We start from the raw sequence: 54,506 nt of genomic DNA, 5'->3' as shown, positions 1-54,506 counted from the left end.
GCCCCGGGCGATATCCTCTACATCCCGCCTGGATTCCCGCACGACGGCTTTACCCATGAGACGGCGCTCAACTACTCCGTCGGCTTCCGCGGGCCGAACGGTCGCGATCTGATTAGCAGCTTCGCCGATTACGCGCTGGAAAACGATCTGGGCGGCGAGCACTACAGCGATCCGGATCTGACCTGTCGCGAACACCCGGGCCGCGTGGAGCAGTACGAGCTCGATCGCATTCGTCAGATGATGTTCGACATGATTAGCAAGCCGGATGATTTCACAAAATGGTTCGGCAGCTTTGTCTCGACGCCGCGCCACGAGCTGGATATCGCCGCCGCCGAGCCGCCGTACGCGCCGGAAGAGGTGCTGGACGCGCTGCAGGGCGGCGAAACGCTGTCTCGCCTGAGCGGCCTGCGCGTGCTGAACGTCAACGGCAGCTTCTTTATCAACAGCGAACAGCTGGAGACGGTAGACGCGAAGGCGGCGGATGCGCTGTGCCGCTACACCGAACTCGGCCAGGCCGAGCTGGGCGATGCGCTGAAAAAACCGGCGTTTGTTGAAGAGCTTACCGGGCTGATTAACCAGGGATACTGGTACTTCGACGAGTAACCTGCCTGTTGCCCGGTGGCGCTGCGCTTACCGGGCCTACAGGATCGGTTTTCTCCCTCTCCCTGTGGGAGAGGGTCGGGGTGAGGGCATCAGGCCGCACTACTCCTCCATTGCAATCACAATCGCTTCACCCATCTTCTTCAGCGCCTCGCGATTCTTCTCCGTCGGCGGCAGCGCCACGTTGATCCGCAGACAGTTGCGGTACTTCCCGGAGGCGGAAAACAGCGATCCGGCCGCGGCCTGGATCTTCAGTCGACACAGCTGCTTGCTGACGCACACCATGTCGACCTTTTCCGGCAGCTCAATCCACAGCAGGAAGCTGCCCTGCGGGCGCGTGACGCAAATCTCCGCCGGAAAATACTGCCGCACCCAGCAGGTGTAGGTTTCCATATTCTGCTGATAAATCTGGCGCATACGACGCACGTGGCGATGGTAATGGCCGTCGCGAATAAACGCCGCCACCGCCATCTGCGTGCCCGGCACGTTAAACCCGCCCGCGGCGTATTTCATGTGCATCACCCGGTCGTAATAGCGCCCCGGCACAATCCAGCCGACGCGCAGGCCCGGCGCCACGGTTTTGGTAAACGAGCTGCAGAGGATCACGCGGCCGTCGATATCCATCGAATGAATGGTGCGCGGGCGCGGGTACTCCGCCGCCAGCTCGCCGTAAATATCGTCCTCGACAATCACGATATCGTGCCGCTGGGCCAGGGCTAAGACCTGCTTTTTCCGCGCTTCCGGCATGATAAACCCGAGCGGGTTATTGCAGTTGGGCACCAGAATCACGGCCTTGATCGGCCACTGCTCCAGCGCCAGCTCTAACGCCTCTATGCTGATCCCGGTCTCGGGATCGGTAGGAATTTCAATCGCCTTGATGTCAAACCCGCGCAGCATCTGCATGGTGCCGTGAAACGACGGCGACTCCACCGCCACGATATCCCCCGGCTTGCACACCGAGAGCAGGGCAATCGACAGCGCGCCGTGGCAGCCGTTGGTGATGACAATCTCGTTCGCCGCTACGGTGGAGCCGCCGTCCAGCATCAGGCGGGCGATCTGCTCGCGCAGCTCCAGGCGGCCGTCGAGCACGTCATAGCTCAGCATCTCGGCAGGATTATGCTGCGCGATGCGGCTCATCTCGCGCCACAGGGGCTTCAGGCTCGGCTGGTTAATATCCGGCGAGCCGCCGCCGAAGGAGATCATCTCTTTGTCGGCGCGGGCGTCCAGCAGCATCATCACCTCATCCCACTGGGTGACGTCCACGGGGCGCTGCACCGGGCGCGTCATGGCCGGAACCGGCGGCTGGGCCTTGCGCTGCGAGACAAAATAGCCGGAGCGCGGCTGAGGGGTGATCAGCTGGAGATTTTCGAGGATCTGATAGGCCTGCTGTATGGTGCTGATGCTCACGCCGTGCTCCTGGCTCAGCGTGCGCACCGACGGCAGACGTTCGCCGCTGCGATACAGCCCTTGTTCAATACGTTCTGCCAGAAGGTTGGCCAGATGTTGATAGCGCGTCATGCTGTATCCTTTGTTTTCACCATACAGATTACAAAACCAGTACAGATTGCCGTAAAAATTGGCATGCAGATACTGTTTTAGCGGATCTGTATGTTAAACAAAAGCTGTTTTTGAGTCTGTATTGCACAGGCCGATTTCCAGGATGATAACCCCACTGGTACAGTGAGGAGAGCATCATGGAATTCTATGAGAACCGTTCAAAACGTCCGTTCGTCGTGTTTGTCTGGATCGGCAAAACGATCTGCAACTGGTATCGCATCAACCGTACCCGCCGCATCCTGAGCCAGATGAGCGACGAGCAGCTCAAGGATGTGGGGTTGTCGCGGCATGATGTGTGAGACACGTCATCGCCGGGTGGCGGCTGCGCCTTACCCGGCCTACTCGATCCCGTAGGCCCGGTAAGCGTAGCGCCACCGGGCGATTTTCAGCTCAACAGCGCAAGCGTCTGCCGCTTCGGCCTTTCCAGCAAATCCACCGCCTCCTGATACGACCGCACGTTGTTATAGCCCATCACCAGACCGTAGCGTTTGCCCGACCCGTGATACCACTCCGACAGCGCATTCACCTGCAGCTGCTGTTCCTGCCAGCAACGGGCGATCTCCCGGTCACCGCTTCCTCTGGTCAGGAACGCCACGATATGCATCCCGCCGTCGTTTTGCTCGGTGAAAAACAGATCGCCATACACCTCGCGCAGGGCGGCAATCATCCAGTCGCGGCGGGTCTGATACAGGGCGCGCATCTTTTTCAGGTGACGGAAGAAATGCCCTTCGTTGAGAAACGCGGTGAGGATCTTTTGCGTCAGCACCGGCTGGCCGCTGGTGGTAATGTCCGCGCAGTCGGTAAAGGCCCCGACGGTGCTGGCGGGCATCACCACGTAGCCCATGCGCAGCGACGGCATGATGGTTTTACTGAAGGTGCCCATAAAAATCACCCGATCGTGCCGATCGAGACTTTTCAGCGACGGCAGCACCTTGCGGGTGTAGTGAAACTCCCCGTCGTAATCGTCTTCGATGATCCACGCCTCGTTCTGGCTGGCCCAGTCGAGCAGCTGCTGCTTGCGCGGCAGCGATAGCGTGACCGCCAGCGGGCTCTGGTGCGACGGGGTGACGATGGCAAAACGGGCATCGCGATGGTGACGGAGCAGGTAGTCCGTGTCGATACCTGAATGGTCGACCGGCACCGTGTGCAGGCGCGGCACGATCCGCTTGAGCAGCTGCTGGCCCATAAAGTAGCCCGGATCCTCAAACACCACCTTGTCGCTGCGGCTGGCGAGGGTGTCGAGGATCAGCCGCAGGCTGCCGCTGTAGCCGCTGGTGATCAGCACCTGTTCGGCGCTGCAGGACAGCCCGCGTGAAATATTAAGATAGCTGGCGATGGCCTGGCGCAGCGGATACCAGCCCAGAACGGGCGGATTGAGCATCTCCTCCTGACGCATGGCGCGCGTTGCCTGGCCCGCCAGCAGCAGCCATTTTTTATACGGAAAGCTGTCGAGGGCGGGAATGCCGGGGCGCAGAAACCCGGCCCGCTCGCGCTGGCTGATGAGCGAGGCCGGAAGCGTGCCGGTGGGCTGTTCCGCAGGGGCACTCTTATCCGGCAACAGCAGATCCGGGTTGACCCGCGTGCCGCGCGCCCCCTGGCTCACCAGATACCCTTCCCCCGTCAGAATGGCATACGCCGTTTCGACGGTTTTACGCGCCACCTTCAGCTCTTCCGCCAGCACGCGGATGGCAGGCACCTTATCGCCCGGCTTCAGCACGCCGCGCGTGATGTTGTCGCGATAGCGGGAATAAATCTCGTGATAGCCTGGCTTCATGTCCTACCTCATTTCACGCGTTTTGTATCTTTTTACTATGTCATGAACGGCGTAGATTTGCCGCATCGCATGACATATGCCGCACAAAAAAGAGGAAAGACAATGAGCACTCGCGTTAACCACCACAAAGTTACACCCGCCCTCGCCAACGCCCTGTCCGCCCTGAGCATGGAGGTGGCAAAAACCTCCATCGACCCGGCGCTTAAGCACCTGATCGACATTCGCGTGTCGCAGCTGAACGGCTGTACCTTCTGCCTGGATATGCACTCGAAAGAGGCCAAAATTGCCGGCGAGCGCGAGCTGCGCCTGTACCATCTGGCGGCCTGGCGCGAGTCCCCGCTGTTCAGCGCCCGCGAGAAAGCCGCGCTGGCCTTCACCGAAGCGCTGACCCAGATTGGCGTTCACGGCGTGAGCGACGCGCTGTACCGCAGCGTGGCGGAGCACTTCTCGGACGTGGAGATTTCAGAGCTGAACTTCGCCATCGTGGCGATCAACGCCTGGAACCGTCTGGGGATCACCTCCCGCATGGCGCCGGGCTCGCTGGACGCGGCTTACGGGCTGAACAAGGCTAACCTGGAATAATCCCGCGCTCGCGGATCGTCGCCACCAGCGCCCGCAGGCCTGGCGGGACGTGGCGATGGCCGGGGTAGTAAAGGCGCAGTCCGGCAAAGGGCTGCGCCCAGTCGTTTAAGACGCTCACCAGTTCTCCACGCTCCAGCTCTTCCCGGATATACAGTTCCGGCAAAAATCCCACCCCTAATCCCGCTTTTACGGCGCGGATCGAGGCAAAAAGATCGGACGTCGCAAAGCGCGGGGGGACGGAAAGGGCGTACGTTTCCCCCCGACGCGCCAGCTCCCAGCGGTAGATCCCGCCGTGGGCCATGCGCATGCCGATCCCTTGATGTGAAAGCAGATCGTCCGGCGTCTGTGGAATGCCGTGACGGGCAAAATAGTCCGGCGTGGCGGTAACCAGCTGGCGGATCTCTCCGGTCAGCGGCACGGCGATCATGTCCTGCGGCACGGACTCTTCAAGGCGGATCCCCGCGTCGTAGCCTTCCGCGACGATGTCGATCATTCGCGCTTCGCTGACGGTCTCTACGCGCATCTTCGGGTAGCGGATCATAAAGTCGATCAGCAGCTGGTCCAGAAACAGGGTGCCGATATGGTTCGGCACGTTCAGACGCAGCGTGCCGGCGGGTTCCCCGGTGTCGCTGTGGATCTCCTCGCTGGCGAGACGGATCTCCTGCAGGGCCGGGCCGATACGCGCCACATAGCGCTGTCCGGCGTCGGTGAGCGCCACGCTGCGGGTGGTGCGGTTAAAGAGGCGGGTATCAAGGCGGCTCTCCAGCCCGGCGATGGCGTTGCTTACCGCCGTGGCTGACATGCCCAGCTCCTGCGCGGCGGCGCGAAAGCTGCCGCGTCGCACGACCGCCATCACCACTTCCAGCTCTGTCAGACCTGAACGATGCATAGATTATCCTGAAAATCGAAACAACCCTTGCAGCATAGCGTGGATTATCGGAATGGAGAAGCCGTGACAGACTGTGCTCACACAGCCTGAGGAGGTTTATATGCACACCATCGAACAGATCTTTATTAACGGCGAATTTGTTACCCCGCACGGCAACGAGTGGTTTGATTTGTACAACCCGGCGACGGCGCAGGTCATCGGCCAGGTTCGTCTGGCGGACGAGGTTGACGCGGAGCGCGCCGTTGCGGCGGCGAAAGCGGCGTTTCCGGCGTGGTCGCAGACCACTAAACAGGAACGCCTCGCGGCGCTAAAACGTATGCACGCCGCCGTGGCCGCCCGTCACGACGATCTGCTGGAAGCGGTCATTGAAGAGTACGGCGCGCCCGCCTCGCGCTCGGCGTGGATGGCCAGCTATCCGGCGGAGGTGATTGCTCAGGCCATCGAGGCGCTGGAGGCGTTTGAATTTATCACCCCCGCAGGCGCAGCGACGGTGCAGATGACGCCGCTTGGCGTGGCCGGGCTCATCACGCCGTGGAACAGCGACGCGGGGTTTATCTGCGGCAAGCTGGCGGCCGCGCTGGCTGCGGGCTGTACGGCAGTCATCAAGCCGAGCGAAATGAGCGCCCTGCAAACCCGGATTGTCACCGAAGCGCTGCGCGATGCCGCGCTGCCGCCGGGCGTGTTTAACATCGTCACCGGACGCGGCGAAACCGTCGGTGAAACCATCAGCCGTCATCCCGACGTGGCAAAAATCTCGTTTACCGGCTCGACGAATACCGGCAAGGCGATCCTGCGCAACGCGGCGGAGAGCTTTAAGCGCGTTACCCTGGAGTTAGGCGGTAAATCGCCGACGATCCTGCTGGATGATGTGGATCTGGCGCAGGCGATCCCGCTGGTGATTCAGGCCGGATTTATGAACAGCGGGCAGGCGTGCGTGGCCGGAACGCGCATTCTGGTGCCGCAGGCGCGCAAGGCGGAGATCGAAGCCGCATTGGCGCAGGCCGTGGCGGCGGTGAAATCGGGCGATCCGCGCGATAGCGCGACGGACGTCGGCCCGATGGTCAGCGAAAAGCAGTGGCAGCGGGTGCAGGGCTATATCCGTAAAGGAATCGAAGATGGGGCGCGCCTGCTGGCGGGTGGTGAAGGGAGACCGGACGGCACGCGAGACGGCTGGTTTGTGCGCCCTACGCTGTTTGCCGACGTGAACAACCAGATGACGGTCGCCCGTGATGAGATTTTCGGCCCGGTGCTGTGCGCGATCCCTTATCGTGACGAGGGGGAGGCGATCGCGATTGCCAATGATACCGACTACGGACTGAGCGCGATGGTGCTGGGCGGCGATGCGAACCGCGCGCGACGCGTGGCGCAGCAGATTGTTTCCGGTCGCGTGCTGGTGAATACCCTTGCCCATGAGCCGAAAGCGCCGTTCGGCGGGTTTAAGCACTCCGGCGTGGGGCGCGAGATGGGCGAGTGGGGAATTCGGGCGTTTATGGAGCCGAGGTCGATTCTGAGCTAAAACCTGCCCGGTGGCGCTGCGCTTACCGGGCCTACAGGAGCCCACAGGCCGGATAAGCGCAGCGCCATCCGGCACAACACTTCGCTCTTTGCCGAAGCATCGTTCCTCTCTACCCTGCATTCTCTCCCCAACATCACTACGGAGAGACCATCATGATTGCAGTCATTTTCGAAGCCAAAGCCGCGCCCGCCCATCAGGCGCGCTACCTACAGCTCGCTGCCGAACTCAAACCTCTGCTGGCGGACATCGACGGCTTCATTGATATCGAACGTTTTCAGAGCCTGACGACCGACGGCAAAATCCTGTCCCTTTCCTGGTGGCGCGACGAAGAGGCCGTCCGCCGCTGGAAGCAGAACGTCTTTCATCAGGCCGCGCAGGCCGAAGGGCGGGAGTCGATTTTCGCGTACTACCGCATTCGGGTGGCGCAGCTGGTGCGGGAGTATAGTTCCGAAACCGGAGGGCACGCGGATGTATGACGTTCACCTTATTCTGCTGACGGATGATGATAAGCTGGCCGCAGAGATCACCGAACCCTGGGCGACACATGTTAAAAACGAGCCTACCTCCTGATAACAGCGCGGCGCTGGAACAGGCCATTGCCGCGGTGGCTGCCGCAATGGCCGATCCGTCGCGTGTAAAGATGCTGTGCGCGCTGATGGACGGGCGGGCGTGGACCGCTACCGAGTTGAGCGCGGCGGCAGACGTTGCGCCGTCGACCGCCAGCGGGCATCTTGCCCGGCTGGTGGAAGGGCAATTGGTTACCTGCCTGTCGCAGGGGCGGCACCGCTATTATCGTCTGGCGGGGCACGACGTGGCGGCGCTGGTGGAGCAGATGATGGGGCTCTCCTGGAGCCGCATCACCCCGCCGGAAACAAGCGCGCCGAAAGCCATGCGCGAGGCCCGAACCTGCTACGACCATCTTGCCGGAAGGGTTGCGGTGCAAATCTACGATTTTATGCAGGCGGAAGGCTGGCTGGAGGCAGACGGTTCAGCGCTCACGCCGTATGGCCGGGAGCAGTTTCTGAAGCTTGGTATTCCGTTAAATCCCAATACACGTCGCAAGGCCTGCTGCGCCTGTCTGGACTGGAGCGAGCGGCGGTTTCATCTGGGCGGTGAGGCGGGCGCGGCGCTGCTCATTCATCTGGAAAGCAAAGGGTGGATCCAGCGGGTGGCGGGGTACAGGGAGGTGGTGGTGACGGTTTCGGGGAAAAGTGCCGTCAGGAGACTTTTTAGCCGCTAAACTCTGCTGCGGGCTGGTGCCCTCACCCCAGCCCTCTCCCACGGGGAGAGGGAGAATATCTTTTTCGCAATTCCTGCTCTTTCGCCTCTCGTTTCTTGATACTTACCCTGATAACTATTATCTTGACCGCGTGTGACGAGAGGTTTCCCCATGAGCGAAGAAGAACTGTTTAGCCGCAGGCCGATGGGCATGCGGATGGCGATGATCGTGCGCCAGTGGCGTGCGGTAATCGACGACGCCATTCTCGATACCGGGTTAACCCAGTCGAGCTGGACGGTGATGATGCAGCTTCATCAGCTCGGGGATAACGTCTCCGTGAGTGAGCTGGCGGAGGTGCAGGGCATTGAACTGCCGCCGCTGATGCGCACCCTGACACAGCTGGAAAAGCAGGGTTACCTGCTGCGCTCCGTATCGCCTTATGACAAGCGCATCCGGCTTCTGACGCTGACGCCTGAGGGAAAAGCCCTATTACAAAGGCTCACTCGGGTGATTGAGACCTATCAGGCGCGCGTATCGCAAAACATCGCGCCGGAACATATCGACATTTTCAGCGCCACCCTGAATCAATTCGCCTGCAATTTGCGGATAATCCGCGAAGAAGATAACAAGACCGAAAAATAATGACCCCTGAACAAAAGTTTGCCCGCTGGGTAAGGGTGAGTATTGCCTCTTTCCTGCTGATGTTTGTCTACTTTATCGTCGCGGATCTCTGGATCCCGCTGACGCCGGACTCCACCGTGATGCGCGTGGTGACGCCGGTTTCTCCGCGCGTCTCCGGCTACGTGGCGGCGGTACATGTCCACAACAACAGCCAGGTGAAGAAAGGCGATCTGCTGTTTGAGCTCGACGACACGCCGTTTCGCAATAAAGTGGAAGCGGCGCAAATCGCGCTTGAGCAGGCACGCCTTTCCAACGACCAGCTGGATGCGCAGATCGCTGCCGCGCAGGCCAGCCTGAAAACCGCCGTGCTGACCGCGCGTAACGATAAAGTGACCTTCGATCGCTACCAGAAGCTGAGCACCCTGCAGAACGTCTCGCAGGCGGATCTGGATAAGGTTCGCACCACCTGGCAGAGCAGCGAGCAGTCCGTCAGCTCCATTCAGGCCAATATCCATAACCTGCGCATTCAGCGCGGCGAGCGGGACGAGCATCGCAACGTGACGCTGCAAAAATACCGTAACGCGCTGGATGAGGCGGAACTTAACCTCGGCTGGACGAAGGTCTATGCCCAGGCGGACGGCACGGTCAGTAACCTGCAGTTAAGCCCGGGCTTTTACGCTTCCTCGGGTTCAGCCGCGCTGGCGCTGGTGAACAACCAGACCGATATCGTCGCCGATTTTCGCGAAAAAAGCCTGCGCCACACCCATCAGGGCACCGACGCCGCCGTGGTGTTCGACGCCTTCCCGGGGCACGTTTTCCGCGCCCACGTGACCAGCAGCGACGCGGGGATACTGGCAGGTCAGGAGGCCGTGAACGGTCAACTCTCCGAGCCGGAAACCTCCAACCGCTGGGTGCGCGATGCCCAACGCATGCGTATTCACGTCGCGCTGGACGAAGAATTGCCGAAGCATCTGCCGACCGGCGCGCGCGCCACCGTGCAGCTCTACAACAGCGAGGGGCCGTTTGCGCGCTTCTTCTCCGGAATGCAGATCCATCTGGTGAGCCTGCTGCACTATGTTTATTAGTTCGATGTCTATTAGCACCCTGGCGCGGGTGTTTACCCCGCACGGCAACATCGTCTATACGGCAAACGACTTTCGCCAGACCCTGCGCATCGTCTTTGCCGGGATGATTGCGCTGAGCATCTCCAGCTTCTACAACACCAGCTACGGCGTGTTTTTTGTGGTCTATCCGATCATGCTGCTGTCGCTGGTGCCGGTGTTTAACCGCCACGTGGCGAAGCAGTTTATCTTCAGCGCCGCGCTAAACTGCGTCGAAATGATCTTCATCATCGGCTATCTGTCGCAATGGCCGGTCATCATGACGCTGGTGGTGTTTGCCCTGTACGTGATGCGTTTTCGCTTTATGAGCAAGGGGCCGCTGTTCCTGTTTGGCTCAATGGGCGTGGTGTGCCAGAGCGTGATGCTCAACTTTATGAGCTACCCCACCACCAGCTGGCACACGCTGCTGTTTTCCAACATCGAAGCGAGCGTGATGGCGGTGTGCCTGAGCGCGCTGATGAACTATCTCCTGCCGGACGTGGAGCCCCGCAGGCCGCCGCCGCTGATTGAGAAAGACGATGCCCGCGTGCGCCACGAGTCGCTGCTCTCCGGCACCGTCGCGACGCTGATATTCGTGGTGTTTCAGATTAGCGACTTAAGCGATTCGCTTTCGGCGCTGATGGCGGGGATTTTGATCCTGTTCCCCATGCACTACCGCGGTTCGGTGATGAGCTCGATCTGGCGCGTGGTCGGCGTGGTGCTGGGCTGTCTCTATATTCTGGTGGTGCAGCTGATCCTCTACGATCACAGCAGCCATATGCTGCTGATGATGCCGCTGATTGGCCTCGGGCTGGCGTTTGGCGCGCGTCTGCACGTGATGGAAAAGGTGGGCGCGGGCGTGGGGTTCTCCAGCATCACGACCATCGGCATTATGTTCGGGCAGAACATGCACCCGGACACTGACCTGGTGTTCAGCGATCTCTACCGCATCACCTCCGTTACCTTTTCGCTGGTCGCAACGCTGACGATGGTCTTTCTGGTGCACCTGATCCTCAACCGCTTCGAGGCGACGCGCTACGTCATCGCGCCGCCCAAGGTAGATTAATGTCCCAGCACGGCAGGCAGCTGCGAGAGTAAAAACAGGATCAGGCCAATCGTCCCGCCCACCAGCGTGCCGTTGACGCGGATGAACTGCAGATCTTTACCGATGTTAAGCTCAATCTGGCGGGACATGTCTTTGGCGTCCCAGCTTTTGACCGTGTCGCTGATGTGGCGCGTCAGGAACGCCGCGAAATCCGGCGCGAGGCGGTGCGCGGCCTGCTCCAGATGTTCGTTCAGCGACGCCCGCAGGCTGGTGTCGTTAGACAGCGTTTCGCCAAACCACAGCCCGGCGTTGGCGATGCGCTGCTTCACCCGCGAATCCTCGCTTTGCATATCCGCTTTCAGCCACTGGCGCAGGTCGGCCCACATCTCTCCCAGATAGCGGTTAAACGCCTCATCGTTTTTCAGGTAGTGCTTGATGTTGTCGGCTTTCGCCGCCATTTCCGGATCGTTTTTCAGGTTGTCGATAAGCTTCAGCGTGGCGCGGTCGAACGCCTGGCGGATCTGGTGCGTGCGGTCGTGGCTGATATCGTCCAGCAGCGCGTTCACCGCGTTCGACACCATCTCCGCGCTTTGATCGCCCAGCCACTCGGTGGGCAGCACCATCGCTTTGCGCGGGTGTTCGGTCTTCAGCCAGTGGACAATCTGATCGGCAATAAAGTCCCGCGTGCTCTCCCGCTGAATCAGGGTAATCAGACGGTTGATGATCGCATCCAGCAGCACCTGGTGGCGGTTGTTTTTGGTCATGCTCTCCAGCATCACGGCGCTGGTTTCGGTGAAATCGACCTTGTCGATGGCCTTATGCACCGCCCGTTTGAGCAGGCGCTGAATGCGTCCATCGTCGGTGAGTTCGAGAAAACCGCTCATCACCTGCATCAAATGCAGCCCGACGCGCTGGGCGTTGTCCGGTTTGCTGAACCAGGCGCCGATCATCTGGGCAGGTTCATAGCGGCGGATGAGTGCCACCAGCGACTGGGTATCAAGAAACTTCTCCTGCACAAACTGGCCGAGATTGTCGCCGATCCGGTCTTTATTGCGCGGGATAATCGCCGTATGGCGCGAGATAAACGGAATGGGCACCCGGCGGAACAGCGCAACCACGGCAAACCAGTCTGCCAGCGCGCCGACCATCGCCGCCTCGGCAATGGCCTTCACGCCGCGCACCCAGAAGGTCTGCGGCAGGAACAGGGTGGTGATAAACGCCGCGGCGGCAACCAGCAGCAGCGACAGCGCCAGCAGCTTGGCGCGTTTGAGTTCAGCTATTTTTTCCATGGGTTAAGGATAGAGGGAAGCGGGGGGAAAGTGCAAAGAAGGAGAAGGACCTCCGCGTTTCAGCTTCTGGAATGCGCCTTCAGATATTGAAATTGAACGATGTCGACCGGTTCAATTTACGAACGTTTTGTATATGCTTTTTTGTATATACAATAAGGGAAGGGTACACTATGCCAACGGAGTTTGAATGGGATACCAACAAAGCGAAAAGCAATCTCATTAAGCATGGGATCCGCTTTGAAGAAGCTGTTCTGGTGTTTGACGATCCTTACAATTTATCTTTGCAGGATCGTCATGAAAATGGAGAGTTCCGTTGGCAGACCATTGGCCTTGTACATGGTCTAATTGTCATTATGGTCGCACACACGGTACGTTTTGAAAGTGGTGACGAAGTCATTCGAATCATTAGCGCACGAAAGGCGGACCGTAAAGAGAGGAGCCGTTATGAGCATGGTTAAACATAATCGCGGTAGTGCGCCTGAGATGAGTGCTCGCCGTGAGGCTGAGCTCAAAGCACTAGCCGAAAAACCGGAAGCAGAGATTGATTACAGCGATATCCCTGCCACGGGAGATGAACAGTGGTCAGGGGCGGTGCGAGGGAAGTTCTATCGGCCACTCAAAACTCAGGCGTCTGTACGTATCGACGCTGACGTGATGGAGTGGCTTAAACGGCCTGGAAAAGGTTACCAGACGAGGCTCAATGCCATTTTGCGTGAAGCTATGCTGCGCGATCAAAACAAAAAATAAGCAACGGGCGGCGTCAGGCTGCCCGCTATCTCAGCGTATATTTTCCAGTAGCCGCCACAGCACCCACCCGCCAAATCCCATCAGCACCACCCCCGCCGTGCGCTCAATCCACCACAGCGAACGGCTGAGCTTCTGTTGTACCGCCGATAGCCCCATCAGCGACACCAGCGCGACATCCCACGCCAGCACCACCATCACCATCCAGACGCCGCAGGTCGCCTGCTGAAGCAGCGTGACGTCCGGCCCCAGCAAGGCCGTCATCAGCGCCAGATAGAACAGCGCGTTCTTCGGGTTTAACAGCGCCGAACCGAGCCCCAGCAGGATCTGCTTTTGCCGTGAGGGAAAGCGCTGGTGGGTTTCATTCAGCGCCCGCGCCTGCTGGCGGCTGCGAATCAGATGCGAGCCGATCCACAGCAGGTACAGCGCCCCGCAAAGTTCGATAAGGGTAAACAGCCACGTAAACTGGCGCAGCGCGCTCCAGCCGATAATCACCAGAAGAATATAAAGCGCGTTGCCCGCGGCAATGCCGAGGCACAGTCCGGCGCTGCCGCGCAGCCGATAGCTCGCGGCGTAGCCCACCAGCAGGAAGAAATCCGGGCCCGGGCTTAACAGGGCAACAAAGTGCGCCAGCACCAGGGCGAGAAAAGTGGAAGGGAAGAACAGTTCCATAGCGACCTCGGTTAACAATCCGAGGTCAGAGTACGGCGCTGCAGAACCTATTTATTGTCTGATATTGATCGGCCGGTGGCGTACTGGCGCGGCGTGGCGGCGGTATAGCTGACGAAGGTCTTATGAAAATGGCTCTGGTCGGCAAAGCCGCTCTGGTAGCCGACGTCGGCAATATCGTCCCCGGCACGCAGCCGCGCCTTGGCGTACTCCACGCGGGAGATGTTGAGAAAACTGCCCGGCGTCAGGCCGGTGTCCTGCCTGAAGGTGCGGATCAGCGTCTCCTTGCGCAGCGAGAAGCGTTGGGCAAGCTCGTCGAGGGAAGGCGGGCAGGCGAGATCGGAAAGGAATGCCTGCTGAACCTGCTGGCTGGTTGCGCGAAGCGCGTCAGCGTTATCCGCGGCGCGGGGAAGGGAAGAAAGCAGCGTTTCCAGTGATGCCGGAGACAGGGTCTCAACAACGTCCTGGTAATGGGCAAACAGGGTTGGGCTACGAATCACCTGTAGCGCCAGCGGAAGCCCTGTGTCGATGTAGAGCATATGGTAGCTGCGCGGTTGCCCGGCGACGGGGTTACAGCTGTGCGGCACACCGGCCGGGATCGCGATGAGGTCCCCGGGGTTAAGGATGTACTCTCTGTCATGACACACGCAGCAGGTTTGGCCCTCCACAATCGCTCCGATGGAGAGCTGAGGGTGACTGTGGCGTTTGTACGCCTGCGTACTCTGCCAGGTGCTGCGCAGCTCAAGGCCTGAGGCGCGGTGAAAAGTCTGGCGGATATGTCGGGTATCGGTCATGGGCGCTCCTTCTGAAGATTTTTTATACCACGTCAGCGAACCGTCCGGCAGCGCTTCATTAAGAACCTTCCGGATATACCCAACTTTACGTCCATAGCCAGTCATGTTGACTACCCTTAATACCCTAAGCGGTAAAACAAGGAGATTCGACATGGCTTATCAGACAGTAAATCCTGCCACTAACCAGCTCATCAAAGAATACCCCTCACATACCGACGCGGATATCGAAGCGGCGCTGAAGGCGGCCGATGCGCTTTATCATTCAGACTGGGCGAAAGGCGACATCAGCCAGCGCCTGCCGGTGCTGCATAAGCTTGCCGATCTGATCGACGAGCGCGTGGAGGATCTGGCTAAAATCGCCAGCCAGGAGATGGGTAAGCTCATCGAACAGAGCCGCGGCGAGGTGAAGCTGTGCGCGCAGATCGCCCGCTACTACGCCGACAACGCGCAGCGGTTCCTGGCCCCGGAGAAGTACGACTCTGAGCTCGGTGAAGCCTGGGTGGAGCATCACCCCATCGGCGTGCTGATGGCCGTTGAGCCGTGGAACTTCCCGTACTACCAGCTGATGCGCGTCCTGGCGCCAAACCTGGCGGCGGGTAACCCCGTCATCGCCAAACATGCCAGCATCGTGCCGCACTGCGCCGAGACCTTTGCCCATCTGGTGCGCGAGGCGGGGGCGCCGGAAGGGGCGTGGACCAACCTGTTTATTTCGTCCGAGCAGGTGGCGAACATCATTGCCGACGATCGCGTGCAGGGCGCCGCATTAACCGGCTCCGAAAAGGCGGGCAGCGTTGTGGCGGCGCAGGCGGCGAAGCACATCAAGAAATCTACGCTGGAGCTGGGCGGTAATGACGTGTTCGTGGTCCTGGATGACGCAGACCTTGAGAAGGCCGTGAAAATTGGCGTTAACGCGCGACTCAACAACGCCGGGCAGGTCTGCACCGCGGCGAAGCGCTTTATACTGCATGAAAAGATTGCGGATGCCTTCCTGAGCAAATTCACCGAGGCGTTTAAGCAGGTGAAGATTGGCGATCCGCTGGACGAAAGCACCACGCTGGGGCCGCTGTCGTCTAAAGATGCGCTCGAAACGCTGACCAGACAGGTTAACGAGGCGGTGAAAAACGGCGCCACGCTGCACTATGGCGGCAAACCGGCGCAGCGCGACGGGAGTTTCTTCGAACCGACGATCCTGACGAATATCTCCCGCGATAACCCGGCGTATTTCGAAGAGTTCTTCGGCCCGGTGGCGCAGATGTACGTGGTGAAAAACGACGACGAGGCGGTCGCGCTGGCGAACGACTCCCACTACGGCCTGGGCGGGGCGGTATTCAGCCAGAATATCGAGCGCGCGAAGAAAATGGCGTCGCGGATTGAGACCGGGATGGTGTACATCAACTGGCTCACCGATACCGCGCCAGAGCTGCCGTTCGGCGGCGTGAAGCGCTCCGGCTACGGGCGCGAGCTGTCGGATCTGGGGATCAAAGAGTTTGTGAACCAGAAGCTGGTGGTGGTGCGTAAGTAAGAGATAATAAAAAACCTGCCAGCCGGCAGGTTTTTTTAAGGGATTATTGCACTTCGATCTTGTCCCAGCCGCTTTTGAACATGCAGCTGTCAACTAACGTATCCCGGCGATATTCATTCGCGTCTTCAACCGTGTAGCTCGTGGAAATATCCTTTTTCTTGTTCTTTTTGTCCGTTTTTTCCGAGCTGGATCCGGTCACGACGTTATCCGGGGGCAGATCGATCAGCGCCTGCGCTTCGCATTCCGTGAGCTTTTTATTCATTTCCGCATCGCTGACGCCCGGTTTCACCCATTTGTACTGGACGCAGCCGGCGAGCATCAGCGTGAGGCTCAGAATGCAAAGCGCGGTAATGCGGTGTTTCATCAGAAGGTGACTCCACCGCCTACGTATGCGCCGTCAATCAGCGTGTGGCCAGGACGACCGTCTTTACCGTCCACGCTCACGTGGCGGTAGCCCACCTTCAGGGTCACTGGCGTAATCGGCGTCCAGCTTACGCCGCCGTTGGCTTCGACGTAGTTTTTCACGCTATTGTTCAGGCCTTCTGGTGCGACATAGCCTTCACCGTACACGTGGATGCTGTCGGTCAGAGCAACGTTTACGCCGCCGCCAATCGGGAACGCCACGCCGTTATCGCCTTTTTTCGGGCCGAGGTAGATCGCCTTCGCGCCCGCATTCAGCATCACCGGGCCAAGACCCAGGTTGTAGCCTGCGCCCACGCCGCCGGTCTGGGTACCGTCGTCGGTGTTTTTGAGCCAGTTACTTTCCAGATAAACACCGGATGAGGATTTCCCCATTTCCAGATTGAGGTTGGTAAAGTTTTTACCCTGCTCAACGGTGCCGCCCATCGCCAGTGCGGAACCCGATACGGCAGCCAGAGCAGAAAGAAGAAGGATATTCAGTTTTTTCATGTTTTATGCCTCGTCATTAAATTCATCTGGGCGCACCTTAACAAGCGATGTTAATGACTGCAAATGTGATATAAATCGCGTTTTTATACTGATATTGTTAACTTTTTTATTGAAGTTGTTGCAATGATGTTTGATTGTCGGGGTGTCAACAGGGGATGTTTTTAGCATTTAGGAACCGTTTAGTTTTTTGACTAAACATAAACTGAACGAGGCGGGGATAGTGATTTGAGATGAATTAATTGGGTTTCTAATAATTTCCAAAAATGTTTCGCCTGTCACACAAAACAACAAAGCCTTACATTTCGAGCGATGAATATACGTTCAATCGCGCAGGTCGGTTTCCTTTTCATGTCATTTTTCTGACACGTTTATTCTTTACGTTGTTGGCTTCACTAACTGGATGCTAACAATATGAAAAGAAAAATTATTCCTTTGCTAATCGGCTGTGCGCTCTCTTTCTCTGGCCTGGCGGCGCAGCCTACTGCTGAGCGCTATGTCGTCAGCTTCCCTGAAGGCTCCCACGTGAGCTACAGCGGCGCGTTTGCCAGCGCCTTTCCGAACGGACTACCCGTGGGCATTGGCTCCGGCCTGCTGTTTACGGGCAAGCAGGGCGACGCCCTGACCTTTGCGACCGTGACCGATCGCGGTCCAAACGCCGATGCGCCAAAAATGGGTAAAAACGAAGCCAAAATATTTGTCACGCCTGATTTCGCGCCGATGCTGATGACCATCCGCGTTCAGAACGGCAAAGCGGAGGCTGTCGACGCCCGCCCGCTGCATGATGATAAAGGCGAGATTAACGGTCTGCCGCTGCAAAGCGGCGTGATTGGCTCCACCAATGAAGTGGCGTTCAGCGACACCCTCAAGATCCTGAAGGGCGACAACCGCGGGCTGGACACGGAAGGCATCACGCCGGATGGGAAAGGCGGCTACTGGCTGTGCGACGAATATGGCCCGTTCCTGATTAACGTCGACAGCAAAGGGAAGATCCTGGCGATCCACGGGCCGCAGGCCGCGGAAGGGGAGAAATCCATCGCGGGCGGCCTGCCAAACATCATCAAATGGCGCCAGGCGAACCGGGGCTTTGAAGGCCTGACCCGGATGCCGGACGGGCGGATTATCGCCGCCGTGCAAAGCACGCTGGATATTGACGGCAAGAGCAAAAAGCAGGCGCTGTTTACGCGTCTGGTGAGCTTCGACCCGGCGACCGGGAAAACGGCGATGTACGGTTACCCTATCGACAGCGCGGCCTACAGCAAAAACAGCGACGCCAAAATCGGCGACATCGTGGCGCTCGATGACCAGCACATCCTGCTGATTGAGCAGGGAAGCGATAAAAACGATGGGATGCGTAACCTGATTTACAAGGTGGATCTCAGCAAGGCGAGCGACCTTTCCGCCTTCGACAAGCCGGGCGAGTACCCGGAGTTTGATGATGAGAAAACCCTGGCGCAGCGCGGCATTACCCTTGCGGCTAAAACGCAGGTCGTCGATCTCCGCGCACTGGGCTGGCAGCAGGAGAAGGCCGAAGGGCTGGCGCTGATCGACAGCAAAACGCTTGCGGTAGCGAACGATAACGACTTTGGCGTGAAGGTGGCGATGCAAAACCCGGTCGAGGGCAAGAAGCTCAAGGATTATCGGGTGAACGCGGAAGGCAAGCTGACGCTGGATGATAAGCCGGTGGAAACCACGCTCGGCGTGAAGCCGCTGAAGAAGCCGGAGTCGGACAGCGAGCTGTGGATTGTGACGCTGCCGGAGGCGGTGAAATAAGTATCCCCACAAAATAATGCCTGCACAGACGCCCCCTCTCCCTTGAGGGAGAGGGCTGGGGTGAGGGGGAACATACGGCTCTAGTGGTCATTCCGTTCACTTCATGTTCCTTGCTACTCTGTAACGGCATGACCGGTGAACGTGCCAGGGTGGCTCAATCGCCACCACCCTGGCGACCCGGGCTCCCGGCGGTAAATCGCCGCTTCGCGGTGCCCTCAGCTTATTCCTTCAGGCTATCGGGTCGGGCATGAGCCTGCATCCCTGCAGGCCACGCCCTCTCGGCGCATCCCTGCGCCTCGCCCCGGCCTTACGGAAACGCTTCGGCGATTTACAGCCGGACCAGGGCGTCGCTGTAAGTCATTAATTAACCTGAAGCAACGTTCATCGCTTCAGGTTAATAAATTACTGGGCAGAGGGGATGCATGGCTGTTATTTCTTCAGACCCGCAAACGCCGCCCGAATCTCTTCTTCCGGGAGTTGGATACCGATAAACACCATCACGCTGTGCGGTGCCTCCTCGCCCCAGGGGCGATCCCAGTCTGCGCTGTACAGGCGCTGCACGCCCTGGAACAGCAGGCGGTTCGGCTCGCCGTCAATCCACAGCATCCCTTTGTAGCGCAGCAGCTTGTCGGCAAACGACAGCAGCAGGTTTTCCATCACGCGCGAAACCTCGCCGATGTCCACCGGGTAGTCCAGCTCCACCACTATCGACGCCACGTCGTTTTGCCTGTCTCCCATAAAGTGGAAGCGCGGTTTTGCGGTGACGTTCTCCTCCAGCATAAAGCCGTTGGTGTTGAACAGCTGAGACAGATCGATGTCGCCATGCGTCACCGTGTAAACCGGCGCGCGAGAGTTAATGCGCGTCAGGCGTTCGCGCAGCTTAACGCTTTCGCCCGCCACGTCGGTTTTGGTCAGCAGGATGCGGTCGGCGTAGCCCACCTGAGACTGGGCGATGGTGAACTGGTTCATCTGTTCGTCGGCGTGAACCGCATCGACCAGGGCAATTACGCCGTCCAGCAGGTAGCGCTGGCACAGGATCTCGTGAGAGAAAAAGGTCTGAATAATCGGGCCGGGGTCGGCCATGCCGGTGCACTCGATCACCAGGCGGTCAAAGTCGATCTCGCCGCGATCGCGGCTGTCGATTAGATCCAGCAGGGCGTCTTCTAATTCGTTAGAGCGGGTGCAGCAGATGCAGCCGTTGGTCAGGGTTTTGATCTGGGTGGCGCGATCGCCGATCAATTGATCGTCAACGGAGACCTCGCCGAATTCGTTTTCGATGACGGCGATTTTGAAGCCGTGCTGTTCGTTCAGGATGTGGCGCAGCAGGGTGGTTTTACCGGCGCCGAGGAAACCGGTCAGCAGGGTAACGGCAATCGGGGTCATGGTCTCTCCTTTAGCAGCAGCGGACGCCGCCTTCTCCACTTCCGCCGTAGCGCGCTTCCTGGCGCTCGCGGAAGAATTCGGTGTAGGTCATGTACGGCTTATCCGGATGGTTGGTCTTCATGTGCTCAACGTAGTTGTCATAGTCCGGAATGCCAATCAGCATTTTCGCCGCCTGACCGAGGTATTTTTTTGCTTCGCCTAAGTTACCAAACATTGTGGGTTCCAGACAGAAAAAGCCCGGCGATGTGAGTCCGCTGGGCTTATGTTCCCCTCATCCCAGCCCTCTCCCAAAGGGAGAGGGGGAGGATTGCGGATTAATGGTGTGAAGAGGTCTTCACGCCGCCTTCCGGCACCGGCACGTACGGGGTTTCTTTATCCGTACGGCCGTCGGCGTTGCGCACGTTCAGCCAGGTTTTGATGCCGTAGAAGATGATGCTGTACACCACCACCAGGAACAGAATGCTCAGACCCGCGTTGGTGTAGTTGTTCACCACGATATGGTTCATGTTGGCAATCTGCTGCGCGGTCAGGTCCGCGCCGCCTGCGGCAATCTTCTCTTTGTACTGGTTAGCCATGAAGAAGAAGCCTTCCAGCTGCGGGTTGGCGCTGAACAGCTTCAGGCCAAGCGCCCAGGTGGTGCAGAGCAGCAGCCACAGCGCAGGAACAACGGTTACCCAGATGTATTTGGTGCGCTTCATCTTCACGAGGACCACGGTACCGAGCACCAGAGCAACGGCTGCGAGCATCTGGTTAGAGATACCGAACAGCGGCCACAGGCTCTTCACGCCGCCGAGCGGGTCGACAACGCCCTGATACAGCAGGTAGCCCCACAGGCCGACGCAGCCCGCAGTACCCAGAATGCCCGCTACCAGAGAGTCGGTTTTCTTCAGGAACGGCACGAAGTTACCGAGCAGGTCCTGCAGCATGAAGCGGCCCGCACGGGTACCGGCGTCCAGCGCGGTCAGGATGAACAGCGCTTCGAACAGAATACCGAAGTGGTACCAGAAGCCCATGTCCGCCCACGGCAGCACCTTGTGGAACACGTGTGCGATACCGACGGCCAGCGTCGGCGCGCCACCGGCGCGGTTCAGTACGGACGGTTCGCCGATGTCCTTCGCGGTTTGCATGATCTGCTCAGGCGAAATCACGAAGCCCCAGGAGCTAACGGTCGCCGCCGCGTGTGCGCTCGCGTCCTTCAGCTGCGCCATAATCAGCGCCGCGTTGTCACCGCCCATTTCGTGCAGGTTTGGCATGGTGATGCCGAGGCCCGCAGGCGGGGTGTTCATCGCGAAGTAGAGACCCGGTTCGATAATGGAGGCTGCAACCAGCGCCATGATCGCCACGAAGGACTCCATCAGCATCGCGCCGTAGCCGATCAGACGCGCGTCTTTCTCGTTCGCCAGCAGCTTAGGCGTGGTACCGGAGGCAATCAGGGCGTGGAAGCCGGAGACCGCACCGCAGGCGATGGTGATGAACAGGAACGGGAACAGGGCGCCTTTCCACAGCGGGCCGGTACCGTCGATGTACTGGGTTACCGCAGGCATTTTCAGATCCGGGTTAATCACCAGGATGCCGATCGCCAGACCGACGATAACGCCGATTTTCAGGAAGGTCGCCAGGTAGTCACGCGGGGCCAGAATCAGCCAGACCGGCAGCAGCGCGGAGATAAACGCATAGCCAATCAGCGCGAAGGTAATGGTAGTGTCCTTGAAGGTCAGCGCCGGGCCCCAGTAAGGGTCGTGCGCAATCACGCCGCCGAAGTAGATGGAGGCTACCAGCAGCACGATACCAATCACCGACACTTCACCTACGCGTCCCGGTCTCAGGAAGCGCATGTAGATCCCCATGAACAGCGCAATTGGCACGGTTGAGCAGACGGTGAAGACGCCCCACGGACTTTCGGCCAGCGCTTTCACCACGATCAGGGCCAGCACCGCGAGGATGATGATCATAATCAGGAAGCAGCCGAACAGAGCGATCGTCCCCGGCACGCGGCCCATCTCTTCTTTGACCATCTCACCCAGAGAGGCGCCGTTACGGCGAGAAGAGATAAACAGCACCATAAAGTCCTGCACCGCACCCGCCAGCACCACGCCGGCGAGCAGCCACAGGGTACCCGGCAGGTAGCCCATCTGCGCGGCCAGCACCGGGCCCACCAACGGGCCTGCGCCGGCGATAGCGGCAAAGTGGTGACCAAACAGCACGTAGCGGTTGGTTGGCACGTAGTTCAGGCCGTCATTGTTAATGACCGCCGGGGTGGCGCGCGTCGGGTCGAGCTTCATGACCTTCTGCGCGATGTACAAGCTGTAGTAGCGATAAGCAACAAGATAGACGGAAACCGACGCGACCACGATCCACAGGGCGCTTACGTGTTCGCCCCGGCGTAATGCGACAACCGCCAGACAGAAAGCGCCGAGGATCCCGAGTAAGGCCCAGGGCACGTGCTTCAGTAGTTTTTTAGTATCCATAGTAAGACCTGGTTTTTTATGTAAAGAAAAAAGGGTCAGGGTTCGTTGTGAGGAGGTATTGATTAATGCTGGAGCGATCGTGCCAGATCCTCGCGCGTGTAAAGGACGGTAAATGAATGAGTGGTTGAAAGTGCCGGGTGAGCGGTCAAAGGGGGCGACGAGCGGTTCCGGCTCGCCGCCAGGGGGCGAAATTATGTGATTGAGATCACTTGATTATTCGGGTTACGCTCCACCGCCAGATAGTTCTCCAGCGTTCTAATCAGTTTTTCCTTCAGCCAGTTCGGTTCCAGAATCTGAATGTGGGGCAGCCAGTAGAACAGCAGCGGTAGGATCTGGTTCTCGTGCGCCGCCTGGCAGCGCAGCGTGACGCCGCCCTGCTGCTCCTCCAGCAGCTCCTGTTCCGGCAGAAGATCGCGGCGCAGGAAGTAATGTGAAATATTATCTTTGATAAATATTTTCACCGCGAAAGTATTTTCAGACACCCAGGGATCGAGGCTTTTCTCCAGCAGCTCAAGGACATTTTCTTCGGGCGTGAAGGTCGTTTTCTGAATATCAAACCAGCTAATCTGGCTCAATGAGAAGGATTTCAGGCGGCTATTTTCGGTGGCTTGTAAATACCATATATTTTTTTTGTTAATGAGTTTATAGGGATTAATCAGACGGGTTTTTCCCTTATAAACGATCTGACAAACATTATGGTTTTTAATCGATCTCTCGATTTTCGTTAAATGACGGCGAATATCACGTTCTACCGTGTGTTCTGCCTCATTTCCAAGAATGAGAATATGGTTTTCGTCAACGCGCGTTTCAAGCTTTTGCCAGAATTCCATATTTCTTTCAGGGAAAAAGCTGTCAGCATTCAGGAAGTTAGCAAGGGTGTGATGTAAGCCTTGTCCGCCGGGCGATTGTGCAGAATGGATCAGCCGATATAGCCCGTTACCGGTATGCTCAACAATGGGAGAGAGGGCATTTAAATCCCGGTAGACGGTACGCTCGGTAATTTTAAATTTTTCCATTAGCGCACTGCGGTTTACCACACCGTTTAAATGTAGCTCAACCAGAATATCGACCAGACGTTCAGCCGAGCGGCTCCGCGTCGTTTTAGCCATAAGGTCATCCTGTATATTTAGGTATGCGCTGAATGATGCGGATGCACTGACAAAGGGTGTCAGTATTCAGTCACAGAAAATTTCTCTTATGGGTATATAACGGCGTGATTTAGCGGAAACCTTAGGAGTTTTTGTAGAAAGCGGCGCTGGCCGGAAAAAAAGGCCAGCGCGAGGGGGGATCACACGGCGGCTTCCGCCTCCAGCATGACCGGATGGAAACGGCGCTTGAAGTAGATCAGACCGTGTCCCGCGTCACTCAGAATAATGTTCTTAACTTCAACAAGGTAGACAAGATGCGTGCCGATGGTTTGCACCTGGCTAATCTCGCCCTCAAGGCTGGCGAGCGCGCCCTTGAGCACCGGCTGCGCCAGCGGTCCTTTCTGCCAGCAGGAGAGGGCAAAGCGCTCCTCCATCGTCATACCGGTCATCCCCGCAAAATGGCGAGCCATGATCTCCTGTTCGTGGTTCAGCACGTTAACGCACAGCCTGCCGTTGCCCTGAAATACCGGGTTCATGGCGCTGTTGGCGTTGATGCACACCATAACCGACGGCGGGGTGTCCGTGACCGAACAGACGGCGGTAGCGGTAATGCCGCAGCGGCCCGCCTCGCCCTCGGTGGTGACCACATTGACCGCCGCCGACAGGCTACTCATTGCGTCGCGAAAACGCAGGCGTTGTTCATCTGAATGCATTGCAACCTCCCGCTGCGCTATTTCAGCAGCTTGTCGAGCATGTTGATATCGCTGTTGTTGTGCAGGTGCGGCACCGTCCAGCCGTGCTGGTCGTATTCGGACATGCAGCGGTCAACCATCGCCATCATTTTGTCCATGTTGCCGGAGCTCTGCGCCTGGCGCAGACACTGCAGGCGGATCTCATCCTGGCTGCCGGAGTAGTTGATTTCGTACAGCTCGTGACGGCCGCCAAACTCGCTGCCGATGGCGTCCCACATCAGCTTCAAAATCTTGATGCGCTCGACGTGATCCATGCCGTTGGAGCCGCGCACGTACTTCGCCAGATACTGGTCGATCTGCGGGTTGTTCAGATCCCGGGCGCTGGACGGCAGGTAGATCAGCCCGGACGTCACGTTACGCTCGATGATGTTCTTGATCTTCGCGTAGGCCATCGGCGCCATCACGCGGTAGGTTTGTAGCGCGGCGTGATCCGGCAGATACGCGCCGTTGACCCACGGGGTGGCTTCGGAGCACATGGAGTCACTCAGCGCCCAGAACATGTTGCGCCAGGCCACCACTTCGCCGAGATCCGCCTGCACGCCGCGGAACTCCAGGGTGCCGGTACACTCCAGGGATTTCTTCAGCAGGGCGGTGATGAAGTCGAGCTTCACCGCCAGGCGAACGCAGGCCTGCAACGGGTACATCCGCGCAAAGCCGCCTTCCATCGTCCAGCGACGGCAGCGGTCGAAATCGCGGTAGATCAGCACGTTTTCCCACGGGATCAGCACATGATCCATCACCAGGATCGCGTCGTTCTCGTCGAAGCGGCTGGAGAGCGGGTAGTCGTACGGGGATCCGGTTGCGCCTGCCACCATCTCGTAAGAGGCGCGGGAGATCAGCTTCACGCCTTCGGCATCCATCGGCGCGACGAACATCAGCGCGAAGTCCGGGTTTTCGCCCATCACCTGCGCGGAGCCGAAGCCGATCATGTTGTAGTGGGTCAGCGCCGAGTTGGTTGCTACCACCTTCGCGCCGCTGACGATAATCCCGGCATCGGTCTCTTTCTCCAGCTTGATGTAGACGTCTTTCACCTCGTCCGCCGGCTTGTGGCGGTCGATCGGCGGGTTAACGATGGCGTGGTTGAAGTACAGGCCGGTTTCCTGAATGCGGGTGTACCAGTTGCGGGCGTTCTGTTCGAACTGGCCGTAGAAGGCCGGGTTGGCGCCGAGCGCGCAGCCGAACGCGGCTTTGTAGTCCGGCGTGCGGCCCATCCAGCCGTAGCTCAGGCGCGACCACTCGGCGATGGCGTCACGCTGCTGGCGCAGGTCGTCGGCGCTTTTCGCCACGCGGAAGAACTTGTGGGTATAGCCGCCGCTGCCGGTGTCGGTGCCCCAGCAGAGCGTGTCCTGCATCTCCGGCTTGTGCAGCGCGTCGTACATCTGTGCGATGGAGGCCGCCGCGTTGCGAAACGCCGGATGGGTGGTGACGTCTTTGACGCGCTCGCCGTAGATATAAATCTCACGGCCGTCCTGCAGGCTTTTTAAATACTCTTCGCCGGTTAACGGACGTTTGGCATCAGCGCGGAAATCTTCAGGCTTCATAGGGACCTCGTATCGGAATAAGGTTGTTAAATTTATGTTTTGTTTTTGTTGTTTAATTGAAGCCTGAGAGGGGCGGAACGTGAAGGGACGATTGGGACAACGGCGGGTACTTTTCGGGCGGGATTGGGATTTGTGATCGTTGTCCCCTCACCCCGGCCCTCTCCCCAAAGGGGCGAGGGAGAAATCGTCCCCTCTCCCCTATGGGGAGAGGGTTAGGGTGAGGGGTAAGGTTTTACGACACCGGTACTTTCTGCGCCCGATACGCGCTCGGCGAACACCCCACTAAGCGGTTAAAAAACCGCGCAAAATAAGCCGGATCCTTAAACCCCAGCTGCCAGGCAATGTCGCTGACCGCGCTGTCGGAGAAGAGCAGCAGCCGCCTGGCCTCCCGCAGCTGGCGGTCGAAGATCAGCCGCTTCGGCGGGCGGTTGGCGAAGCGGCGGCAGATATCGGTCAGGCGGGATTCGGTCAGGTGCAGCTCGCTGGCGTATTCCGGCACCGTCCAGTGCTCATGGTAATGAACGTCAATCAGCTGGGTAAAGCGCTGGAACAGCTTCAGCTCGCCGCGCATGCCGCCCGAAGCGTGGTCGTCGAGCTTCGCGTTGCGCAGCAGCAGGGTAAACACCGCCTGCGCCAGCAGGACCAGAGTATGTTCGCGACCCGGCAGCTGTTCCGTGGATTCCCGGGCGATAAGCTGCCAGTAGTGCTTCAGCGCCGCCAGCTCGTCCGGCCTGTCGGCCAGCGAGAGGCAGATCCCCGGCAGGCCAAACGCTTCCCGCGTGCCGGGATAGAGCACCTCCAGCAGCGGCCAGATCAGATCCTCGCGCACCGTCAGCACGTGTCCGTCGCTGTCGGATTCGGTGATAAACGCGTGCGGCACCGACGGCGGCGTGAGGACGAACAGCGGGGCCTGCACCGAGTAGCGGTGATCGTCGAGCTGGAGCTCAATCTGCCCGGTATCGAGAAAGTGCATCTGAAAATACTGGTCGTGACGGTGCGCCTGCATGTCGCGGCCAAAAAAGGCCGCCATGCGCGCGAACGACTGGTAGTGCACATCGTCGGTGCCCAGACTTTCGTCGTACTCCTTGCTGATATCAATGTTGGCGATAGGGCTCTGGCACATGCTCGTTCCTCTGTTGATCCCGCTGCGTCATCGGAATGCGCGTCAGCACAAGCGCGCCGACCACCAGCAGCCCGGCCACAAACCACAGTCCGGAGCTGAAGCTGCCGGTTGCATCACGCAGAATGCCGATCAGCAGCGGGCTGACGGCGGATCCGACGTTGCCGATGGCGTTGATCACCGCCAGCGCCACCGCGCGGGACTGCAGGCTAATCACCCGATCCGGCGTGGTCCAGAATATCGCCATGGCGGTAAAGGATCCGGTTGAGGCCATAATGATGCCAAGCAGCTGGATCAGGCTGTGATCGGTGGCCGAGGCCAGCATCCATCCCGCCGCGGCGAAGAGGTACGGCAGGATGGTGTGCTTTTTTCGCTCTTTCAGCCTGTCGGAGCGTCGGCTCCACCAGATCATCCCGAGAATGGTGCAAAACTGCGGGATCGCCGCCAGCAGGCCGATGACGATATTGCTGCTCCCCGTGTTGAAGCTCTGCAGGATCTGCGGCGTCCAGATGTTGATGGCGCTGAGCGTGTTGGTCAGGCAGAAGTAGGCCAGCGTGTAGAGCAGCACCGCCGGGGTCAGCACTTCGCGCAGCGTCGATCGCGGCGTGACGGACTGGGCAATGGCGACCTCCTGCTCGCGGGCGATCATCGTTTTCAGCGCCTGCTTTTCGTCGTCGTCGAGCCAGGTAGCTTGATCCGGCGTGTCGTTGAGATAAAACCAGGTCACCACGCCGAGCACCACCGACGGCAGCCCCTCCAGCAGGAACAGCCACTGCCAGCCCTTCAGGTTCCACAGCCCGTCCATCGCCAGAATGTAGCCGGAGAGGATCGAGCCGAGCATCATGGTCACCGGCATGGCGATCATAAACAGCGCGTTGGCGCGGGCGCGGTGATAGGCCGGGAACCACCATGTGAGGTAGACCAAAATCCCCGGCAGGAAGCCCGCTTCGGCAATGCCTACCAGCATGCGCAGAACGTAGAGCGTTTCAGGGCTGGTGGCAAACATGGTGCAGGTGGAGGCGATGCCCCACACCACCATGATCCCGGCGATCCAGCGCCGCGCGCCGATCTTCGCCAGCATGATGTTGCTCGGGATCCCGCACAGCACGTAGGTGACGTAAAACAGCGTCGCGGCCAGGCCAAACATGGTCGATGTGAGGCCCAGATCTTTGCCCATCGTCAGCCCGGCAAAGCCGATGTTGATACGATCGAGAAACGAAAAGACAAACAGGATAAAGAGAAAGACGATCAGGCGTCGGAACAGCTTGTTAATGGCGCGATGTTCAACAGATTTATTATCATGGGTTTGCAGGGTAGAGGTCGTCATGGTGCGCTCCAGATCTTACGTTTAGTAGACGGATTTATTGTTATTAACTGACGTAACCGGTTGTTCGATAAAGCGTGCCGCCAGCGCTTCGGCGCCGCGGGCGAGCAGGGTGGTGTCGACGCCGACGGCGACAAACAGCGCGCCAAGCTCGAGGTAGCGTTTCGCCAGCGGCTCGTTCGCCATCAGGATGCCGGGGGCTTTGCCCGCGCTGAGGATCTGCGCGATAGCCTGCTCGATGGCGGCCTGCACCTCCGGGTGCTGCGGATTGCCGGCAAAGCCCATGTCGGCGCTCAGATCCGCCGGGCCGATAAACACGCCGTCGACGCCTTCAACGTCGAGGATCTGCGGCAGATTTTTTAGCGCCTCGCGGGTTTCAATCTGCACCAGCACGCACATGGCGTCGTTGGCCTGCTGCAGGTAATCCGGGATGCGGTTCCAGCGCGAGGCGCGCGCCAGGGCGCTTCCGACCCCGCGAATGCCCGCGGGCGGGTAGCGGGTGGCACGTACCGCCAGCCGCGCTTCGTCGGCGTTTTGCACCATCGGCACCAGCAGGGTTTGTGCGCCCACGTCCAGCAACTGTTTGATCTGCACCGGGTCGTTCCACGACGGGCGCACCACCGGCTGGCTGGGATAGGGCGCGATGGCCTGTAATTGGGTTAACACGGTCTGCACGCTGTTTGGCGCGTGCTCGCCGTCGATCAGCAGCCAGTCGAAGCCTGCCCCCGCCAGCAGCTCGGCGCTGTAGCTGCTGGTCAGCCCCAGCCATAACCCGATTTGCGGGCGGCCCGCCTTCAGCGCTGCTTTGAATGCGTTTTGCATGGTTGCCTCCTTACACAAAGCGGCAGCTGATGGATCCCATGTTGCCGTAGTCGACGTGGAAGGTGTCGCCTCTGCTGGCGGGCACCGGGCGGGTAAACGAGCCGCCGAGGATGATTTGCCCCGGTTCAAGCTGCACGTCGTACGGCGCCAGCTTGTTCGCCAGCCACGCCACGCCGTTCGCCGGGTGGTTAAGCACGCCTGCGGCCACGCCGGTCTCTTCGATCACGCCGTTGCGGTAGAGCAGGGCGGAGATCCAGCGCAGATCCAGCTCGTCGGGCTTAATCGGGCGGCCGCCGAGGATCACTCCCGCGTTGGCGGCGTTATCGGAGATGGTGTCGAACACCTTGCGCGGGCGCTGGGTTTCCGGATCAACGTTGTGACAGCGGGCGTCGATCAGCTCCAGCGCGGGGATGACGTAGTCCGTAGCGTTGTAGACGTCGAAGATGGTGCAGTTCGGGCCGCGCAGCGGTTTTGCCAGCACGAATGCCAGCTCGACTTCGATGCGCGGGACGATGAAGCGATCGACCGGGATGTCGCTGCCGTCGTGGAAGAACATGTCGTCCAGCAGCGCGCCGTAGTCCGGTTCGCTAATCTGCGAGCTGGCCTGCATCGCTTTGGAGGTCAGGCCGATCTTGTGGCCCTTCAGCACGCGGCCTTCGGCGATTTTCAGGCTGACCCATTCGCGCTGAACGGCGTAGGCGTCGTCGATGGTGATCGTCGGGTAGTCGAGAGAGATCTGGCGGATCTGCTCCCGGGACTGTTCCGCCTGATGCAGGCGGTGGGCGATCAGGGTATGGGTGTGTTTGTCGAGCATGGCGATATCCTGTTTTATGTTTTTTTCTCCCTCTCCCCGTGGGAGAGGGACGGGGTGAGGGCATCAGGCCGCAGAGATTTCCCCTCACCCTAACCCTCTCCCAAAGGGAGAGGGGACGGTATTACTTAAACAACGCGTGCACGTTGTTCTGTTTGTAATTGAGCGTTGGGTGCAGCTCGTCGAGCTCGAACGACAGCGCCAGATAGCGGTCGGCCATCAGCTCCGCGAAATGTGCCTTGATCAGCGCAAACAGCATCTCCCCCACGGCTTCCCGGCTCTCCAGGCTGCGCCCGGAGCCAATCTTCAGCGTCATATGCACAAAGGCGTAATCGTGCCTGCCGTCGGCCATCTGCCAGGTGTCCAGCCAGTGGGCGCGGCTGCGGATGCCGCCGATGGGGAAGATGCCCGTGGCGGCGAGCGCCTCGTTCACTTTGGCGAACAGCCCCGGCAGGTCGCCCTGCTCGCGGATGTTGTCGGTACATTCAGCAATAAAGTGCGGCATGGTGGCTCCTTACGCGGGCAGCGGGAAAACGGCGTTGACCTGGCCGGTGCCGGAGCTGGCGAACAGCTCGGTGAGGAACTCCACCTTGCCGTCGTATTTGTCCCAGCCGAGCATCCCCAGCAGCATCACCGTGTCGTGCATGTTGCCCTCGCCGTAGCAGTAGTCGGCGTACTCCGGCAGCATGCTGCAAAACTCTTTGAACTGCCCCTCGCGCCACAGCTTCACCACGCGTTCGTCCATCTGGCGGTCGAACTCGCGGGTGTAGCTGTTCATCCCTTCCTCCGCGCGCTGGTCGTCGATAAAGCGGTGCGACAGCGAGCCGCTGGCGAGCACCGCCACGGTGCCGTCGTATTTTTCGATGGCGCTGACGATGGCCTCGCCCAGCCTGCGGCTGTCGGCGAAGTCGTGGACCGTGCAGAACGCCGAGATGGAGACCACTTTGAAGTGTTTATCCGCGTTCATGTAGCGCATCGGCACCAGCGTGCCGTACTCCAGCTTGAGGCTCGGGATGTTGTGCGCTTTGGCGCGCACGCCGAGCTTCACCGCCTCGTCGGCAATCAGCTGGCCGAGCGCCGGGTTGCCGTCGTAGTCGTAGGTCATGTCGCGGATAAAGTGCGGCAGCTCGTTGCTGGTGTAGACGCCCGCAAAATGGTCCGCACAGTTGATGTGGTACGCGCTGTTCACCAGCCAGTGGGTGTCGAACACGATGATGGTGTCCACGCCCAGCTCGCGGCAGCGCTTGCTGATTTCTTTATGCCCGTCGATGGCCGACTGGCGGCAGCCGTGGTTTTTCCCCGGCAGCTCGGAGAGGTACATCGACGGAACGTGGGTGATTTTTGCCGCTAATGCTAATTTACCCATGGTCAGATCCCCCACTTTGGAATCGGATGGTCGCCCATGGAGATGCAGACGTTCTTCATCTCCGCGAATACCTCGAAGCTGTACTCGCCGCCCTCGCGGCCGGTGCCGGAGGCCTTCACGCCGCCAAACGGCTGGCGCAGGTCGCGCACGTTCTGGGTGTTGACGAACACCATCCCCGCTTCGATATTCCGCGCCAGGCGCAGCACTTTGCTGACGTCCTGGGTCCAGATGTACGACGCCAGGCCGTACTCCACGTCGTTGGCCAGCCGCAGGCCTTCCGCTTCGTCCTTAAACGGCAGCAGGCAGGCCACCGGCCCGAAGATCTCCTCCTGCGCCACGCGCATGCGGTTATCGACGTCCGCCAGCACGGTTGGTCGCAGAAAGTTGCCGCCCTTCAGGTGCGCAGGCAGGTCGGTTGGTTTGCCCGGGCCGCCCGCCAGCAGGGTTGCACCCTCTTCAATGCCGAGGCGGATGTAGCCGGAGACTTTCTCCCAGTGCTGCTTGCTGATGAGTGCGCCGATCTGGGTGTTCGGATCGGTCGGGTCGCCCACGCGAAGGCGGTTGGCGCGCTCGGCAAAGCGCTTCACGAATTCCGGGTAGATGCTCTGCTGGATAAAGATGCGCGAGCCGGCGGTGCAGCGCTCGCCGTTGATGGAGAAGATGGTGAACAGGGCGGCGTCCAGCGCGCGCTCGATGTCGGCATCTTCAAAAATCAGCACCGGGGATTTGCCGCCCAGCTCCATGGAGTATTTCTTCAGCCCGGCGTTTTTCATGATGTTGCGCCCGGTGGCGGTGCCGCCGGTGAAGGAGACGGCGCGCACGTCGTGATGGCGCACCAGCGCGTCGCCTGCCGTCGCGCCGTAGCCCTGCACCACGTTGAGCACGCCCGCCGGAATGCCCGCCTCCAGCGCCAGCTCGCCCAGACGGTCGGCGGTCAGCGGGGAGAGTTCAGACATCTTCAGCACCGCGGTGTTTCCGAGTGCCAGGCACGGCGCGACCTTCCAGGTGGCGGTCATAAACGGCACGTTCCACGGCGACACCAGCGCGCAGACGCCCACCGGCTGCACCAGGGTGTAGTTGAGCATCTTGTCGTCGACCGGGTAGGTTTTGCCGTTCATCTGCTGGCACACCTCGGCGAAGAACTCGAAGTTGTGTGAGGCGCGCGGGATCAGCACGTTTTTGGTCTGGTGGATCGGCAGGCCGGTGTCGGCGGTTTCCATGGCGGCGATCTCGGGCACGTTCTGGTCGATCAGGTCACCCAGACGACGCATCAGGCGCGCGCGCTCCTTCATCGGCAGGTTGGCCCATTTCGGGAACGCCTCTTTGGCGGCAGCGACGGCCTGGTGAACTTCAGCTTCACCGCCGGCGGCGACTTCCGCTAATACCTCGCCGGAGGCCGGGTTGGTAGTGTGGAAGTACTCGCTTCCGGCGACGTTTTTACCGTTGATCCAGTGGTTAATCTTTTTCATTTTGCAGTCTCCTCGCTGACAATCCGGTTCACCAGGCGTCCCACGCCTTCCACTTCCACCACTACCTCATCGCCCGGCACCACGTCGGACAGCCCTTTCGGCGTGCCGGTGGCAATCATGTCGCCCGGCTGCAGGGTCATAAAATCGCTCAGGTACGCAATCAGGTACGGGATGCTGAAAATGAGATCGGCGGTGGTGCCTTCCTGCCGCAGCTCGCCGTTGACGAAGGTGCGCAGGGCGAGGTTGTGCGGATCGGGGATGGCTTCTTTTGGCACGATGTTTGGGGAAATGGGGGTCAGCCCGTCCCGGCTTTTTACCCTCAGGTTCGGTCGGTAGTAGTTTTCCAGGTAGTCGCGGATGGCGTAGTCGTTGCAGACCGTATAGCCCGCAACAAAGTCCATCGCCTCGGCTTCGCTGACCTTACGCGCGGTTTTACCGATGACCACCACCAGCTCCGCTTCGTAATGCATGTATTCGATATTGTTCGGGCGCACCGACGTCTGGCCGTCGCCGTTGAAGGTGTTTGGCGCTTTGATAAATACCAGCGGCTCGGTTGGCGGCTTAAAGTCCAGCTCGCTGGCGTGGTCGGCATAGTTCAGACCGAGGGCAAACAGCGTGGCGTGCGGCGGCGTGCTGTGCGTGAAAGCGACGTCGCGTTCATCCACCACCGGGTTTTCCAGCGGCGGAAAACCTTCCGCCAGAACGCGCACGCGATCGCCCGGGCGGATCTCCACGCGGCTTTGCGGGGTGCCGAGCAGGATCGCATCGCCGGGATTGAGGGTGGCGAACTCGCTCAGGGCGCTCAGCAGTTCGGCGGCGCTGCGCTGAAGATCGGCCGTGCTCCAGTGGTCCGCTTCGCGGCCGTTGATCTCGGTGATGATGGTCAGGTTATCCACGTTATCCACGGCGACAAGTTCGCCGAGCGGGCAAAATCCGTCCCGGCATTTGGCCTTGATGGCCGGGCGGTAGAAGCTCTCTTCCGGCAGGCTCACCTCGTTGGCGAGCGCATATCCCGCGATGTACGCCGCGGCGTCCTCCACGCGCACCTTGCTGGCGGTTTTGCCCACGACCAGCGCCACCGTCGCGCCGCTTAATACCGTTTCCCCGTGCGGGAAGGGGATCGGCTCGCCCGCGCGAATCACCGTGTTATGCGGCTTGATAAACCAAACCGCCGTTTTCGGCGGCGTGTTGTAGGGCGCTTTTTCAAAGGCCTCACGCCAGGCTTCACGCTGGCTTTGATGGTTGAGGGCGACGGCAAAAACGGTACCTTTCATTCATATACTCCTCACCCCGGTGGTCCGGGTTGTGATTTCATTAATATGTTAATGATCTGGTTTTATGCTTTTGCTGTTTATTTCGCAATCAGAAGTGAAAGATTTGTGATGGGAATAACAATAAATTTACATGTTGGGTTTTATTGATAATGAAATCATATATTTAATAAAATTGATGGGTTTCTGTTAGACTTTTTGACGGAAAACGTGTTGTTTATAAAAACATCTTTTAGGGATTGTTTACTTGTTAATGATGGGAAGGGGAAAGGCTATGCATGATTCATTAACCATCGCGCTGCTGCAGGCGCGGGAAGCGGCGATGTCGTACTTCCGCCCGATCGTGAAGCGCCATAACCTGACCGAGCAGCAGTGGCGCATCGTGCGCGTGCTGGCTGAACATCCGTCGATGGATTTTCACGATCTGGCGTTTCGCACCTGCATCCTGCGCCCGAGCCTGACCGGCATCCTGACGCGCATGGAGCGCGACGGCCTGGTGCTGCGCCTAAAGCCGGTGAACGACCAGCGCAAGCTGTACGTGTCGCTGACCAAAGAGGGGAATGCGCTATATGAACACGCCCAGGCGCAGGTCGAAGAGGCGTATCAGCAGATCGAGGCGGAATACACGCCGGAGAAGATGAAACAGCTGACGGCGCTGCTGGAAGAGTTTATTGAACTCGGAAACCGGCATAACGCAGCGCGGGAAGAAGAGTAAAAACCACAAATTCCAGGATGATTTTCGTAAAGTTTTCCCTTTCCAGGCCGAAAATTCTGTATCTGTCTGAGGAAAGAGAAAACATGTTAAACCGTATCAAGATTGTCACCAGCTTAATGCTGGTTTTAGCGATATTTGGCCTTTTACAACTCACGTCCGGTGGTCTTTTCTTTAATGCCCTTAAGAATGACAAAGAGAATTTCACCGTCCTGCAAACCATTCGCCAGCAACAATCCACGCTGAACGCCAGCTGGGTAGCGTTGCTGCAAACCCGTAATACCCTGAACCGTGCGGGTATCCGCTACATGATGGATCAGAGCAATATCGGCAGCGGCGCGACCGTTAACGATTTGATGCAAATCGCGTCTACGTCTCTGAAACAGGCGGAAAAAAACTGGGCTGCCTACGAAGCCCTGCCGCGCGATCCGCGTCAAAGCGATGCGGATGCCATGGAGATCAAGCGTAACTATGATATTTACCACGGTGCGCTGGCGGAGCTGATTCAGCTGCTGGGTGCCGGCAAAATCAACGCCTTCTTCGACCAGCCGACCCAGAGCTATCAGGACGGTTTTGAGAAGCAGTATGTGAGCTACCTGCAGCAGAACGACAAGCTGTATCAGACGGCGGTCGAAGACAGCAACAGCTCCTACAGCCAGGCTATCTGGGTGTTGATCAGCGTCCTGATTGCCGTGCTGGTGGTGATCGTGGCCGTCTGGCTCAACATCAAGCAGACGCTGATCTCTCCGCTGAATCGTCTGATCGACAACATTCGCCATATCGCCAGCGGCGACCTGGTGAAGCGCATTGAGGTTCAGGGCACCAACGAGATGGGTGAACTGGCCGACTCGCTGCGCCATATGCAGAGTGAGCTGGTGCGTACCGTCGGCGACGTGCGTAACGGCGCGAACGCGATCTACAGCGGCGCGAGCGAAATTGCGATGGGCAATAACGACCTCTCTTCCCGTACTGAACAGCAGGCCGCTTCCCTGGAAGAGACCGCTGCCAGCATGGAGCAGCTGACGGCAACCGTTAAGCAGAACGCCGAAAACGCCCGTCAGGCGAGCCACCTTGCGCTGAGCGCTTCTGAAACCGCGCAGAAAGGCGGCAAAGTGGTGGATAACGTGGTCCAGACCATGCGCGATATCGCAGGCAGTTCGCAGAAAATTGCCGACATTATCAGCGTGATCGACGGCATTGCCTTCCAGACCAACATTCTGGCACTGAACGCGGCGGTAGAAGCGGCGCGTGCGGGCGAGCAGGGCCGTGGTTTTGCGGTGGTGGCAGGTGAAGTGCGTAACCTGGCCCAGCGCAGCGCCCAGGCGGCTCGCGAAATCAAGAGCCTGATTGAAGACTCCGTGGGCCGCGTGGAAGTGGGCTCAACGCTGGTAGAAAGCGCCGGTGAAACCATGGGTGAGATCGTGAACGCGGTGACCCGCGTAACGGACATCATGGGTGAAATCGCCTCTGCGTCTGACGAGCAGAGCCGCGGTATCGACCAGGTGGGTCTGGCGGTCGCTGAGATGGATCGCGTGACCCAGCAGAACGCCTCGCTGGTAGAGGAATCTGCCGCAGCGGCGGCCGCACTGGAAGAGCAGGCGAGCCGTCTGACTCAGGCCGTGGCGGTGTTCCGCATTCAGCAGGAGCAGATGAAAGCGCGCGAATTCGCTGCGGCTAAAGCGGTTTCCACGCCGGTGATGGCGCGTAAAACCGCGACGGCCGATTCAGGCGATAACTGGGAAACGTTCTAACCCGGTGCGTTGTGCCGGGTGGCGGCTACGCCTTACCCGGCCTAAGGAAGGTTGTTGCAGGCCCGGTAAGCGAAGCGCCACCGGGCGATATCAAAGCGGCAGACGCATGGCACAGCGGGAGTTATACGCTAAGCCGTGCGCTGCTTCTTCTTCACGTTTTTCACTCAGTTCAGGCGTCAGTTCAGCTACGTATTCAAACCCCAGCTTTGCATAGAACGGCGCGTTCCACGGTACGTCCCTGAACGTCGTCAACGTCAGCGACGCCAGCCCCAGCGTGCGGGCATGGCCTGCCACGCAGGCGATGAGCTGCCTGCCGATCCCTTTTCCCTGCCAGTCCAGATCAACCGAGAGTTCGACAATAAACAGTGATGAAGGATGGGCCCCGGCAAGGATAAACCCGACGGGCTGGTCGTTCGCCAGCGCCAGCCAGCTTAGCCCACGTTCAACATACTCAAGGTGCTGCTCAGCGGAAATGACCTCACCGTCGGCAAGCCAGGCGAGATCCGGGTCTTCACGAAAGCGCTCGCCCGCCGCGCGTTCAATGGCGGGCAGGGAGGCAACGTCGCCGGGACGCGTGGGGCGGACGGTGAGGTTAAGGTCGACCATTAGCCTGCGCGACTCACAATTTTAATTTCGACCATGCCAATGCCGAGCTCGCGCGGTGAATGGCCGAGAATATTCCCTTCATTGGTGGACTGCGGATCCGGCGGCACGATCACCAGGGTATTGCTGCGGGATGGGTTCTCAAAATGCAGCGTGTGCGTGCTCACGTCGTTCCCGAGCGTCAGCATCTGCTCCTGGCTGCCCACGCGAACCGGTACGGGCTTGTTAGCGTTGGGGCCATACGCTCTGGCGGTGATCACCAGGTCGAATTGTTCCGGCAGGGGATGGGCGTACTCAATTTTCACCTCATTGCCCAGCTGCGCGTTGGACCAGCGCCCCCAGGACTCCGGACGCGAGATGCCGCTAAACTGCTTCACTTCCTCGGGCGCGCCGGCCACGTTAAAGATAAAGCTGTCCGCTTTGTAGCGAATGTCGTTATCGCTGATTTTCAGCATGTCGACGTTACGCTGATAGCGCGCGGTATCAATCACCGTATCGTTGAACGCGGTTTTGCCTTTCCACTGGGCTTTATCCACGTGCTGTACGGTTTGCTCTCCGCCGAGCTGACCCTGAGAGACGCACCAGTCGGTAGAAAGCGCCATCGGCTGCGACCAGAGCTGGCCCATCTTGTAGCATCTGTCGACCCAGACGAAATTATCGCGTGGGGCAAAATCGGCCAGCTGATAGCGCAGCGGCGCGGAATATTCGCTTTCCGGCAGCGGCTCGACGCGCCCCGCCGACACGCGCACCAGCAGCGGCAGACGGAAGCTGCTGCCCGAGAAGGCAATCGTGTTTTTATCCCGATCGACGGTGAAGTCCTTCATCTCTTTCGGGAAGTTCCACAGGCGGATAATGTCTGGCTTCCAGGCGAGGATTTTATCCTTCATGTTGAGGAACACTTCCGACAGGGATTGCCCCGACAGTGTGCTGCGGCCCAGGCCAATAAAGTTGTCGCCGCCCAGAATGTCCAGCACGGTTGCGCCGTTATCCATGGAGTTGCGTTTGGTGGCGATGACCTCCTGCTGCGGCTGGTCGCCGCGCAGGACGAAGAACAGGTTGCTGCGATCCTGCTTGTTGAGCCGATCCCATGCGCTGTTTTTCATCGCCAGATGGTCAGACGAAACGACGATGACCGTGTTTTTAAACCAGGGCGAGGCTTTGATTTTCTCGACCAGCGCGGCAATGTGCTCCTGGCTGCAGGTCACGGCGCTGAAAGACGTGTTGTTTTTGCCATCCACGTCATAGCTTTTGCGTTTGCAGCTGCGCGAGACGAACCCGTCCGGATGGTGGGTGTCCACCGTCAGCGCAAAGAGGGAGAAACGCTTGCCCGCGCGGGAAAGCTCCTCGAATTTCTTCCAGGTTTCGTCGAGTACCGTATCGTCATAGAAGCCCCAGTCGTTACGGTAGCTCGGATCGGCAACCGTCGTTTTTAACTCTTCTGAGCCATACAGGTGGTCAAAACCGTGGGATTTCAGGAACACGTCTTTTCCGGCAAAGCGCAGGTTTGCCCCCTGCACGAAATAGTTTTCGTAGCCGGAGTTTTTCAGGATATCGCCGAGGCAAATATTCTGGGGGAAGAACGTCGACATCGAGGCTGAGGCGTTACCTTCAAAAGGCGCGAACAGCGGGATACCGCACTGGGAGGCAACCATTCCGGCAATCGTATAGTCCGTACCCGGCAGCTGCATGGTGTGGCTGAAGTCGAGCCCTTCGTTTTTCAGCGCGCCCAGGTCTGGCGTCAGGTTCGGGAAGGCATCGTTATCAAAGTACGTGCGTTCCAGGCTTTCGCCGTAGATGTAGACCAGGTTGAGCTTCGGGCTGGCGATCGTTTTGGACGGTTCTTTGTAGTAAGCCGCGAAATCCGGATCGCCGTCGCGCGACTGGGATTTCACCAGCTCGGTGATCTGATGGAACGCCGGGCTGGCGTCGACGGAGGCCAGCGCCAGGAATAACGCCAGCAGGCTGTAGCCATGATGGTGCGGAAGATGGCGACGTCGACGCAGCACCCAGGCCAGCGCGCCAAAAATCGTCACCAGCGCGACGATAAGGCCGAGCCCCGGAAGAATGTATTTGCCCACGCCCGCGCCCGTCAGGCTGTTCGTTAGCGTGTAGAGCACCGCATCGTTAATACCGTCACCGGTAAAGTAGTCGCTGGCGTATAAGGTAATGTTTAAAATAATAAAAATGCCGAGTACCACCAGCGTGGCGATAAACCACCAGGTGTGACGGCCGGCTTTCCAGGCGTAAACGCCGACAGAAGCCAGAAAAAGGATAAGAGACATGAATTCTGACAACAGCATATCCTCATGACGCCAGGTGCTTCGCTGGCTAACTGTTTATTTTTTGGGTCATACAATGTAATTGCGATGTCGTTAAGCTGCAATTTTAGTGTCACGAAAGTGTGCTGTTGTTAGGATTTGGTTTAGAAAATCGTTTTTATGAAGAAGGTCGCATCCTGACAAACGGACGCTGAGACGGTGGCAGGTGGGAAAAACGTTCGTTTAGCGCCGCGTTGCAAGACTATCGCATTAAACGCGGCGTGTTGTGGCAGAAAATGGGGTAGATCAGGAGATGAAATTAACGCCTTGTTTCAGCACCAGATCGCAGGCTTTGGTTTTCACCTGTTTTGCCAGAGAAGAGTTGCCGAGGGTGCTCAGGTTAAGCTGCTGCCCGTTTTGCGCGTTAAGCAGGCCCTGAATGCCGTCCATATAGTTGGTGTCCGCTTTTTGCTCCTGGGTATCCAGACCCAGTTTACCCAGCACCTGGTTTTTCACGTTTTGCGCGTCGGTCACGGAGGCCAGCTTTTGCTTCGCGCAATATTCCAGAATCCCCGCCGCGTTGTTCATCGTGCCCGCGCTAAGGCTCTGAGAGCTGTTGCCCAGCAGGCTGGTGAGGGAAGAGGCGGAGAGTCCACCCTGAGAGCTGCCGCTCTCTTTGGTCAGCTCATTTGCCGCGCTTGACAGGGACTCCTGCCAGGACGCCGCTTGCGCTGCGCCGGTCACCAGCAGCGCGCCTAAAAAGGTGCTGATTAAAATCTGTTTTTTCATCATGGCTCTCTCAAAAAGGTCCGTTTTGGGCCGAAGGGGTTCCAGTATATACCTGTGCCCTGGCAGCGATTCCTGGAACTGTCTTAATACTCTTTGCCGGTAACGCGGCTGCGGTAACTTTCCCAGTCGAAGATGACATAAAGACTGTTACCCAGCTTCATGCGGTCCATGACGCGTTCACCCAGTAAGCGGGTCATCTCGTCGATATTGTGGTTCGTCAGCATGCCGGTGGGGCGTTTGGACGAGGAGCGGCGGTCGACAATCTGGTTGATGATCACTTTTTCATAGCGGGATTCTGTCTGAACGCCAATCTCGTCGATGACCAGTAAATCGACATTGCTCAGATCGTTGAGCAATTGCTCTTCGCTGGTTTCGCGGTTGCTGAAGGTGTCTTTCATCGCGGACATGATATCGGCCACGGTGATGATAAGAACCGATTTACCCCGCAGAAGCAGCTCGTTGCAGATGGCGGCTGCAAGGTGGTTTTTTCCGGTACCCGGCTTGCCGCTAAAGATGAAGCTGGCGATATTGCCGTCGAATTCATCCACGTACTGACGGGCGGCGGCAAGGGCGTTCATTTGTCCGTTGGTTTCGACTTTATAGTTATCGAACGAGCAGTTCTGGTGCAGGGGACGGATACCGGAGCGGTTAAAGGTGCGCTGCATTTTCATCGCCCGGTTTTCCCTGGCGAGCGCGGCGGCGCGGATCTCACCTTGCTCTTTTTGCCACGCCAGCAGCTCTTCACCCGTGGTGAACGCGGGCTTCACGTTGGCAGGCATCATTTTTTGCAGACGTTTCATCAGGTCGCCGACGTTCTTCATTTCGCACCTCGGAATCCGCTGGGGATCTGTTTATCCGGTTCGGAAAACGCGTTGATATCGCGTTTGGGCTGGCCGTTGTTGCCGGCGCGGGTAATTTGAAGATGACGCGCGAGCTTTTGCTGCCATTGAATATGGGTGAAGACTTTACCTTCCGCCTGCCACCAGGCGGTAAACGCGGCGAGCTCTTCCGCGGTGGCCGGCTGGGTTAGCGCAATGCCCCACAGCGCGGCCTGCCGCTGAAAATCCGCATCCGGCTGCCAGCCCGCGTACAGGGCAAATTTTCCCATCGGAACGGTCACGGGGGCGTTGACCGGCTCATCAAAGAACTGGTTGTCCAGCGTGATATCGCTCGCCGGGCGTGACAGTTGCGCTTCAATCTCCAGAAGCTGTGCCAGGCGTTCCGGCGTGATTGCGTAGAACGCCGGCGCGTTGTCGGCAAAAACCGCAACCGTGCCGCCTTCGGCATGGGTCAACACACCGCGTGGGTCGCGCATAAAGGCATCAATGCCAGCAATGCTGGTGGTCAGAATTCTGGAGGACATAACGCTTACTCTACTGATTACTACGGGCGTGATATGGGCTTATGGTAGCACAGAGAGAGGAAAGGGAAGGAGGGGATTTCCCCGGTGGCGCTGCGCTTACCGGGGCTACGGTCGTAGACCTGAAAAGCGCAGCGCCATCAGGCATTTATCACGCGATAATATTCAGGGTCACGTCGATGTTGCCGCGGGTCGCGTTAGAGTACGGGCAAACAATGTGCGCCGCATCGACCAGCTTTTTGGCTTCCGCGGGATCCATACCCTCAACGTGGATGTTCAGTTTTGCTTCGATACCAAAACCGGTTGGCAGCGGGCCAATACCCACTTCGCCTTCAATAAAGGCATCTTTTGGCAGGGTAAATTTGTCGCGTGCGGCCACGAACTTCATCGCGCCCAGGAAGCAGGCAGAGTAGCCCGCAGCAAACAGCTGCTCAGGGTTCGTCACTTCTCCGCCCATGCCGCCCATCTCTTTTGGCACGCCCAGTTTTACGTCCAGTACGCCATCGGAAGAGGTCGCGCGGCCGTCACGGCCACCGGTTGCTTTTGCTTTGGCGGTATACACTACTTTTTCTAAAGACATGGCAGGTTCCTCATCTTGCTTTGATGTGTGCTATTAAATAGCGTGCGATATATATGGGTGATAATCACGCGTAAAGTATAGCTTTACGCGCGGTGTAGCTGTTGTCGCAAAAGTTCGAGCTGCTGTTTAAGCGCCAGCAAAGTGTCGGTATCACACTGCGCTGCGCAACCCACCGCATGGGGAATACCCAATGCCTGCTGCTGAAGTTCACGTCCCGCTTCACTCAGGGTGACGGCGACCTGACGTTCGTCTTTGCGCGAACGGTGACGGTTGATTAACCCACCGTTTTCCAGCCGTTTTAACAGCGGCGTCAGGGTTGCAGAGTCCAGAAACAGGCGTTCACCGATGTCCGACACCGTGACGTCATCCTGCTCCCACAGTACCAGCATCACCAGATATTGCGGGTAAGTCAGGTTCAGCGGTGCCAGCAGTTGCCGGTACAACTTATTAAGCGCCAGATTTGCCGAATAGAGAGCAAAGCAGAGCTGGTTATCCAGCTTGAGCGCAGCGGTTGCGTCGTTCGTTTTCGCGTTCATGAGATGAATATAGGTAGTGTGCGATTTAATTGCAAGCAATTTTATGGGCAGGTGTAGCGGAGCGCCACCTGAACGGCCATTTTACGGTAGTGCTGGCGCTGAGCCTGTTCGTCCGCCCCATCTTCAAACAGGAGCGTGAAGGTGTAGCTGTTGGCAACGTAATGAAAGCTGAAGCTGCTTATCAGGCGGTGAAGATCGCGGGCGTCAACCGTCTGGCTGAAGAGCTGCTTTTCTTTGCCCCGGTGCAGGATGCCTTCCAGCAGGTCGAGCGCGCTACGGTTAACCTGGCGAAGATAGCTCGACTGCTGCATAAAGCGGCCGCGCTGCATGTTTTCCATGCAGATAATCCGGATGTAGTCCGGGTGGTCGGCATGATAGTCAAAGGTGGCTTCAACCAGGTTGACCAGCGCTTCGACGGGGGGCATTCCCGCCAAGCTTAGCGCTTTTTCACTGGCGCGAATCTGGGTGTAAACATGTTCCAGAACCAGCAGATAGAGATTCTCTTTATTCTTAAAATGATAAACCACCATGCGTTTGGTGGTACCCGCTTTCTCCGCGATCTGCTCCATGCGGGCACCGTTCAATCCATACTCGGCAAAAAGCGCGATGGCGCTCTGAAAAATTTTCTCTTTCAGGCTGGATTCTTCGCTGTGCTCGGGGTGTTCGCTGCCAGGGTTAGCCACATCCTTTCCTTATTTTCACCAAACGGACCAGAAAGATTATCTCCATGGCAGCGAAATAACACAAATATCAAACGCGTGGGCGTTTGCGGTACAGCCACAGCCCGGGGATCGACAGCCCGATGGAAAGCGCGCCGACGATGGACGACGCCTTAAGAAAGTTGCTCAGGAGGAGGATCATCTGAGGCTCGGTGTAGCCAAAATGGCTGATTTTCACCGCGGAAATCATCGCCGTATAGGCAGATATGCCGGGGAACATTGGGATCACGGCGGCGACGGTGAACACCTTGGGATGCGCCAGATACCAGCGCGACCACTGAATGCCGATACTGCCAACCAGCATGGAGGCCATAAATGTCGACCATTCGATGTTAAATCCTGCGGTCATCATCACCATTCGCGAGCCATGACCAATCGCGCCCAGCAGCGCACACCACCGCAGAGCGCGTTGCGGAACGTTAAACACCATCGCAAAGCCGACGGCAGGAATGGCGGCCAGAAGCATGTCCTGTGCCAGCGCCAGCAGAAAATCTATCACGCCCATCCGCGTAACCCCCAGAGTGTCATGGCCATCACAACGCCGATGCAGGTCGCCAGCGTCAGCAGGCTGGCAATAGCCCAGCGTGCCAGACCGGTATTGATGTGTCCTTTAAACATGTCGGCAACGGCGTTGATCAACGGAAAGCCCGGAACAAGCAGAAGCACGCTGGCGGCCATGGCAATCGTCGGGGTAGTGGCAAACTGCGGCAGGCGCAGCAGCAGGCCAGAAACCGTGGTGGCGACAAACGCGGTAATGCAGAAGTTAATTTGCGGATGCAGCTGCCGGTGCGTCAGCAGCTGGCGAACATACATGGCGATACTGCTGGCGAAAAAGGTGACGATCGCGCCGTCCCAGCCGCCTTTATTGAGCTTACAAAAGCAGGCGCAAGACAGCCCTACCATCACCACGACAAGCCAGCGCGGATAACGCAATGGCTTAATTTGGCTGAACCGTTTTTCAATCTCCCGAAGATCGAGAAGCTTATGTTCAGCAAGGATGACGATGTGCTGCACTTCGGTCACGACGTGCATGTTAATGCCGCGGTCATGGTTTTTACGGGTGGAGGTCAGGCACTGGCCGTCTTTGATCGTGGTCAGCACGATGGCGTTAGATGAAATAGCGCTTTCAACGCTATCCATACCCAGCGCCAGTCCCAGCCGGGTGGAAAGCTCCTCAACCAGCGCGCTTTCCGCGCCGTGCTGGAGCAGAAAAAGACCGCACTGAATACATAGCCGCGTGATAGCACGCTGCGTTGACCGATCTGCCTGCATGTATTGTCCTGAAGAAGGTGGAAAGTTGCCGGTTGGCCCATAGCGATTACTTTTAGCACAAAGTGCAGTGTCTCTTGCTGTGGGCCAGATCAAGGTTTATGCAAACAGTTGCAGCGCCTAAGTGCGGAAGGGGTTGGGATTAATTCATCATTCTGGTGAATTATAATTATTGAAAGATAAGTTATATATATTTAGTTATTCTAATTTTATATTGTAGTTATTTTAATGACACTGCAATTAAATTTAATTTCGCTTTGTGAGATATTACTGCTGTTTAGGTATTTCTTAAACTAAGAAAACATCTCATCTTCTGCTTGTATTAACCTGCTTTACACTCAGGGACGAAAATACTCATACGTTGATGCATTTTAACGTTACTCATCACATGAAGAATGGACACGGAGGGTCTATGTTGTCTTTGCACGGTAAGCATAGCGTTATCATTAGCCGGATACCGGTCATGCAAAACGGGTTGGGGAGCGTAATGACTCGCCATTTCCCCGATTTTGAATTGACCTATTGCAGCTCATTGCAGGAGTTAACACTGCTTCAGCTACGCCGCGCTGACGTCATCATTGCCGATATTACAGGCGAATACTGGAATCCTCGGGGCGCGCTCGAAGAGTATTTCAATTTATTGAATCAATACCGGAACATTCACTGGATCTTTTTAGTTTCGCGGCCGCTTAACCCTATTGCCGTTGAGCTACTTGTGCGCCCGGAAAGTACGTTGCTTTCTGATATGGAACCCCTTGAAGGCCTGGTTAACGCTATTCGGGCAGGTAGTGAACGCGCAGAGCGGGTAAGCCAGACGTTGTTAGCCCCTGAACCTCAAAGTACGGAGGACGAAGACGAAAACGTTATTGCCCTTACGCACTCCGAACGCAAAGTTTTGCGACTGTTAGGTAAAGGATGGGGGATTAACCAAATCGCCACATTGCTCAAGAAGAGCAATAAAACCGTCAGTGCACAGAAAAACAGTGCGATGCGACGGCTGTCATTACGCAGTAATGCCGATATGTACGCCTGGATAAACAGTACACAGGGAATGCGAGAGCTGAGTTTGATGTCAGCCTATGGAGAGTTCGAGGAATGGAAAAAACCGATTCAACAAGACATATCGCCATCGTCGAAAATTGCACGATGAGTGCTGTTGGGCTGCAGCATCTTTTTGCGATGCCCGGCCTGAATCATTATCAACTGCATCTGTTTAGTGAATTTGACAGCTTTCAGAAAGCACTTCAGCACGTCAATTTTTTCTCGCTGATCTATTCATATTCCGATGCACGAGACGACCGTCGTAGCTGCCTGGCGCACCTGCGGGATTTTGCCTTTACGCATGGCCACATCCAGCGCATTATCCTGGTCGCTGATGAGATGGAAGCAAGATTGATTAGCCATCTTTCCCCGTCACGCCTTCACGGTGTGGTCAGTAAATCGCTGAAGCTTGAGCTCCTGCAGAAGGAACTCATGGTGTTGCTGAGCGAAACCCTGCGCATCAATGACAATATGATGAATCACTGGTACCAGAGTCAAAGCAGAATGTTAAGCCCAACGGAACGGGCAATATTGCGTTATATGTCTTGCGGCTATTCCATTCCTCAAATCGCGGCACAGCTTGAACGCAATATTAAGACCATCCGGGCGCATAAGTTTAATGCGATGGTCAAGCTGGGGGTGAACTCTGACGTAGGGCTGCTCGATGCGGCGGATATTATTACCCACCTTTCGGCAAGAGAACCGCGAAGTTCGATACTCAGCAAGCCGACTTTTTTATAACCTGTCTGTTGCGCGCCAGACAGGCTCTGGCGCATCAATCAGATGCAAACATCAACCCATTTTGCGGAAGTCAGCTCTGCCATTCTGTCAGGTGAAATACGCACGGCACTGTGAATTGCGCCTGCTGCGGGCAGAACTTCGGCGTACTGCTTTAATGAGATATCGCAGTAAACCGCGAGCGGGTTTTCAAGGCCGAACGGGCACACGCCGCCAACGGGGTGACCTGTGATGGTCACCACTTCATCACTGCTGAGCATGCGCGCTTTTGCACCAAACGTATCTTTCAGCTTTTTGTTATCCAGGCGCGCATCGCCTTTCGCCACCACCAGTATCACCTCATTTTTCACCTTTAATGACAAGGTCTTGGCGATTTGCCCCGGTTCAACACGATGGGCGGCAGCAGCCAACGCAACGGTAGCGGTACTCTGACTAAGTTCAATGACGTCTATATCCGGCGCGTTGTCGGCAAAAAACTGCTGTACAGACTGCAAACTCATTGTTTCCTCCTGACAAATATCCTGCGTAATCTGTCATAAGAATTTATGCTCTGTAAATATCTCTTCAGTAACAAATATCCCGAACGGCTGATTTCTGGATCCTCTTCACAATCACGGAAACCGGTTACAGTAACCGGTTGCAGAGCGTGATGCGTCGATTAATACTGAGTACGTAACGTCCCCTGTATCCAATAATAAGAGCAAATTATGAAACCATTCCGTCTGAGCAGTACCACTGGTCCACAAGCCAGCAAGGTTGTGAAGGTGATTTATGGAACAACGTGCGGCGCAAATGTGCCCGTAACAAACGTCTGACAGGAGATCTGCCATGTCTGCCAACCATGCTGCGTTTAACCTGATATTCCGTTTTGTTGAAAATTACGTGAGCCCGATTGCCGGGCGGATCTCTTCCCAGCGTCATGTCATGGCTATCCGTGATGGGTTTATCTCTGCGATGCCATTTATGATTGTGGGTTCGTTTCTGTTAGTGTTCGCATACCCGCCGTTTTCGCCGGATACCACCTGGGGTTTCGCCCGAGCCTGGCTGGATATGGCGAAGCAGTTTGAAGGCCAAATCCTGACGCCGTTTGATATGACGATGGGCATTATGTCCATTTATATCTGTGCGGCCATCGCCTATAACCTTGGCAAACATTATGTCAAATCACACCAGTTAGACCCGTTTATGTGCGCCATGCTGTCGTTGATGGCGTTTTTGCTGGTCGCGGCACCGAAAACCAAAGGCACGCTGCCTGTCGATAGCCTGGGTGGGACGGGCATTTTTACCGCGATTCTGGTGGCGATCTACTGCGTTGAGATGATGCGTTTCCTCAAGGCCCATAACATCGGTATTCGCCTGCCGGACCAGGTTCCTCCGATGATCAAAAACTCTTTTGATCTGCTCATCCCGGTGCTGGTAGTGGTGTTGACGCTTTATCCTCTGAGCCTGCTCATTCAGTCTCAGTTCGGCATGCTGATCCCGCAGGCCATTATGTCGGTCTTTAAACCTCTGGTTTCCGCAGCGGATTCCCTGCCTGCGATCCTGCTGGCCGTGTTGATTGGTCATCTGCTGTGGTTCGCCGGGATCCACGGCGCCGCCATCGTCTCCGGGATGCTGCAGATGTTCTGGCTGACTAACCTGGGTGCGAACCAGACCGCGCTGGCCGCCAGTCAGCCTCTGCCGCATATTTTTATGGAGGCGTTCTGGACGTTCTTTATCGTGATTGGCGGGTCGGGCGCCACGATGGGGCTGGTGATTTGCTATCTGCGTAGCCGTTCAGCGCATTTACGCTCTATCGGGCGTTTGAGCGTGGTACCCAGCTTCTTTAACATCAACGAACCCGTCATTTTCGGTACGCCAATTGTGATGAACCCGGTGTTCTTTATTCCGTTCCTGCTGGCACCGATGGTAAATGCCGTGCTGGCCTGGGCGGCGATGACGTTTGACCTGATTGGCCGCGTCATCTCAGTGGTTCCCTGGACGGCACCGGCGCCAATAGGCGCAGCGTGGGCTCTGGGCTGGGATTTCCGCGCGGCTATTCTGGTTGTGGTTCTGGCCTGCGTATCGGCAATCATCTACTTCCCGTTCTTCAAAGTGTACGAGAAACAGCTGCTGGAGCAGGAAGCGGAAGAAGCACAGCGTAACGCGGAAGAGGACAATCAGCAGGTGGCTTAGGTTAAAGCAAAACGGCAACTCAGGTTGCCGTTTTTAGTGTTTGTTCCCTCTCCCTCAGGGAGAGGGGCAGGATGAGGGCATCAGGCCGTGGCCGATTATTTCAGCGTGCAATCCCCGCACTGCTTAACGTCCGGCAGGCGATAGCGCTGGCAGCAGGTGCGGCGAACCAGAAGCCCATCACGGAGCACGACGGTACGGAATAACGGGTTGTCACGGCCATCGGAAAGCTGTTTTGCAAAGAAACAGGACTGACGCAGGGCATCAACGTTCTCATCACCAAGCAGAGGCTTCATTTCCGTTAAATACCAGTGGATTAAATAGCCCGTATTGCTCCAGATAAGCTTCGCGTTAATTTCTCCCGTCGCTTCAAGCGCGTCCACGACCGGGATCAGGGCCTGGGTGATAAGCTGCTCCATGCGTTCCTGAGCCGTCAGGCGTTCCGCGTTCTGGTCTTCGTGCAGATCAATCCAGAAACAGGCTGCGCGCCCGGTTTCGTGAAACTCGACGTGGAAATTATCCGGCGAGAGTTCCAGCATGCTCTTCTGGGTTAACAGCGCCAGCATGAGGGGAGGCACCATCAACCCGATATACCACTGCGCCCAAAGAGAGAGCAGTGGCTTATTTTCCCGCGTAAGAGTGGGCTGATTGCGATAGATATGGTCGGAATAGGTGGCCAACAGCGACTGCAGTTTTGTCGGTTGACGCCACTCTGAGAGCGTCATGGCATGGTTCGGGTGCGCTTCATCAAGGCGGATAAAGTCCAGCAGGTGGGCGCGCGTCTCCGCAATCTTATCCCGTATGGCATCCGCAAGCGAAGCATTCCCGCTGGTGAGGGGCGCTCGCCAGAGGAGGGGTTCGACGATGTGTGCGGTATGCGTAGCCATAGTATAGATAGAAATCTAAATGATAATGATTGCCAATCCTAACTATTGCTCATATCAATGGCAAGACTTTTGTCTTTAAGACACCGCCGTGATGTTTATGCCGTCTGCAGCTCTTCACTTAACAGAATGTTATTGCGCCCCATATGCTTTGCTTCGTAGAGGGCTTTGTCCGCTTTTTCCAGCGCGCCTTCCACGTCTTCATCCTCGAAAATGGCAATACCAATGCTGATGGTGACGTTTGTCGCGACACTCTCGTTAAACAGATGCGGGATTTTCAAATCGTAGACTTTCTGACGGATCCGCTCGGCCGTCTGGCGGGCATGTTCGAGTGAAATATTGGTCAGCAGCACCATGAACTCTTCTCCGCCAAAACGCGCCACAATATCGCGAGAACGCACGGCGTCGCGGATTGCCGCAGAGACGCGCTTCAGCGCCTGATCGCCCATCATATGGCCATAGTGATCGTTATAGGCTTTGAAGTGATCGATATCCATCAGCAGGACAAAGTGCTCGCCATTTTCTACCGTCGGCAGGTTCTCCAGACGGCTTTGCAGACCGCGACGATTATAGAGCCCGGTAAGCGGGTCCATCATGCTGAGATCGGTAAGGGTTTCTCGCTCTTCCAACAGGCGCGAGAGCAATTCCTGAGCGAAACGATCGTTACGCGTTTGCAAAATGTTATGTATAGCAATTGCCACCACAGGAAGTGCGAAAGAATAGGTCATTCTCAGCCATATATCGTGATCGCTTAGCCACAGGCAGACAATAAAGGTGGGCAATGAGTGCAGCGTAAATGCTTTGATATTACTCGCGAATGCCAGCGTTCCGATAAAAAGTACCGTTAATAGAGCGATTAACAAATACGTCGCGTGGTCGTGGGTAATTAAGGCGAATTTAGACTCAATTTGCCAGGCCCACAAAATACCGAAGATCCCTGAAACAACGGGAATATTGATCTTCCGCGCGCGCTTTCTCCAGTGCCAGACGAACAGGCCGGTGCTGATGGAGAAAATAGCAATAAGTGGGGCAGATAACAGGCGTACAGAATTGAGCGGATTTGTTACCGAGAACACTGCCGAGGTTGCGTTCAGAAATAAAAATAAACGTAACGACAATTGATATTTTCTGTGAACCAAAGACCGCCAGGATTGTGATGTCATAGTCGTGCGTTTTTATTAAAATTTAATTAAAACAAATAAGTAGGTGCTGTTTCGCAATAAAACATGCAAAAAACTCAAAGAGTAATTATCAGAAAATCTTTAGATGTTGTTAACAGGTGTGCAATTTATCACCTTAGGCAATTCCTGTCATTACGGGAAAGGTAAAGGTCGATGGATTTTGATTCATTCAGCTGACAAATGATAATCTGTGTCATATGATATTGGTTATCATTATCGTTGTGAGAGGGCAGATCATGTTGAACAGGGCGCTTGGCAGTGGTTGGGGGGTATTGCTACCGGGAGCCATTCTCGGCGGGTTGATGTTTGCCGATCTCTCCCTTGATACCTGGAAAGCGATCATTGTGTCAGGACTGTTAGTCACGTCAGGCATGATCTGGCATAAGCAGCTTCGCCACTTTGTTTTACTGCCATCATGCGTAGCACTGGTCAGTGGAATTCTGGTGATACTGATGAGTTTGAAATAACAGGGAAAAACAAGGGGAACTTCAGAAGGGATGTAAGATAATTGGTGCGAGGGGGGGGACTCGAACCCCCACATCCTAAGGACACTAACACCTGAAGCTAGCGCGTCTACCAATTCCGCCACCTTCGCACAGTCATCTTACTATTGTTGATATCGCCTCGTTGGTGCGAGGGGGGGGACTCGAACCCCCACATCCGTAAGGACACTAACACCTGAAGCTAGCGCGTCTACCAATTCCGCCACCTTCGCATACCATCGATACTGTAAAAGTATCGTAACCACGGAGGCGCATTCTAGATGTTTTCAGCTTTACGTCAACAGAAAAGTGCGCGCGACGCCTTGATTGCTGCAAAAATGGCCGATGCAGGCGCCATGCGGAGCCGGATGGCGCTTGCGCTTATCCGGCCTGCTGGAGCGGAGATTACTTTTTGGCCTGGCGCGTCATGACGGTACGGTAGACCTTAAAGCGGCCGGTCTGGGCGATCACTTCGTGGAAGCCGAAGGTTTCGTCCAGCACTTTCGGGTACGCCAGGAAGGCGTTCGCGACTATACGCAGCTCGCCGCCGCTGTTCAGATGACGGGTTGCGCCGCGGATCAGCGTTTGTGCCGCTTCAAGGCTGGTCTCCATACCGTCGTGGAACGGCGGGTTGGAGATAATCATGTCGAAGCGACCGGTGACGTCGGAGAAGACGTTGCTGGCAATCACCTCGCCTTCAATGCCGTTTGCGGCAAGCGTTGCGCGGCTGGCCTCAACCGCAGGGGCGCTCACGTCACACAGGGTTAAGCGCACTTTGGGTGAATGGCTGGCGAGCACGGTAGAGAGCACGCCCGCGCCGCAGCCCACGTCCAGCACTTTGCCTTTGGTGTGCGGCGTCAGGGTGGAGAGCAGCAGCTTGCTGCCCGTATCCAGCGCGTCGCGGCTGAATACGCCCGGCAGGGTTTTGATGGTCAAGCCGTCAAGCTGGTACTCGTCCCAGTATGCCTGTGGATCGAACGTTGTCTGTTTTTCCAGACGGCCATGGTACAGACCACAGCGGCGTGCGCTGTCGACTTTTTTCAGCGGCGCGTAGCCTTCCAGCATCTGTTCAGCGCTACGCACGCCGCTGCGGTTCTCACCCACCACGAAAATATCGCAGCCTACCGGCAGCAGGGAGAGCAGGTTCATCAGCTGAAACTGGGCTTCCGGTTTATTCTTCGGCCAGTAGTAGATCAGCGTATCGCAGTCGGCGATATCGCTCTGCTCCGCCACCAGGCTAAAGCGCGCGCGCTCGCCCATCTGGCGGCTCAGCACCTGCCAGTGGTGGTAGTATTGGGTGTGGGCACGGCTTTCAGCACAGTCGAAACGCGCAGGCAGGTCATCCTGCATATCTCCGGCAAACAGAATACGGCTTTCTTCGAAATCATCACTGTGACGCAGCAAGACTTCACTTGCCGGGGTAAATGCAGACATGAATTGTTCCTCAATAAACTCAGGCGGGGATTATAGTAGGTAGATGGCGCACTTTCGACACATTTGCTATATTTGCGCGCCTGAGAGACAGGAGTTTTCCCTATGACATCCCGACGAGACTGGCAGTTGCAGCAGCTGGGCATTACCCAGTGGGCTTTGCGTCGCCCGACGGCGTTGCAGGGCGAAATCGCCATTTCCATCCCTGCGCACGTACGCCTGGTGATGGTGGCGGAAGAACTGCCTGCCCTGAATGAACCCCTGATCGATGATGTCCTTCGCAGCCTGAAGATGACGGCCGACCAGGTTTTACAGCTGACGCCAGAGCGTGTCGCGATGCTTCCTCCTGATAGCCGCTGTAACAGCTGGCGTATCGGAGAGACAAACGAGATCCCCCTCCAGGGGAGCCAGATCTGCTCGCCAGCGCTGGACGAACTGAAAGCCAACCCAAAAGCGCGCAGCGCGCTATGGCAACAAATCTGCGAATATGAACACGATTTCTTCCCTCACGACGCCTGACCTGACCACAGCGTTTGCGATTGAAACACGCGCCCACGCCTTTCCGTGGAGCGAAAAAACCTTCGCCAGCAATCAGGGCGAACGGTATCTGAACTTCCGTCTGGACGTTGACGGCACCATGGCCGCCTTCGCGATCACGCAGGTTGTTCTTGATGAAGCGACGCTGTTTAATATTGCGGTTGATCCCGCGTTCCAGCGCCGTGGGCTGGGAAGAGAACTGCTCGAGCACCTCATCCGTGAGCTCGAAACCCGTGACGTTTTCACCCTGTGGCTGGAGGTGCGCGCGTCGAATGTCGCCGCCATCGCGCTCTATGAAAGCTTAGGCTTTAACGAGGCGACGGTCCGCCGTAACTACTACCCCACCGCAGAGGGACGTGAAGACGCCATCATAATGGCTCTGCCGATTGGATAACGAATATAAGGTTGTAACGATGAAATGGGACTGGATTTTCTTTGATGCCGACGAAACGCTGTTTACGTTTGACTCGTTCGGCGGCCTGCAGCGGATGTTTCTCGACTATAGCGTGACCTTCACCGCTGAAGATTTTCAGGACTATCAGGCGGTAAACAAGCCGCTGTGGGTGGATTACCAGAACGGTGCCATCACCGCGTTACAGCTTCAGCACCAGCGTTTTGACGTCTGGGCGGAACGCTTAAAGGTCAGTCCGGGAACGCTGAACGATGCCTTCCTGAACGCGATGGCCGATATCTGTGCGCCACTGCCGGGGGCGGTTTCCCTGCTGAATGCGTTGAAAGGCAAGGTGAAACTGGGGATCATCACCAACGGTTTTACCGCCCTGCAGCAGATCCGCCTCGAGCGCACCGGCCTGCGCGATCATTTCGACGCGCTGGTGATCTCCGAAGAGGTGGGCGTACCTAAACCGGATCCGCGTATTTTCGACTACGCGCTGGCCCAGGCCGGTCATCCTGACCGCGATCGCGTTCTGATGGTGGGTGATACGGCAGAGTCAGATATCCTGGGCGGCATGAAGTCAGGTTTGTCGACCGTCTGGCTCAACGCGCATGGCCGCGTGAAGCCTGAAGGCATCGAGCCGACCTGGACCGTGACGTCGTTGAACGAACTGGAGCAACTCCTGTGTAAACAATGATTGCCTGCCCCCCATTGATGGGTAAAATAGCCGCAATTTTGTATTCCATGATGCGTGGCGTGCTGCCGCGCTTATAAAAGAAGATTTAATTATGACGTTGTCTCCTTATCTGCAAGAGGTGGCCAAGCGCCGCACTTTTGCCATTATCTCGCACCCGGATGCCGGTAAAACGACCATCACTGAGAAGGTGTTGCTGTTCGGACAGGCGATCCAGACTGCGGGTACCGTTAAAGGCCGTGGCTCCAGCCAGCATGCAAAATCTGACTGGATGGAGATGGAAAAGCAGCGTGGTATTTCGATTACCACCTCCGTGATGCAGTTCCCGTATCACGACTGCTTGGTGAACCTGCTGGACAC

59 protein-coding genes, 2 tRNA genes and 1 pseudogene (2 of these 62 only partly in view) are annotated in these 54,506 nt (G+C 57.6%); 24 read left to right on the top strand and 38 right to left on the bottom strand.

Features of this window, described 5'->3' with window-relative positions:
- Positions 1–603, top strand: the 3' portion of a protein-coding gene (locus tag AC27FC_RS11380; protein WP_487160167.1) for a ribosomal protein uL16 3-hydroxylase. Its footprint begins 519 nt before the window's first position; the window shows 603 of its 1,122 coding nt (coding positions 520–1,122); the start codon falls outside the window, past its left edge; the stop codon is at positions 601–603.
- Positions 604–702: 99 nt separating this feature from the next.
- Here AC27FC_RS11380 and AC27FC_RS11375 read toward each other — a convergent pair whose 3' ends face one another.
- The gene (locus AC27FC_RS11375; RefSeq protein ID WP_033144539.1) at positions 703–2,118 is read right to left on the bottom strand and encodes an aminotransferase-like domain-containing protein; all 1,416 of its coding nucleotides are present in this window, start codon (positions 2,116–2,118) and stop codon (positions 703–705) included.
- A 176-nt stretch (positions 2,119–2,294) separates the two neighbouring features.
- Between AC27FC_RS11375 and AC27FC_RS11370 the strand changes: the two genes are divergently transcribed.
- On the top strand, positions 2,295–2,456 hold the full coding sequence (locus tag AC27FC_RS11370) for a DUF1127 domain-containing protein (RefSeq protein ID WP_032642726.1): 162 nt from the start codon (positions 2,295–2,297) through the stop codon (positions 2,454–2,456).
- An 86-nt stretch (positions 2,457–2,542) separates the two neighbouring features.
- Here AC27FC_RS11370 and pdxR read toward each other — a convergent pair whose 3' ends face one another.
- Positions 2,543–3,931 carry a MocR-like pyridoxine biosynthesis transcription factor PdxR gene (gene pdxR, locus AC27FC_RS11365; protein WP_094935519.1) on the bottom strand — a complete coding sequence of 463 codons (1,389 nt, stop codon included), beginning with the start codon at positions 3,929–3,931 and terminating at the stop codon, positions 2,543–2,545.
- A gap of 102 nt (positions 3,932–4,033) precedes the next feature.
- Here pdxR and AC27FC_RS11360 point away from each other — a divergent pair, with 102 nt between their 5' ends.
- Positions 4,034–4,513: a carboxymuconolactone decarboxylase family protein gene (locus AC27FC_RS11360; RefSeq protein WP_014882392.1), complete on the top strand. Its 480-nt coding sequence runs from the start codon at positions 4,034–4,036 to the stop codon at positions 4,511–4,513.
- Here the strand turns inward: AC27FC_RS11360 and AC27FC_RS11355 are convergent.
- Entirely contained in the window at positions 4,500–5,402 is a 903-nt protein-coding gene (locus AC27FC_RS11355) for a LysR family transcriptional regulator (protein WP_045888817.1), read from the bottom strand. The genes AC27FC_RS11360 and AC27FC_RS11355 overlap by 14 nt on opposite strands.
- A gap of 100 nt (positions 5,403–5,502) precedes the next feature.
- On the opposite strand from AC27FC_RS11355, the gene AC27FC_RS11350 reads away from it, so the two are divergent.
- The 7 genes and pseudogenes from AC27FC_RS11350 (at position 5,503) to AC27FC_RS11320 (ending at position 10,924) form a co-directional block, all read left to right on the top strand.
- Entirely contained in the window at positions 5,503–6,918 is a 1,416-nt protein-coding gene (locus tag AC27FC_RS11350) for an aldehyde dehydrogenase family protein (protein WP_094935518.1), read from the top strand.
- A gap of 152 nt (positions 6,919–7,070) precedes the next feature.
- Entirely contained in the window at positions 7,071–7,394 is a 324-nt protein-coding gene (locus tag AC27FC_RS11345) for an antibiotic biosynthesis monooxygenase family protein (RefSeq protein WP_033144543.1), read from the top strand.
- 4 nt (positions 7,395–7,398) lie between these two features.
- Positions 7,399–7,488 (top strand): annotated as a pseudogene (locus tag AC27FC_RS11340) (amino acid-binding protein); the annotation flags it as partial.
- A complete protein-coding gene (locus AC27FC_RS11335; protein ID WP_094935517.1) occupies positions 7,463–8,158 on the top strand; it encodes an ArsR/SmtB family transcription factor in 696 nt (231 codons plus the stop codon). The pseudogene AC27FC_RS11340 and the gene AC27FC_RS11335, both read left to right, overlap by 26 nt.
- Before the next feature lie 150 nt (positions 8,159–8,308).
- The gene (locus AC27FC_RS11330; RefSeq protein WP_094935516.1) at positions 8,309–8,779 is read left to right on the top strand and encodes a MarR family winged helix-turn-helix transcriptional regulator; all 471 of its coding nucleotides are present in this window, start codon (positions 8,309–8,311) and stop codon (positions 8,777–8,779) included.
- A complete protein-coding gene (locus AC27FC_RS11325) occupies positions 8,776–9,843 on the top strand; it encodes an HlyD family secretion protein (RefSeq protein ID WP_094935515.1) in 1,068 nt (355 codons plus the stop codon). The genes AC27FC_RS11330 and AC27FC_RS11325 overlap by 4 nt, the downstream gene beginning before the upstream one ends.
- 4 nt (positions 9,844–9,847) lie before the next feature.
- The gene (locus AC27FC_RS11320) at positions 9,848–10,924 is read left to right on the top strand and encodes a DUF2955 domain-containing protein (RefSeq protein WP_023310256.1); all 1,077 of its coding nucleotides are present in this window, start codon (positions 9,848–9,850) and stop codon (positions 10,922–10,924) included.
- Here AC27FC_RS11320 and AC27FC_RS11315 read toward each other — a convergent pair.
- The gene (locus AC27FC_RS11315) at positions 10,921–12,192 is read right to left on the bottom strand and encodes a DUF445 domain-containing protein (RefSeq protein WP_094935514.1); all 1,272 of its coding nucleotides are present in this window, start codon (positions 12,190–12,192) and stop codon (positions 10,921–10,923) included. The two genes, AC27FC_RS11320 and AC27FC_RS11315, sit on opposite strands and share 4 nt — an antisense overlap.
- A gap of 170 nt (positions 12,193–12,362) precedes the next feature.
- Here AC27FC_RS11315 and AC27FC_RS11310 point away from each other — a divergent pair, with 170 nt between their 5' ends.
- A complete protein-coding gene (locus AC27FC_RS11310) occupies positions 12,363–12,650 on the top strand; it encodes a BrnT family toxin (RefSeq protein WP_196354849.1) in 288 nt (95 codons plus the stop codon).
- Positions 12,637–12,939 carry a BrnA antitoxin family protein gene (locus AC27FC_RS11305; RefSeq protein WP_196354850.1) on the top strand — a complete coding sequence of 101 codons (303 nt, stop codon included), beginning with the start codon at positions 12,637–12,639 and terminating at the stop codon, positions 12,937–12,939. Before AC27FC_RS11310 ends, AC27FC_RS11305 begins: the two co-directional genes overlap by 14 nt.
- A gap of 30 nt (positions 12,940–12,969) precedes the next feature.
- Here AC27FC_RS11305 and AC27FC_RS11300 read toward each other — a convergent pair whose 3' ends face one another.
- Complete coding sequence (locus tag AC27FC_RS11300; RefSeq protein ID WP_196354851.1) at positions 12,970–13,608, bottom strand: LysE family translocator; 639 nt, start codon at positions 13,606–13,608, stop codon at positions 12,970–12,972.
- Between the two features lie 47 nt (positions 13,609–13,655).
- On the bottom strand, positions 13,656–14,399 hold the full coding sequence (locus AC27FC_RS11295) for a helix-turn-helix transcriptional regulator (RefSeq protein ID WP_196354852.1): 744 nt from the start codon (positions 14,397–14,399) through the stop codon (positions 13,656–13,658).
- A 151-nt stretch (positions 14,400–14,550) separates the two neighbouring features.
- Here AC27FC_RS11295 and AC27FC_RS11290 point away from each other — a divergent pair, with 151 nt between their 5' ends.
- On the top strand, positions 14,551–15,921 hold the full coding sequence (locus AC27FC_RS11290; RefSeq protein ID WP_196354853.1) for an NAD-dependent succinate-semialdehyde dehydrogenase: 1,371 nt from the start codon (positions 14,551–14,553) through the stop codon (positions 15,919–15,921).
- 43 nt (positions 15,922–15,964) lie between these two features.
- On the opposite strand, the gene AC27FC_RS11285 is transcribed toward AC27FC_RS11290, so the two are convergent.
- Both AC27FC_RS11285 and AC27FC_RS11280 read right to left on the bottom strand, forming a co-directional pair.
- Positions 15,965–16,285, bottom strand: a complete 321-nt coding sequence (locus tag AC27FC_RS11285; RefSeq protein ID WP_196354854.1) for a hypothetical protein — start codon at positions 16,283–16,285, stop codon at positions 15,965–15,967.
- Positions 16,285–16,830: a YfaZ family outer membrane protein gene (locus tag AC27FC_RS11280; protein ID WP_023310269.1), complete on the bottom strand. Its 546-nt coding sequence runs from the start codon at positions 16,828–16,830 to the stop codon at positions 16,285–16,287. The genes AC27FC_RS11285 and AC27FC_RS11280 overlap by 1 nt, the downstream gene beginning before the upstream one ends.
- A 411-nt stretch (positions 16,831–17,241) precedes the next feature.
- On the opposite strand from AC27FC_RS11280, the gene AC27FC_RS11275 reads away from it, so the two are divergent.
- A complete protein-coding gene (locus AC27FC_RS11275) occupies positions 17,242–18,600 on the top strand; it encodes an esterase-like activity of phytase family protein (protein ID WP_196354855.1) in 1,359 nt (452 codons plus the stop codon).
- Positions 18,601–19,029: 429 nt separating this feature from the next.
- Here the strand turns inward: AC27FC_RS11275 and yjiA are convergent, their stop codons facing one another.
- The 14 genes from yjiA to hpaG form a co-directional block, all read right to left on the bottom strand.
- On the bottom strand, positions 19,030–19,983 hold the full coding sequence (yjiA, locus tag AC27FC_RS11270) for a GTPase (protein WP_094935510.1): 954 nt from the start codon (positions 19,981–19,983) through the stop codon (positions 19,030–19,032).
- Positions 19,984–19,993: 10 nt separating this feature from the next.
- Positions 19,994–20,197, bottom strand: coding sequence for a YbdD/YjiX family protein (locus AC27FC_RS11265; RefSeq protein ID WP_003856610.1), 204 nt, complete (start codon positions 20,195–20,197; stop codon positions 19,994–19,996).
- A gap of 100 nt (positions 20,198–20,297) precedes the next feature.
- Positions 20,298–22,451 (bottom strand): carbon starvation CstA family protein, encoded by a 2,154-nt coding sequence (locus tag AC27FC_RS11260; RefSeq protein ID WP_023334384.1) that lies wholly within the window; start codon positions 22,449–22,451, stop codon positions 20,298–20,300.
- A 191-nt stretch (positions 22,452–22,642) separates the two neighbouring features.
- On the bottom strand, positions 22,643–23,560 hold the full coding sequence (locus tag AC27FC_RS11255; protein ID WP_033144554.1) for a helix-turn-helix transcriptional regulator: 918 nt from the start codon (positions 23,558–23,560) through the stop codon (positions 22,643–22,645).
- Positions 23,561–23,739: 179 nt separating this feature from the next.
- Positions 23,740–24,252 carry a 4-hydroxyphenylacetate 3-monooxygenase reductase subunit gene (locus tag AC27FC_RS11250; protein ID WP_023310274.1) on the bottom strand — a complete coding sequence of 171 codons (513 nt, stop codon included), beginning with the start codon at positions 24,250–24,252 and terminating at the stop codon, positions 23,740–23,742.
- A 17-nt stretch (positions 24,253–24,269) separates the two neighbouring features.
- Positions 24,270–25,832 carry a 4-hydroxyphenylacetate 3-monooxygenase, oxygenase component gene (hpaB, locus tag AC27FC_RS11245; protein ID WP_033144556.1) on the bottom strand — a complete coding sequence of 521 codons (1,563 nt, stop codon included), beginning with the start codon at positions 25,830–25,832 and terminating at the stop codon, positions 24,270–24,272.
- A gap of 232 nt (positions 25,833–26,064) precedes the next feature.
- The gene (gene hpaA / locus AC27FC_RS11240; RefSeq protein ID WP_196354856.1) at positions 26,065–26,955 is read right to left on the bottom strand and encodes a 4-hydroxyphenylacetate catabolism regulatory protein HpaA; all 891 of its coding nucleotides are present in this window, start codon (positions 26,953–26,955) and stop codon (positions 26,065–26,067) included.
- Entirely contained in the window at positions 26,927–28,279 is a 1,353-nt protein-coding gene (hpaX, locus tag AC27FC_RS11235; protein ID WP_039262275.1) for a 4-hydroxyphenylacetate permease, read from the bottom strand. Before hpaX ends, hpaA begins: the two co-directional genes overlap by 29 nt.
- 21 nt (positions 28,280–28,300) lie before the next feature.
- Positions 28,301–29,098 carry a 4-hydroxy-2-oxoheptanedioate aldolase gene (gene hpaI, locus AC27FC_RS11230; protein WP_064673190.1) on the bottom strand — a complete coding sequence of 266 codons (798 nt, stop codon included), beginning with the start codon at positions 29,096–29,098 and terminating at the stop codon, positions 28,301–28,303.
- 10 nt (positions 29,099–29,108) lie between these two features.
- Positions 29,109–29,912 (bottom strand): 2-oxo-hept-4-ene-1,7-dioate hydratase, encoded by an 804-nt coding sequence (gene hpaH / locus AC27FC_RS11225; RefSeq protein WP_039262280.1) that lies wholly within the window; start codon positions 29,910–29,912, stop codon positions 29,109–29,111.
- Positions 29,913–30,033: 121 nt separating this feature from the next.
- Entirely contained in the window at positions 30,034–30,414 is a 381-nt protein-coding gene (locus AC27FC_RS11220) for a 5-carboxymethyl-2-hydroxymuconate Delta-isomerase (RefSeq protein WP_094935507.1), read from the bottom strand.
- Between the two features lie 9 nt (positions 30,415–30,423).
- Positions 30,424–31,275, bottom strand: a complete 852-nt coding sequence (hpaD, locus tag AC27FC_RS11215; protein WP_039262285.1) for a 3,4-dihydroxyphenylacetate 2,3-dioxygenase — start codon at positions 31,273–31,275, stop codon at positions 30,424–30,426.
- 2 nt (positions 31,276–31,277) lie between these two features.
- Positions 31,278–32,744, bottom strand: coding sequence for a 5-carboxymethyl-2-hydroxymuconate semialdehyde dehydrogenase (gene hpaE, locus AC27FC_RS11210; protein WP_094935506.1), 1,467 nt, complete (start codon positions 32,742–32,744; stop codon positions 31,278–31,280).
- On the bottom strand, positions 32,741–34,018 hold the full coding sequence (gene hpaG / locus AC27FC_RS11205; RefSeq protein WP_196354857.1) for a 4-hydroxyphenylacetate degradation bifunctional isomerase/decarboxylase: 1,278 nt from the start codon (positions 34,016–34,018) through the stop codon (positions 32,741–32,743). The genes hpaE and hpaG overlap by 4 nt, the downstream gene beginning before the upstream one ends.
- A 271-nt stretch (positions 34,019–34,289) precedes the next feature.
- On the opposite strand from hpaG, the gene hpaR reads away from it, so the two are divergent.
- The gene (gene hpaR, locus AC27FC_RS11200; protein WP_023334396.1) at positions 34,290–34,730 is read left to right on the top strand and encodes a homoprotocatechuate degradation operon regulator HpaR; all 441 of its coding nucleotides are present in this window, start codon (positions 34,290–34,292) and stop codon (positions 34,728–34,730) included.
- An 83-nt stretch (positions 34,731–34,813) separates the two neighbouring features.
- Positions 34,814–36,478 (top strand): methyl-accepting chemotaxis protein, encoded by a 1,665-nt coding sequence (gene tsr, locus AC27FC_RS11195; RefSeq protein WP_033146482.1) that lies wholly within the window; start codon positions 34,814–34,816, stop codon positions 36,476–36,478.
- A gap of 90 nt (positions 36,479–36,568) precedes the next feature.
- Here the strand turns inward: tsr and AC27FC_RS11190 are convergent, their stop codons facing one another.
- The 10 genes from AC27FC_RS11190 to AC27FC_RS11145 form a co-directional block, all read right to left on the bottom strand.
- Positions 36,569–37,084 carry a GNAT family N-acetyltransferase gene (locus AC27FC_RS11190; RefSeq protein WP_094935504.1) on the bottom strand — a complete coding sequence of 172 codons (516 nt, stop codon included), beginning with the start codon at positions 37,082–37,084 and terminating at the stop codon, positions 36,569–36,571.
- Complete coding sequence (gene opgB / locus AC27FC_RS11185; protein WP_232960138.1) at positions 37,084–39,375, bottom strand: phosphatidylglycerol--membrane-oligosaccharide glycerophosphotransferase; 2,292 nt, start codon at positions 39,373–39,375, stop codon at positions 37,084–37,086. Before opgB ends, AC27FC_RS11190 begins: the two co-directional genes overlap by 1 nt.
- Positions 39,376–39,645: 270 nt before the next feature.
- A complete protein-coding gene (locus tag AC27FC_RS11180) occupies positions 39,646–40,128 on the bottom strand; it encodes a YjjA family protein (protein ID WP_232960158.1) in 483 nt (160 codons plus the stop codon).
- An 83-nt stretch (positions 40,129–40,211) separates the two neighbouring features.
- Positions 40,212–40,949 carry a replicative helicase loader DnaC gene (gene dnaC / locus AC27FC_RS11175; protein ID WP_023334409.1) on the bottom strand — a complete coding sequence of 246 codons (738 nt, stop codon included), beginning with the start codon at positions 40,947–40,949 and terminating at the stop codon, positions 40,212–40,214.
- The gene (dnaT, locus tag AC27FC_RS11170) at positions 40,946–41,491 is read right to left on the bottom strand and encodes a primosomal protein DnaT (RefSeq protein ID WP_033144566.1); all 546 of its coding nucleotides are present in this window, start codon (positions 41,489–41,491) and stop codon (positions 40,946–40,948) included. Before dnaT ends, dnaC begins: the two co-directional genes overlap by 4 nt.
- 148 nt (positions 41,492–41,639) lie before the next feature.
- Entirely contained in the window at positions 41,640–42,068 is a 429-nt protein-coding gene (locus AC27FC_RS11165) for an organic hydroperoxide resistance protein (protein ID WP_023310299.1), read from the bottom strand.
- A gap of 83 nt (positions 42,069–42,151) precedes the next feature.
- Complete coding sequence (locus tag AC27FC_RS11160) at positions 42,152–42,604, bottom strand: MarR family winged helix-turn-helix transcriptional regulator (protein WP_064673267.1); 453 nt, start codon at positions 42,602–42,604, stop codon at positions 42,152–42,154.
- Between the two features lie 41 nt (positions 42,605–42,645).
- Positions 42,646–43,287, bottom strand: a complete 642-nt coding sequence (locus AC27FC_RS11155) for a TetR/AcrR family transcriptional regulator (RefSeq protein ID WP_023310301.1) — start codon at positions 43,285–43,287, stop codon at positions 42,646–42,648.
- A 67-nt stretch (positions 43,288–43,354) separates the two neighbouring features.
- Entirely contained in the window at positions 43,355–43,828 is a 474-nt protein-coding gene (locus tag AC27FC_RS11150; protein WP_023310302.1) for a threonine/serine exporter, read from the bottom strand.
- The gene (locus tag AC27FC_RS11145) at positions 43,819–44,595 is read right to left on the bottom strand and encodes a threonine/serine exporter family protein (RefSeq protein WP_023310303.1); all 777 of its coding nucleotides are present in this window, start codon (positions 44,593–44,595) and stop codon (positions 43,819–43,821) included. The genes AC27FC_RS11150 and AC27FC_RS11145 overlap by 10 nt, the downstream gene beginning before the upstream one ends.
- A gap of 409 nt (positions 44,596–45,004) precedes the next feature.
- On the opposite strand from AC27FC_RS11145, the gene AC27FC_RS11140 reads away from it, so the two are divergent.
- Entirely contained in the window at positions 45,005–45,742 is a 738-nt protein-coding gene (locus AC27FC_RS11140; protein WP_196354859.1) for a helix-turn-helix transcriptional regulator, read from the top strand.
- Entirely contained in the window at positions 45,739–46,374 is a 636-nt protein-coding gene (gene bglJ / locus AC27FC_RS11135) for a DNA-binding transcriptional activator BglJ (RefSeq protein ID WP_033144569.1), read from the top strand. The genes AC27FC_RS11140 and bglJ overlap by 4 nt, the downstream gene beginning before the upstream one ends.
- A 38-nt stretch (positions 46,375–46,412) precedes the next feature.
- On the opposite strand, the gene AC27FC_RS11130 is transcribed toward bglJ, so the two are convergent.
- A complete protein-coding gene (locus AC27FC_RS11130; RefSeq protein ID WP_008502085.1) occupies positions 46,413–46,871 on the bottom strand; it encodes a YbaK/EbsC family protein in 459 nt (152 codons plus the stop codon).
- Between the two features lie 328 nt (positions 46,872–47,199).
- On the opposite strand from AC27FC_RS11130, the gene AC27FC_RS11125 reads away from it, so the two are divergent.
- Positions 47,200–48,546 (top strand): PTS sugar transporter subunit IIC, encoded by a 1,347-nt coding sequence (locus AC27FC_RS11125; protein WP_023310306.1) that lies wholly within the window; start codon positions 47,200–47,202, stop codon positions 48,544–48,546.
- A gap of 95 nt (positions 48,547–48,641) precedes the next feature.
- Here AC27FC_RS11125 and fhuF read toward each other — a convergent pair whose 3' ends face one another.
- Positions 48,642–49,430, bottom strand: a complete 789-nt coding sequence (gene fhuF, locus AC27FC_RS11120; protein ID WP_033144570.1) for a siderophore-iron reductase FhuF — start codon at positions 49,428–49,430, stop codon at positions 48,642–48,644.
- A 95-nt stretch (positions 49,431–49,525) separates the two neighbouring features.
- Positions 49,526–50,590: a GGDEF domain-containing protein gene (locus AC27FC_RS11115; protein WP_047060227.1), complete on the bottom strand. Its 1,065-nt coding sequence runs from the start codon at positions 50,588–50,590 to the stop codon at positions 49,526–49,528.
- A gap of 215 nt (positions 50,591–50,805) precedes the next feature.
- Between AC27FC_RS11115 and AC27FC_RS11110 the strand changes: the two genes are divergently transcribed.
- Positions 50,806–51,075: a DUF1435 domain-containing protein gene (locus tag AC27FC_RS11110; protein ID WP_032660829.1), complete on the top strand. Its 270-nt coding sequence runs from the start codon at positions 50,806–50,808 to the stop codon at positions 51,073–51,075.
- Positions 51,076–51,117: 42 nt separating this feature from the next.
- Here AC27FC_RS11110 and AC27FC_RS11105 read toward each other — a convergent pair.
- From AC27FC_RS11105 to rsmC, 3 genes are all read right to left on the bottom strand, one after another.
- A tRNA-Leu gene (locus AC27FC_RS11105) sits at positions 51,118–51,203 on the bottom strand.
- A gap of 33 nt (positions 51,204–51,236) precedes the next feature.
- A tRNA-Leu gene (locus AC27FC_RS11100) sits at positions 51,237–51,323 on the bottom strand.
- A 172-nt stretch (positions 51,324–51,495) separates the two neighbouring features.
- A complete protein-coding gene (rsmC, locus tag AC27FC_RS11095) occupies positions 51,496–52,524 on the bottom strand; it encodes a 16S rRNA (guanine(1207)-N(2))-methyltransferase RsmC (protein WP_094935758.1) in 1,029 nt (342 codons plus the stop codon).
- A 102-nt stretch (positions 52,525–52,626) separates the two neighbouring features.
- On the opposite strand from rsmC, the gene AC27FC_RS11090 reads away from it, so the two are divergent.
- From AC27FC_RS11090 to prfC, 4 genes are all read left to right on the top strand, one after another.
- Positions 52,627–53,040 carry a DNA polymerase III subunit psi gene (locus AC27FC_RS11090; RefSeq protein WP_033144572.1) on the top strand — a complete coding sequence of 138 codons (414 nt, stop codon included), beginning with the start codon at positions 52,627–52,629 and terminating at the stop codon, positions 53,038–53,040.
- On the top strand, positions 53,009–53,452 hold the full coding sequence (gene rimI, locus AC27FC_RS11085) for a ribosomal protein S18-alanine N-acetyltransferase (protein ID WP_033144573.1): 444 nt from the start codon (positions 53,009–53,011) through the stop codon (positions 53,450–53,452). The genes AC27FC_RS11090 and rimI overlap by 32 nt, the downstream gene beginning before the upstream one ends.
- A gap of 19 nt (positions 53,453–53,471) precedes the next feature.
- Positions 53,472–54,149 carry a pyrimidine 5'-nucleotidase gene (gene yjjG, locus AC27FC_RS11080; protein ID WP_039260913.1) on the top strand — a complete coding sequence of 226 codons (678 nt, stop codon included), beginning with the start codon at positions 53,472–53,474 and terminating at the stop codon, positions 54,147–54,149.
- A gap of 91 nt (positions 54,150–54,240) precedes the next feature.
- Positions 54,241–54,506, top strand: the beginning of a protein-coding gene (gene prfC / locus AC27FC_RS11075) for a peptide chain release factor 3 (protein WP_112778043.1). It continues 1,324 nt past the right edge of the window; only the first 266 of its 1,590 coding nucleotides appear in the window; its start codon is at positions 54,241–54,243; its stop codon lies beyond the right edge, outside the window.

The organism is Enterobacter sp. C3_dUdeg, from assembly GCF_057536195.1.
This window is presented reverse-complemented; position numbering and strand designations above follow the sequence as displayed.

What these genes read in the sequence shown, in the direction of transcription:
- AC27FC_RS11375 (WP_033144539.1), bottom strand. Translation starts at nt 2,118, where the DNA reads ATGACGCGCTATCAACATCTGGCCAACCTTCTGGCAGAACGTATTGAA.
- AC27FC_RS11370 (WP_032642726.1), top strand. Translation starts at nt 2,295, where the DNA reads ATGGAATTCTATGAGAACCGTTCAAAACGTCCGTTCGTCGTGTTTGTC.
- pdxR (WP_094935519.1), bottom strand. Translation starts at nt 3,931, where the DNA reads ATGAAGCCAGGCTATCACGAGATTTATTCCCGCTATCGCGACAACATC.
- AC27FC_RS11360 (WP_014882392.1), top strand. Translation starts at nt 4,034, where the DNA reads ATGAGCACTCGCGTTAACCACCACAAAGTTACACCCGCCCTCGCCAAC.
- AC27FC_RS11355 (WP_045888817.1), bottom strand. Translation starts at nt 5,402, where the DNA reads ATGCATCGTTCAGGTCTGACAGAGCTGGAAGTGGTGATGGCGGTCGTG.
- AC27FC_RS11350 (WP_094935518.1), top strand. Translation starts at nt 5,503, where the DNA reads ATGCACACCATCGAACAGATCTTTATTAACGGCGAATTTGTTACCCCG.
- AC27FC_RS11345 (WP_033144543.1), top strand. Translation starts at nt 7,071, where the DNA reads ATGATTGCAGTCATTTTCGAAGCCAAAGCCGCGCCCGCCCATCAGGCG.
- AC27FC_RS11335 (WP_094935517.1), top strand. Translation starts at nt 7,463, where the DNA reads ATGTTAAAAACGAGCCTACCTCCTGATAACAGCGCGGCGCTGGAACAG.
- AC27FC_RS11330 (WP_094935516.1), top strand. Translation starts at nt 8,309, where the DNA reads ATGAGCGAAGAAGAACTGTTTAGCCGCAGGCCGATGGGCATGCGGATG.
- AC27FC_RS11320 (WP_023310256.1), top strand. Translation starts at nt 9,848, where the DNA reads ATGTCTATTAGCACCCTGGCGCGGGTGTTTACCCCGCACGGCAACATC.
- AC27FC_RS11315 (WP_094935514.1), bottom strand. Translation starts at nt 12,192, where the DNA reads ATGGAAAAAATAGCTGAACTCAAACGCGCCAAGCTGCTGGCGCTGTCG.
- AC27FC_RS11310 (WP_196354849.1), top strand. Translation starts at nt 12,363, where the DNA reads ATGCCAACGGAGTTTGAATGGGATACCAACAAAGCGAAAAGCAATCTC.
- AC27FC_RS11305 (WP_196354850.1), top strand. Translation starts at nt 12,637, where the DNA reads ATGAGCATGGTTAAACATAATCGCGGTAGTGCGCCTGAGATGAGTGCT.
- AC27FC_RS11300 (WP_196354851.1), bottom strand. Translation starts at nt 13,608, where the DNA reads ATGGAACTGTTCTTCCCTTCCACTTTTCTCGCCCTGGTGCTGGCGCAC.
- AC27FC_RS11295 (WP_196354852.1), bottom strand. Translation starts at nt 14,399, where the DNA reads ATGACCGATACCCGACATATCCGCCAGACTTTTCACCGCGCCTCAGGC.
- AC27FC_RS11290 (WP_196354853.1), top strand. Translation starts at nt 14,551, where the DNA reads ATGGCTTATCAGACAGTAAATCCTGCCACTAACCAGCTCATCAAAGAA.
- AC27FC_RS11285 (WP_196354854.1), bottom strand. Translation starts at nt 16,285, where the DNA reads ATGAAACACCGCATTACCGCGCTTTGCATTCTGAGCCTCACGCTGATG.
- AC27FC_RS11280 (WP_023310269.1), bottom strand. Translation starts at nt 16,830, where the DNA reads ATGAAAAAACTGAATATCCTTCTTCTTTCTGCTCTGGCTGCCGTATCG.
- AC27FC_RS11275 (WP_196354855.1), top strand. Translation starts at nt 17,242, where the DNA reads ATGAAAAGAAAAATTATTCCTTTGCTAATCGGCTGTGCGCTCTCTTTC.
- yjiA (WP_094935510.1), bottom strand. Translation starts at nt 19,983, where the DNA reads ATGACCCCGATTGCCGTTACCCTGCTGACCGGTTTCCTCGGCGCCGGT.
- AC27FC_RS11265 (WP_003856610.1), bottom strand. Translation starts at nt 20,197, where the DNA reads ATGTTTGGTAACTTAGGCGAAGCAAAAAAATACCTCGGTCAGGCGGCG.
- AC27FC_RS11260 (WP_023334384.1), bottom strand. Translation starts at nt 22,451, where the DNA reads ATGGATACTAAAAAACTACTGAAGCACGTGCCCTGGGCCTTACTCGGG.
- AC27FC_RS11255 (WP_033144554.1), bottom strand. Translation starts at nt 23,560, where the DNA reads ATGGCTAAAACGACGCGGAGCCGCTCGGCTGAACGTCTGGTCGATATT.
- AC27FC_RS11250 (WP_023310274.1), bottom strand. Translation starts at nt 24,252, where the DNA reads ATGCATTCAGATGAACAACGCCTGCGTTTTCGCGACGCAATGAGTAGC.
- hpaB (WP_033144556.1), bottom strand. Translation starts at nt 25,832, where the DNA reads ATGAAGCCTGAAGATTTCCGCGCTGATGCCAAACGTCCGTTAACCGGC.
- hpaA (WP_196354856.1), bottom strand. Translation starts at nt 26,955, where the DNA reads ATGTGCCAGAGCCCTATCGCCAACATTGATATCAGCAAGGAGTACGAC.
- hpaX (WP_039262275.1), bottom strand. Translation starts at nt 28,279, where the DNA reads ATGACGACCTCTACCCTGCAAACCCATGATAATAAATCTGTTGAACAT.
- hpaI (WP_064673190.1), bottom strand. Translation starts at nt 29,098, where the DNA reads ATGCAAAACGCATTCAAAGCAGCGCTGAAGGCGGGCCGCCCGCAAATC.
- hpaH (WP_039262280.1), bottom strand. Translation starts at nt 29,912, where the DNA reads ATGCTCGACAAACACACCCATACCCTGATCGCCCACCGCCTGCATCAG.
- AC27FC_RS11220 (WP_094935507.1), bottom strand. Translation starts at nt 30,414, where the DNA reads ATGCCGCACTTTATTGCTGAATGTACCGACAACATCCGCGAGCAGGGC.
- hpaD (WP_039262285.1), bottom strand. Translation starts at nt 31,275, where the DNA reads ATGGGTAAATTAGCATTAGCGGCAAAAATCACCCACGTTCCGTCGATG.
- hpaE (WP_094935506.1), bottom strand. Translation starts at nt 32,744, where the DNA reads ATGAAAAAGATTAACCACTGGATCAACGGTAAAAACGTCGCCGGAAGC.
- hpaG (WP_196354857.1), bottom strand. Translation starts at nt 34,018, where the DNA reads ATGAAAGGTACCGTTTTTGCCGTCGCCCTCAACCATCAAAGCCAGCGT.
- hpaR (WP_023334396.1), top strand. Translation starts at nt 34,290, where the DNA reads ATGCATGATTCATTAACCATCGCGCTGCTGCAGGCGCGGGAAGCGGCG.
- tsr (WP_033146482.1), top strand. Translation starts at nt 34,814, where the DNA reads ATGTTAAACCGTATCAAGATTGTCACCAGCTTAATGCTGGTTTTAGCG.
- AC27FC_RS11190 (WP_094935504.1), bottom strand. Translation starts at nt 37,084, where the DNA reads ATGGTCGACCTTAACCTCACCGTCCGCCCCACGCGTCCCGGCGACGTT.
- AC27FC_RS11180 (WP_232960158.1), bottom strand. Translation starts at nt 40,128, where the DNA reads ATGAAAAAACAGATTTTAATCAGCACCTTTTTAGGCGCGCTGCTGGTG.
- dnaC (WP_023334409.1), bottom strand. Translation starts at nt 40,949, where the DNA reads ATGAAGAACGTCGGCGACCTGATGAAACGTCTGCAAAAAATGATGCCT.
- dnaT (WP_033144566.1), bottom strand. Translation starts at nt 41,491, where the DNA reads ATGTCCTCCAGAATTCTGACCACCAGCATTGCTGGCATTGATGCCTTT.
- AC27FC_RS11165 (WP_023310299.1), bottom strand. Translation starts at nt 42,068, where the DNA reads ATGTCTTTAGAAAAAGTAGTGTATACCGCCAAAGCAAAAGCAACCGGT.
- AC27FC_RS11160 (WP_064673267.1), bottom strand. Translation starts at nt 42,604, where the DNA reads ATGAACGCGAAAACGAACGACGCAACCGCTGCGCTCAAGCTGGATAAC.
- AC27FC_RS11150 (WP_023310302.1), bottom strand. Translation starts at nt 43,828, where the DNA reads ATGGGCGTGATAGATTTTCTGCTGGCGCTGGCACAGGACATGCTTCTG.
- AC27FC_RS11145 (WP_023310303.1), bottom strand. Translation starts at nt 44,595, where the DNA reads ATGCAGGCAGATCGGTCAACGCAGCGTGCTATCACGCGGCTATGTATT.
- AC27FC_RS11140 (WP_196354859.1), top strand. Translation starts at nt 45,005, where the DNA reads ATGTTGTCTTTGCACGGTAAGCATAGCGTTATCATTAGCCGGATACCG.
- bglJ (WP_033144569.1), top strand. Translation starts at nt 45,739, where the DNA reads ATGAGTGCTGTTGGGCTGCAGCATCTTTTTGCGATGCCCGGCCTGAAT.
- AC27FC_RS11130 (WP_008502085.1), bottom strand. Translation starts at nt 46,871, where the DNA reads ATGAGTTTGCAGTCTGTACAGCAGTTTTTTGCCGACAACGCGCCGGAT.
- AC27FC_RS11125 (WP_023310306.1), top strand. Translation starts at nt 47,200, where the DNA reads ATGTCTGCCAACCATGCTGCGTTTAACCTGATATTCCGTTTTGTTGAA.
- fhuF (WP_033144570.1), bottom strand. Translation starts at nt 49,430, where the DNA reads ATGGCTACGCATACCGCACACATCGTCGAACCCCTCCTCTGGCGAGCG.
- AC27FC_RS11115 (WP_047060227.1), bottom strand. Translation starts at nt 50,590, where the DNA reads ATGACATCACAATCCTGGCGGTCTTTGGTTCACAGAAAATATCAATTG.
- AC27FC_RS11110 (WP_032660829.1), top strand. Translation starts at nt 50,806, where the DNA reads ATGATATTGGTTATCATTATCGTTGTGAGAGGGCAGATCATGTTGAAC.
- rsmC (WP_094935758.1), bottom strand. Translation starts at nt 52,524, where the DNA reads ATGTCTGCATTTACCCCGGCAAGTGAAGTCTTGCTGCGTCACAGTGAT.
- AC27FC_RS11090 (WP_033144572.1), top strand. Translation starts at nt 52,627, where the DNA reads ATGACATCCCGACGAGACTGGCAGTTGCAGCAGCTGGGCATTACCCAG.
- rimI (WP_033144573.1), top strand. Translation starts at nt 53,009, where the DNA reads ATGAACACGATTTCTTCCCTCACGACGCCTGACCTGACCACAGCGTTT.
- yjjG (WP_039260913.1), top strand. Translation starts at nt 53,472, where the DNA reads ATGAAATGGGACTGGATTTTCTTTGATGCCGACGAAACGCTGTTTACG.